Source organism: Lamprobacter modestohalophilus, assembly GCF_016583905.1.
Lineage (GTDB): Bacteria > Pseudomonadota > Gammaproteobacteria > Chromatiales > Chromatiaceae > Lamprobacter > Lamprobacter modestohalophilus.
In genome coordinates, this window is record NZ_NRRY01000024.1 from 1 (window position 1) to 57,671 (window position 57,671).

50 protein-coding genes and 1 pseudogene are annotated in these 57,671 nt (G+C 63.0%); 26 read left to right on the top strand and 25 right to left on the bottom strand.

The genetic code is table 11. The annotated features are described in order from the left end of the window. Positions 1-99, top strand: a pseudogene (locus CKO42_RS28555) (IS1 family transposase); the annotation flags it as partial. Between the two features lie 15 nt (positions 100-114). Here CKO42_RS28555 and CKO42_RS14445 read toward each other — a convergent pair. Continuing rightward, positions 115-825, bottom strand: coding sequence for a hypothetical protein (locus tag CKO42_RS14445; RefSeq protein ID WP_200245301.1), 711 nt, complete (start codon positions 823-825; stop codon positions 115-117). 510 nt (positions 826-1,335) lie between these two features. Between CKO42_RS14445 and CKO42_RS14450 the strand changes: the two genes are divergently transcribed. Further along, a complete protein-coding gene (locus CKO42_RS14450) occupies positions 1,336-2,121 on the top strand; it encodes a helix-turn-helix transcriptional regulator (RefSeq protein ID WP_200245303.1) in 786 nt (261 codons plus the stop codon). A gap of 151 nt (positions 2,122-2,272) precedes the next feature. After that, a complete protein-coding gene (locus CKO42_RS14455) occupies positions 2,273-2,599 on the top strand; it encodes a DUF3127 domain-containing protein (RefSeq protein ID WP_200245305.1) in 327 nt (108 codons plus the stop codon). Between the two features lie 131 nt (positions 2,600-2,730). Here the strand turns inward: CKO42_RS14455 and CKO42_RS14460 are convergent, their stop codons facing one another. After that, complete coding sequence (locus CKO42_RS14460; protein ID WP_200245307.1) at positions 2,731-3,198, bottom strand: hypothetical protein; 468 nt, start codon at positions 3,196-3,198, stop codon at positions 2,731-2,733. Positions 3,199-3,411: 213 nt separating this feature from the next. On the opposite strand from CKO42_RS14460, the gene CKO42_RS14465 reads away from it, so the two are divergent. From CKO42_RS14465 to CKO42_RS14485, 5 genes are all read left to right on the top strand, one after another. Next, positions 3,412-5,166, top strand: a complete 1,755-nt coding sequence (locus tag CKO42_RS14465) for an alpha-amylase family glycosyl hydrolase (protein ID WP_200245309.1) — start codon at positions 3,412-3,414, stop codon at positions 5,164-5,166. Positions 5,167-5,375: 209 nt separating this feature from the next. After that, a complete protein-coding gene (locus CKO42_RS14470) occupies positions 5,376-5,741 on the top strand; it encodes a response regulator (RefSeq protein WP_200245311.1) in 366 nt (121 codons plus the stop codon). Then, the gene (locus CKO42_RS14475) at positions 5,741-6,355 is read left to right on the top strand and encodes a hypothetical protein (protein WP_200245313.1); all 615 of its coding nucleotides are present in this window, start codon (positions 5,741-5,743) and stop codon (positions 6,353-6,355) included. Before CKO42_RS14470 ends, CKO42_RS14475 begins: the two co-directional genes overlap by 1 nt. Beyond that, positions 6,355-7,623: a sensor domain-containing diguanylate cyclase gene (locus tag CKO42_RS14480; protein ID WP_200245321.1), complete on the top strand. Its 1,269-nt coding sequence runs from the start codon at positions 6,355-6,357 to the stop codon at positions 7,621-7,623. The genes CKO42_RS14475 and CKO42_RS14480 overlap by 1 nt, the downstream gene beginning before the upstream one ends. Before the next feature lie 185 nt (positions 7,624-7,808). After that, positions 7,809-8,681 carry an alpha/beta hydrolase gene (locus CKO42_RS14485; RefSeq protein ID WP_200245324.1) on the top strand — a complete coding sequence of 291 codons (873 nt, stop codon included), beginning with the start codon at positions 7,809-7,811 and terminating at the stop codon, positions 8,679-8,681. Between the two features lie 197 nt (positions 8,682-8,878). On the opposite strand, the gene CKO42_RS14490 is transcribed toward CKO42_RS14485, so the two are convergent. Beyond that, positions 8,879-9,064 carry a CPXCG motif-containing cysteine-rich protein gene (locus tag CKO42_RS14490; protein ID WP_200245325.1) on the bottom strand — a complete coding sequence of 62 codons (186 nt, stop codon included), beginning with the start codon at positions 9,062-9,064 and terminating at the stop codon, positions 8,879-8,881. Between the two features lie 143 nt (positions 9,065-9,207). On the opposite strand from CKO42_RS14490, the gene CKO42_RS14495 reads away from it, so the two are divergent. Then, complete coding sequence (locus CKO42_RS14495; protein WP_200245326.1) at positions 9,208-10,020, top strand: HAD-IIB family hydrolase; 813 nt, start codon at positions 9,208-9,210, stop codon at positions 10,018-10,020. Positions 10,021-10,123: 103 nt separating this feature from the next. Further along, the gene (locus CKO42_RS14500; RefSeq protein ID WP_200245328.1) at positions 10,124-10,348 is read left to right on the top strand and encodes a hypothetical protein; all 225 of its coding nucleotides are present in this window, start codon (positions 10,124-10,126) and stop codon (positions 10,346-10,348) included. A 16-nt stretch (positions 10,349-10,364) separates the two neighbouring features. Here the strand turns inward: CKO42_RS14500 and galE are convergent, their stop codons facing one another. From galE to CKO42_RS14515, 3 genes are all read right to left on the bottom strand, one after another. Further along, positions 10,365-11,384, bottom strand: coding sequence for a UDP-glucose 4-epimerase GalE (gene galE, locus CKO42_RS14505; RefSeq protein WP_200245330.1), 1,020 nt, complete (start codon positions 11,382-11,384; stop codon positions 10,365-10,367). Between the two features lie 185 nt (positions 11,385-11,569). Beyond that, positions 11,570-12,022, bottom strand: a complete 453-nt coding sequence (locus CKO42_RS14510; RefSeq protein WP_200245331.1) for a hypothetical protein — start codon at positions 12,020-12,022, stop codon at positions 11,570-11,572. A 12-nt stretch (positions 12,023-12,034) separates the two neighbouring features. Then, positions 12,035-13,678 carry an RsmB/NOP family class I SAM-dependent RNA methyltransferase gene (locus tag CKO42_RS14515; RefSeq protein WP_242479400.1) on the bottom strand — a complete coding sequence of 548 codons (1,644 nt, stop codon included), beginning with the start codon at positions 13,676-13,678 and terminating at the stop codon, positions 12,035-12,037. A gap of 235 nt (positions 13,679-13,913) precedes the next feature. Here CKO42_RS14515 and argE point away from each other — a divergent pair, with 235 nt between their 5' ends. Further along, on the top strand, positions 13,914-15,143 hold the full coding sequence (argE, locus tag CKO42_RS14520; protein WP_200245332.1) for an acetylornithine deacetylase: 1,230 nt from the start codon (positions 13,914-13,916) through the stop codon (positions 15,141-15,143). Positions 15,144-15,229: 86 nt separating this feature from the next. Here the strand turns inward: argE and CKO42_RS14525 are convergent, their stop codons facing one another. After that, positions 15,230-15,457, bottom strand: coding sequence for a DUF2061 domain-containing protein (locus tag CKO42_RS14525; RefSeq protein ID WP_200245333.1), 228 nt, complete (start codon positions 15,455-15,457; stop codon positions 15,230-15,232). Positions 15,458-15,534: 77 nt separating this feature from the next. Here CKO42_RS14525 and CKO42_RS14530 point away from each other — a divergent pair, with 77 nt between their 5' ends. Together CKO42_RS14530 and CKO42_RS14535 are read left to right on the top strand one after the other, a co-directional pair. Further along, entirely contained in the window at positions 15,535-18,495 is a 2,961-nt protein-coding gene (locus CKO42_RS14530; protein WP_200245336.1) for a GNAT family N-acetyltransferase, read from the top strand. Positions 18,496-18,569: 74 nt separating this feature from the next. Further along, positions 18,570-19,760, top strand: coding sequence for a class I SAM-dependent rRNA methyltransferase (locus CKO42_RS14535; protein WP_200245339.1), 1,191 nt, complete (start codon positions 18,570-18,572; stop codon positions 19,758-19,760). 176 nt (positions 19,761-19,936) lie between these two features. Here CKO42_RS14535 and bchJ read toward each other — a convergent pair whose 3' ends face one another. The 13 genes from bchJ to bchF form a co-directional block, all read right to left on the bottom strand. Then, a complete protein-coding gene (gene bchJ / locus CKO42_RS14540) occupies positions 19,937-20,509 on the bottom strand; it encodes a bacteriochlorophyll 4-vinyl reductase (protein ID WP_338034922.1) in 573 nt (190 codons plus the stop codon). A 26-nt stretch (positions 20,510-20,535) separates the two neighbouring features. Beyond that, positions 20,536-21,903 (bottom strand): oxygen-independent coproporphyrinogen III oxidase, encoded by a 1,368-nt coding sequence (gene hemN, locus CKO42_RS14545; RefSeq protein ID WP_200245343.1) that lies wholly within the window; start codon positions 21,901-21,903, stop codon positions 20,536-20,538. A 179-nt stretch (positions 21,904-22,082) separates the two neighbouring features. Then, entirely contained in the window at positions 22,083-22,901 is an 819-nt protein-coding gene (gene puhE / locus CKO42_RS14550; RefSeq protein WP_200245344.1) for a putative photosynthetic complex assembly protein PuhE, read from the bottom strand. 7 nt (positions 22,902-22,908) lie between these two features. After that, the gene (gene puhC / locus CKO42_RS14555; RefSeq protein WP_200245346.1) at positions 22,909-23,418 is read right to left on the bottom strand and encodes a photosynthetic complex assembly protein PuhC; all 510 of its coding nucleotides are present in this window, start codon (positions 23,416-23,418) and stop codon (positions 22,909-22,911) included. 74 nt (positions 23,419-23,492) lie between these two features. Continuing rightward, positions 23,493-24,206 carry a photosynthetic complex putative assembly protein PuhB gene (puhB, locus tag CKO42_RS27970; protein WP_200245348.1) on the bottom strand — a complete coding sequence of 238 codons (714 nt, stop codon included), beginning with the start codon at positions 24,204-24,206 and terminating at the stop codon, positions 23,493-23,495. After that, positions 24,203-24,976, bottom strand: a complete 774-nt coding sequence (gene puhA, locus CKO42_RS14565; protein ID WP_200245350.1) for a photosynthetic reaction center subunit H — start codon at positions 24,974-24,976, stop codon at positions 24,203-24,205. The genes puhB and puhA overlap by 4 nt, the downstream gene beginning before the upstream one ends. A gap of 26 nt (positions 24,977-25,002) precedes the next feature. Then, complete coding sequence (locus CKO42_RS14570; protein ID WP_200245352.1) at positions 25,003-26,478, bottom strand: BCD family MFS transporter; 1,476 nt, start codon at positions 26,476-26,478, stop codon at positions 25,003-25,005. Positions 26,479-26,480: 2 nt separating this feature from the next. Further along, positions 26,481-27,191, bottom strand: a complete 711-nt coding sequence (bchM, locus tag CKO42_RS14575) for a magnesium protoporphyrin IX methyltransferase (RefSeq protein ID WP_200245354.1) — start codon at positions 27,189-27,191, stop codon at positions 26,481-26,483. A 22-nt stretch (positions 27,192-27,213) separates the two neighbouring features. Beyond that, positions 27,214-28,209 carry a ferredoxin:protochlorophyllide reductase (ATP-dependent) iron-sulfur ATP-binding protein gene (gene bchL, locus CKO42_RS14580; protein ID WP_200245356.1) on the bottom strand — a complete coding sequence of 332 codons (996 nt, stop codon included), beginning with the start codon at positions 28,207-28,209 and terminating at the stop codon, positions 27,214-27,216. Continuing rightward, positions 28,206-32,033, bottom strand: a complete 3,828-nt coding sequence (locus tag CKO42_RS14585) for a magnesium chelatase subunit H (protein ID WP_200245364.1) — start codon at positions 32,031-32,033, stop codon at positions 28,206-28,208. The genes bchL and CKO42_RS14585 overlap by 4 nt, the downstream gene beginning before the upstream one ends. Further along, on the bottom strand, positions 32,008-33,594 hold the full coding sequence (gene bchB / locus CKO42_RS14590; RefSeq protein ID WP_200245365.1) for a ferredoxin:protochlorophyllide reductase (ATP-dependent) subunit B: 1,587 nt from the start codon (positions 33,592-33,594) through the stop codon (positions 32,008-32,010). Before bchB ends, CKO42_RS14585 begins: the two co-directional genes overlap by 26 nt. A 22-nt stretch (positions 33,595-33,616) precedes the next feature. After that, positions 33,617-34,963: a ferredoxin:protochlorophyllide reductase (ATP-dependent) subunit N gene (locus CKO42_RS14595; protein ID WP_200245372.1), complete on the bottom strand. Its 1,347-nt coding sequence runs from the start codon at positions 34,961-34,963 to the stop codon at positions 33,617-33,619. Then, entirely contained in the window at positions 34,960-35,469 is a 510-nt protein-coding gene (bchF, locus tag CKO42_RS14600; RefSeq protein ID WP_338034923.1) for a 2-vinyl bacteriochlorophyllide hydratase, read from the bottom strand. The genes CKO42_RS14595 and bchF overlap by 4 nt, the downstream gene beginning before the upstream one ends. A 482-nt stretch (positions 35,470-35,951) precedes the next feature. On the opposite strand from bchF, the gene ppsR reads away from it, so the two are divergent. The 3 genes from ppsR (at position 35,952) to CKO42_RS14615 (ending at position 39,885) form a co-directional block, all read left to right on the top strand. Further along, on the top strand, positions 35,952-37,397 hold the full coding sequence (gene ppsR / locus CKO42_RS14605) for a transcriptional regulator PpsR (protein ID WP_200245382.1): 1,446 nt from the start codon (positions 35,952-35,954) through the stop codon (positions 37,395-37,397). A gap of 172 nt (positions 37,398-37,569) precedes the next feature. Beyond that, complete coding sequence (gene chlG / locus CKO42_RS14610) at positions 37,570-38,487, top strand: chlorophyll synthase ChlG (protein WP_200245384.1); 918 nt, start codon at positions 37,570-37,572, stop codon at positions 38,485-38,487. Positions 38,488-38,646: 159 nt separating this feature from the next. Further along, entirely contained in the window at positions 38,647-39,885 is a 1,239-nt protein-coding gene (locus tag CKO42_RS14615) for a geranylgeranyl diphosphate reductase (RefSeq protein ID WP_200245386.1), read from the top strand. Between the two features lie 135 nt (positions 39,886-40,020). Here CKO42_RS14615 and CKO42_RS14620 read toward each other — a convergent pair whose 3' ends face one another. The 3 genes from CKO42_RS14620 to CKO42_RS14630 form a co-directional block, all read right to left on the bottom strand. Beyond that, positions 40,021-40,533 carry a SixA phosphatase family protein gene (locus CKO42_RS14620; protein WP_200245393.1) on the bottom strand — a complete coding sequence of 171 codons (513 nt, stop codon included), beginning with the start codon at positions 40,531-40,533 and terminating at the stop codon, positions 40,021-40,023. Positions 40,534-40,727: 194 nt separating this feature from the next. Continuing rightward, positions 40,728-41,606: a fructosamine kinase family protein gene (locus tag CKO42_RS14625; protein ID WP_200245501.1), complete on the bottom strand. Its 879-nt coding sequence runs from the start codon at positions 41,604-41,606 to the stop codon at positions 40,728-40,730. A 26-nt stretch (positions 41,607-41,632) separates the two neighbouring features. Continuing rightward, positions 41,633-42,229 carry an HNH endonuclease gene (locus CKO42_RS14630; protein ID WP_200245395.1) on the bottom strand — a complete coding sequence of 199 codons (597 nt, stop codon included), beginning with the start codon at positions 42,227-42,229 and terminating at the stop codon, positions 41,633-41,635. Between the two features lie 177 nt (positions 42,230-42,406). Between CKO42_RS14630 and CKO42_RS14635 the strand changes: the two genes are divergently transcribed. Both CKO42_RS14635 and CKO42_RS14640 read left to right on the top strand, forming a co-directional pair. Further along, positions 42,407-44,773, top strand: coding sequence for a primosomal protein N' (locus CKO42_RS14635; protein WP_200245402.1), 2,367 nt, complete (start codon positions 42,407-42,409; stop codon positions 44,771-44,773). Between the two features lie 117 nt (positions 44,774-44,890). Then, positions 44,891-45,664 (top strand): lysophospholipid acyltransferase family protein, encoded by a 774-nt coding sequence (locus CKO42_RS14640; protein WP_200245404.1) that lies wholly within the window; start codon positions 44,891-44,893, stop codon positions 45,662-45,664. A gap of 119 nt (positions 45,665-45,783) precedes the next feature. Here the strand turns inward: CKO42_RS14640 and CKO42_RS14645 are convergent, their stop codons facing one another. After that, a complete protein-coding gene (locus CKO42_RS14645; protein WP_200245407.1) occupies positions 45,784-46,254 on the bottom strand; it encodes a YaiI/YqxD family protein in 471 nt (156 codons plus the stop codon). Positions 46,255-46,410: 156 nt separating this feature from the next. Here CKO42_RS14645 and CKO42_RS14650 point away from each other — a divergent pair, with 156 nt between their 5' ends. The 8 genes from CKO42_RS14650 to ubiB all read left to right on the top strand — a co-directional run bounded on the left by CKO42_RS14650 (position 46,411) and on the right by ubiB (position 57,076). Beyond that, positions 46,411-48,237 (top strand): DEAD/DEAH box helicase, encoded by a 1,827-nt coding sequence (locus tag CKO42_RS14650; RefSeq protein ID WP_200245415.1) that lies wholly within the window; start codon positions 46,411-46,413, stop codon positions 48,235-48,237. Positions 48,238-48,589: 352 nt separating this feature from the next. Next, positions 48,590-50,329, top strand: a complete 1,740-nt coding sequence (locus CKO42_RS14655) for a DEAD/DEAH box helicase (RefSeq protein WP_200245423.1) — start codon at positions 48,590-48,592, stop codon at positions 50,327-50,329. Between the two features lie 75 nt (positions 50,330-50,404). Beyond that, entirely contained in the window at positions 50,405-50,833 is a 429-nt protein-coding gene (gene arfB / locus CKO42_RS14660) for an alternative ribosome rescue aminoacyl-tRNA hydrolase ArfB (RefSeq protein ID WP_200245425.1), read from the top strand. A gap of 379 nt (positions 50,834-51,212) precedes the next feature. Then, a complete protein-coding gene (gene argS / locus CKO42_RS14665; RefSeq protein WP_200245432.1) occupies positions 51,213-53,030 on the top strand; it encodes an arginine--tRNA ligase in 1,818 nt (605 codons plus the stop codon). 53 nt (positions 53,031-53,083) lie between these two features. Beyond that, the gene (locus CKO42_RS14670) at positions 53,084-53,749 is read left to right on the top strand and encodes an SPOR domain-containing protein (RefSeq protein WP_200245434.1); all 666 of its coding nucleotides are present in this window, start codon (positions 53,084-53,086) and stop codon (positions 53,747-53,749) included. A 77-nt stretch (positions 53,750-53,826) separates the two neighbouring features. Next, on the top strand, positions 53,827-54,576 hold the full coding sequence (ubiE, locus tag CKO42_RS14675; protein ID WP_200245436.1) for a bifunctional demethylmenaquinone methyltransferase/2-methoxy-6-polyprenyl-1,4-benzoquinol methylase UbiE: 750 nt from the start codon (positions 53,827-53,829) through the stop codon (positions 54,574-54,576). Continuing rightward, positions 54,573-55,262 (top strand): ubiquinone biosynthesis accessory factor UbiJ, encoded by a 690-nt coding sequence (locus CKO42_RS14680; RefSeq protein WP_338034924.1) that lies wholly within the window; start codon positions 54,573-54,575, stop codon positions 55,260-55,262. The genes ubiE and CKO42_RS14680 overlap by 4 nt, the downstream gene beginning before the upstream one ends. A 143-nt stretch (positions 55,263-55,405) precedes the next feature. Then, complete coding sequence (ubiB, locus tag CKO42_RS14685; RefSeq protein ID WP_200245442.1) at positions 55,406-57,076, top strand: ubiquinone biosynthesis regulatory protein kinase UbiB; 1,671 nt, start codon at positions 55,406-55,408, stop codon at positions 57,074-57,076. A gap of 94 nt (positions 57,077-57,170) precedes the next feature. Here ubiB and CKO42_RS14690 read toward each other — a convergent pair whose 3' ends face one another. Beyond that, positions 57,171-57,530 (bottom strand): gamma-butyrobetaine hydroxylase family protein, encoded by a 360-nt coding sequence (locus CKO42_RS14690; protein ID WP_200245444.1) that lies wholly within the window; start codon positions 57,528-57,530, stop codon positions 57,171-57,173. Positions 57,531-57,671 lie beyond the last annotated feature (141 nt).

Sequence of the window (57,671 nt, forward strand, 5' to 3'; positions counted from 1 at the left end):
GCAAGAAAGACAATCTGTTTCTCTAAACTTGAAAAGATGCATGACATTGTCATCGGCCTATTCATCAATCGCTACGAGTTTGGGCTAATAATTCAGTAGGCAGCAGGTACATATCTATAACACTACCGGACCATTGAGATCAAAAAACTGCCAAGGGTATGTTGTGGTTTCGGCTATGTTAGATGACAGCTTGACTTCATGGTCATAAGTAGCGCCTTTTTCGCCTTGCTGACCTCCAAGAAAGATAGCCTCTTCCCCCGTCGCTTGATAGTCTGTGGTGGTACCGAGGGTACCGGTTATCACTGTCTCGAAGCGGAAGAGCGTACCGAGCGGATCCGTGGTCGAGACGCGATCGGTAAAGGAAATCTGGTTGGTAGCCGTCACCGATATTTCCGTCAGGTATTCGTCATCGCTGTTCACCAAATCTCGGTTATCGGCTTCCACTCTAAGGTTTGAGTAGGTTTTTATCTGCCCGCTGTTGTCGACATCAATCGTCCATTCCGCAACGACTTCATCTGCCCCGAGAACATCGTTTGGCTCTAATTTAGTTCTTTGTTGCAGAGCGCTGCTGGTCAGCTTGCTGATAGTCTTATCGATGGTGGGGTCTCTGTCGTCTGGGTAGGATGTGCAGGCACCAAATTCATCGAAGGATGTACATATCGGTATATATGAGTACGAACCCTCAAGAGTCTGTTGAACAGTGACGAGACTTGCCGCTGCCGGAAGAGCACCACACGCAAGCGTTACGACCGATAGCGCGGCGGCGACCTTTTCCAGCCGCATCCGATAGATGAATGTTCTGGCCAGCGTTTCTTTTTCGTTCATAGCTATTACCCTTCCAGGTTCGGTGAGTTTTGGGTACTAATCAAGTCAACGACGCAACGACGTCTGGCGAGTTGAACGAATTGTTTGTCTCGGGCTGCCTAGGAAGGGCAACCTCATCCGGGAGCGCCCCAGTTGGCGTCAATCAACCCCGCCCGCGCGGACGTAAGCTGACACAGACCGATGTCGACGGTTGCCAGTGCAAACCGCTTCGTGTAATAACTCATGATCAGATGTCTCCAAATGAGAGTTACGCGGGACACAAGCGGCCGTTTTCTGCATCAGGGCCTTGATCGCCCCCTGGTCTACCTGCTGGGCCAAGGCCAAGTGTGGCGAGGCAAAAGACTGATTTTATAAGAATAAATATGGATTTGTTGATCATATCGCTCGGTTTTTTAGACGCAGCGATAACAGGCCCTACACCACGCGGTAAATAAACCTTAGAGAAAGCGGACAGCTCATGCATTCCCGTAAACACACCAACGCCTCAGCTTGGCTCGAGAGGCACCAGCGATGAGTCGGCGCGCACAACCGCGATTACGCGAGGTGCGGCTTGCCTATCGCCTGCTGGGTGAATGTCTGGAACAAGGTAGCGACGCGAGCGCTTGGCGATCGCATCTGCTGGCCGGGGTACAGAACCTGACCGGCGCTCGGGTAGCGCTCTATCTGCATGTGGACGCGCCGCTGTGCGCTAAGGAACAGGTGACCGAGGCTGTCGCTTCAGGGTTCATGGATGCGCAGGAGCAGGCCTTGTGGGCGCACTATCAGGCAACCGAAGCGCACCGCGATGACCCGTTTCATCAGGCGTTTTACCGCCGCACGGATCGTCGACGGCTGCTGACTCGCAGTCTCTACGATGTGGTCGAGCGCCGGGAGTGGCAGCGCACGCGCCACTGCAATGAGTATGTGGCGGCTTGCGGACTTGCGGACCGCATCACATCGTCGCTCTTGCTGCCGAGCGTTGAACCACGCCAAGAACAAACGATTGTGCTGCACCGCGATGCCGCCGACGGACCCTTCTCCGCCTCCGCAACCCATCTCATGCGACTGCTCCACCATGAGCTAGGAGGACTGCTCGAGCGCAAGCTCGCGCTGCCTGGCAGCATCGAAGACAGCTCGGCCTTGCCACAGCGCCTGCGCGAAGTACTCAATGGGCTCCTCGCCGGAGAACCGGAAAAGCTCATCGCAGCTCGACTCGGGCTGAGCCCGCACACCGTCAACCGTCACGTGCAACGCATCTACAAGCACTATGGGGTCAGCGGTCGCTCAAGGCTGATCGCCCGCCTGCAGAGGCATTGAGCCAGATCGCATGCGCGCAATCAAAGGCACCGCGTGCCTGCAGGCCAAGGTCTCTGCTCACAGGACTCGGGAGCGCAATCCGCAGCAGCGCTGGTACCATGCCGTCCTCACCGATAACCACACCACCTAGGAGGCACTAGGCGAGATGGAAATGACAGGCAAGATTACGCAGGTACTGCCGGAGAAGAACGGCACCTCGGCTCGCGGCCCTTGGCGGAAGCAGGAGTATGTGATCGAGCTCCCGGGCGACTTTCCGAAACAGGTCTGCTTCATGGTCTGGGGCGACCGCATCGATCAGTACGGCATCCGCGAGGGCCAGGAGCTGACCGTCAGCTTCGACCTCGAAAGCCGCGAGTTCAACGGTCGCTGGTACACCGATGTGAAGGCCTGGCGCGTGGCCCCGTCCAGCAGCGGCGAGCCGGGCGGCGAGCCGTTCCGCGATGAGCCGCCGCCCTTCGATGAGGAGCCGCCGTTCTAAGGCTCGGGCAGCGTGGTTTCATCATCAGCGTTGTCTTGATCGTGCTTCTGCAAAACGATCGTCGCCGAGCCCCTGATAGCAGCGGTGACAGGAGCAAAAGCGAGGATCGCCAAGTCATCACAACCTCGCACTCAGGGCGTCGGCTGGACAATCCGCTGGGCGACCGAGGCCCCACGGTAGAAGGTCGTCGCAAACGTGCCAACCAGGCGGTTGGCATCGGCAACCCGCCATTTGATCGCACCGCGTCCGGCGCGATCGCCATTGCGCTCGAACACCCAGGCGATGATCTGACCCCGCTCGCGCACACCATCGACAACCTGCATCGTCGTCTGCTCCCGCACTCCAGGGCGGCCACCATTCACCGCCAGCGTGACACCTTCACCGTGCAGCCGCCCGTCCTGCTCGCGCAGACTGAGCCGGTAGTGGAATCTCCAGCTCTTGTAGGGCCCCCACTGGACCAGGTGATGCACATCCCAGTCGCCGTCTAGCGCAATGTTGGGGGTGGAATCGAAGCGACTCTGAACTACGGCGACCGACGCGAGCAGCAGCACCACGCCCGCCAGGGACAATAGGAAGGCACTCACCGGACGCATCTTCATCGCTAGCTCTCCAGACTTGGTGTCATCGGGCCGATGCGAATGCCTGTGCCGTCAGGCTGTGAGGTGATTTCTTGCATTCTGACCCTTAGGTTCTTTACCCTGCCAACTCATTCGCTGTTTCACGGCAGCATCCCAGCGTCGACGGTCGCGAGGTCGCAGACTCTGACGCGAAAGACAGGCCTCACAGCCGGCCGTCAACGATACGAGTGATCTATGTCTCAAGAACAGCCCATCCGTCAAACGCTGCCGACTGGGGTGATGCTCAATGCCTATCCAGACAGCATCGGCGGCAAACTTGCCGACATCGTCGCCGTACTCAAACGACCGGAGTTCAAAGACAGCTTCTCTTTGTTCTACATCCTGCCAACCTTCTTCAACAGCGACCTCGATCGCGGGTTCTCGATCATCGACTACGGCCTCAACGAGGAACTGGTTACCCCTGAGGATCTCGCAGAACTCAACGCGCTCAATATCCAGTTCAAGCTGGATCTGGTGCTGAATCATCTCTCAGTCCAGTCACATCAGTTTCAGGATCTGATCGAGCACGGCAACGACTCCCCGTACAAAGACTTCTTCGTCGACTGGAACGAATTCTGGCACGAGCACGGCACCGAGGGGCCGGATGGCACCATCATCCCGACCGAGGAGTACTTGCAGAAACTGTTCATGCGCAAGCCCGGGCTACCGATCCTCAAGGTGCGCTTCCCAGACGGCTCAGATCGCTTGTACTGGAACACGTTCTACCAGGATGTCAGCTACAAAGAACTCGAGCCCGAAGACCTCGCCGAGGTTGAGGGCATCTCCAAGGACGAGGCACCGGCGATCGCCTCGCTGGTCAACCAAGCCATCGCCGCGAAGACCGATCCGGCGGCGATCGACCTCGACGGCTATGCAGAGCACAAGGATGCGATCCTCGGCGTGATCGAGCGCAAGCGCCAGTATCTCGGGCAGATGGATCTCAACGCCCGCTCCGAGAAGGTCTGGAGCTTCTACGAAGAGACCTTGCGCCGCCTGCGTGACTATGGCGCCAAGATCATTCGCCTCGATGCCTTCGCCTACCTGCACAAGGTTCCCGGCGAGCCCAACTTCTTCAACCGCCCCGGCACCTGGGATTACCTCGAACGACTCAAGCGCATCGCCGAGGCCAACGATCTGATCGTCTTCCCCGAGATCCACGCTGAGTACGGTACCGGACTGCACGAGGAGGTCGCCAGCAAGGGCTTCCCGATCTATGACTTCTTCTTCCCCGGCCTGGTCATCGACGCGCTCGAGCGCGGCAGCAATCAGGCCCTGCTGCGCTGGATCGACGAGATCCGCAGCAAGGGTCTGCAGACCATCAACATGCTCGGCTGCCACGACGGCATCCCGCTGCTGGATCTGCGTGGCAAGGCCGAGGCCGGCAGTTTCCGTGAAGGTCTGCTCGACGAAGAGCAGATCGAGGCCACCATGGCCCGCGTCACCGAGCGCGGCGGACGAGTCAAGAACCTCTACGGCCCGGATGGCCGCAAGATCGCCTACTATCAGATCAACGCCACCTTCTTCAGCGCGCTTGGCGAGGACGAGCAGAAACTCCTGATGGCGCGCGCCATCCAGCTGTTCATGCCGGGCATTCCACAGGTCTGGTATCTGGATCTGTTCGCTGGCAAGAACGACTACGAAGCCGCCGATCGCGGCGGCGCTGCCGGCCACAAGGAGATCAATCGCACCAACCTCTCGCTCGAGGATGTCGAGGCTGGGCTCAAGCGCCTGGTCGTGCGCGACCAGCTCAAGCTGATTCAGCTGCGCAATACCTGCCCCGCCTTTCAGGGCCGCTTTGAGGTGCATCCGACCGACGAGCACCACCTGCGCATCAGTTGGCGCAATGGCGACAGCCTCGCAACCCTCGACGCCGACCTACGCAATAGCAGCTTCAGCATCAGTGCGAGCGACGGTACAGGCGAGGAGAAAAGGCTCTCTTACGATCGCTGAGGCATGCCGCCGACGTTGGCGGAGTGGCATTTCCAGACTCGCCCTAGCTGATTGGTGCGGGCAAAGCGGATTGACTTGACCGGCAGCATGCCAGCTCAGTCTGAGGAGGCGGCACGACTGATCGCTCTTGCTTTTGCTATTGCTATACTTCAATGCGCGGGCATTGAGTGCCAAACCCTAACCCTCGGGGCGTTGACCTAACGTTTGCTATGAAGATGCTGGTTGTCGATGATTCGCGCATGGCTCGGCGTATCCTCATTGGGATGCTGCCGGAGTCTCTCCGCAACAGCGCCGAGATCCACCAGGGCGTCAACGGCGAAGAGGCTGTCACGCTTTGGCGCGAGCAAAGTCCTGATCTGATCTTCCTCGATCTCACCATGCCCGTGATGGACGGATTTGATGCCCTGGTGGCGATTCGAGCGCAAGATCCCGACACGCCTATCCTGGTCGTCTCGGCGGATATCCAGGCTGGCGCCGTGGCCAAGGTCATGGCCAGCGGGGCCAACGGCTTTATCGACAAATCAAAGCTCACCGCTGAGCTGCATGACCACCTGAAACGCTTAGGGTTTCTCTGATGCAGCAGCTGAACGAGGATCAGATCGACTGCCTGAGCGAGCTCATCAACGTCGCCTATGGCAAGGCCACTGCTCGGGTTGCCGACATCATGGGCGCCTTCGCCACCATGCGCCCACCGCAGATCGCGGTTATCGACCGCGAGCGCTTCCGCGAGCTACTGCAGCAGGCCTGCGCATCCGCAACCAGCTGCTATCTGGCGCGACAGATCTTCATGGGCGATGTCAGTGGCGAGGTGGTCTTCCTCCTCGACGAGGCCTCAGCCACCAACATCACCGCCTATCTGCAGGCCCAGTTGGGCTCGGACGACAACGATGACGATGATGTGCTGCTTGAGCTGGGCAATATCGTCACGGCGGCAATGCTGAATGAGCTCTGCGCGCAGATGGAGGCCCGCGTCACGCTCGGCGAGCCCGAGCTGCATCGGCTCAGCGTCCTCCCAGAGAGCAGCCAGAGCGCCGCGCCCGCAGCCTTCGATCATGTGATCAAGGTCGAGACCGTGATCGAGTTCGCCGAGCAGCAAATCCACGGCCGCATCTTCATCTTGACCCACGGACAATGCTTCGAGTGGATTCGACGGACCCTCGATCGGATGCTCGACGACCTGCCGAGTTGATGACATCGCTCGCCGATCATCTGTCGACTGGGCTTGTGATCGTCGACCCTGAGCTGACCGTCCAGGCCTGGAATCGGTGGATGGCCGAGCATGCCAAGCTCGCGCCCGAGGAGGCGATTGGCCGCTCGCTAGAGTCACTGTTCCCAGACCTGCCGGCGGCAACCCTGCGACGGCGGGTCAAGGCAGCCCTGCAGCTGCGCTCGCCGTCTTATGTGCACCCGCGCCGCGGCTATCTGTTTCCGGTCCCACTCGACCGGGTCACGGAATCCAATTTCGTTTACATGCAGCAGCGTGTCCGTATCCTGCCCTATCAGGATGAGGCGTGCAGGGCGATCATTGTCGTTGATGACGTCACCGCAACGCGCGAGGCCGAGGCCCGCGCCGCCGCGGCGGCAAGGGCGTCAGAACGCTATCTAGAGCTGCTTGACAGCAACGTGATGACGCTGGCCGTCAATGCCAGCGATGGTCGCGTCATGCGCGCCAGCTCGGCGCTGCTCGAAAGCACCGGCTGGAGCGCCGCGGCCATCACTGGCCAATCGTTGCAAGCACTCGGTCTCGGGCTACTCGACGCGCTCACGGAGGCCGCCGACGGCACGCTCCCAGAACGGCCGCTGCGCCGGGCTAATGGAAAAGCACTATGGGTCCGCGTGCGCCAAGCCCGGGGGTTGATCGAGGATGAGGTTGGCGGCGAGCGCCATCTGGTGATCCAAGACATTAGCTTGCAGAAAAAGATCCAGACGCTGTCCGAGCGTGACACCCTGACTGGCGCTTACAATCGGATGAAGTTCGATCAGCTCCTCCAGACGGCCCTCTCCGCTCATGAGCGCTATGGCCAGTGCTTCTCCATCGCGCTCTGCGATATCGACCATTTCAAGCGCGTCAACGATGAGCATGGCCATCTCGCCGGTGACGCGGTGTTGAGGCAGTTCGCTGCGCTGCTGCAAGCGCAGACACGCGCCAGCGATGCGCTGGCGCGCTGGGGCGGCGAAGAGTTCGTCCTCTTACTCCCGATGACCAGTGTGCAAGCGGCAACAACGGCTGCTGAAAAGCTGCGACGAGCCATTGTTAACGATCACTGGCCAGTCATCGATCAGCTCAGTGCCAGCTTTGGCGTGGCTGCCCATACGCCGGGCGAGTCGGCCGATGCATTGCTGGACCGCGCCGATCACGCCCTCTACCAGGCCAAGGAGAGTGGACGCAATCGTGTCTGCACTGCTGAGGAACCTGATACCTGCCCCGATCGACCCCGAGATGGCGAGCACGACTGAGCAACCGCACAAGCCCACATCAGCACCAGCGCACCGAAAACGCCTTTGCTCGCGTTGCGGACCTTGCATCTCATCTCAACCTTCCTGAGCCTCACGGCCAGCATCGGCCCTTAGCCCGACTCATCGCACTCGGCGAGCGACGATCATCACTGCGCGTGCAAATAGGCCGCGGTTAGAGTGGGTCGATGATCAGCTCAATCATCACCACTACCCCGCTGGCGCTTCTCGCGTTTCTCGCGTTGCTCGTCATGAGCCTAATTCCGCTCGGCGTTCATCTCGGCTTTCGGGCACCGCGCGTACCCGCGATCGGCTCGCCGGCGGATCTCGGCCTCGCGTTCGATAGCGTTCGCTTCCCCACCCTGCGCGGCCGATTCCTCAGCGGATGGCTGCTGCCAGCAGCCGACGCCACGCGGACGGTCATCGTCCTCCATGGCTGGGGCAGCAATGCCGAGCAGATGTTGCCGCTCGCGCAGCCGTTGCATCAGGCAGGGCTCAATGTGTTGCTGTTCGATGCGCGCAATCATGGGGCTAGCGATGGCGACAGCTTCTCGTCACTGCCGCGCTTTGCCGAGGACCTGGGCGCGGCCATCAACTGGCTACAACGACAGCACCCGTCACGCTCAGCGTGGATCGCAGTGCTCGGGCATTCGGTCGGTGCCGGCGCGGCGCTGTTCGAGGCAACGCGAAACCCGCGCATCGCCGCAGTGATCAGCATCGGCGCCTTCGCCGATCCAGCCCAACTCACCGAGCGCTATCTGGCGCGGCTGCATCTGCCTAGTTTTATCGTGGAGCTGACCAAGCGCTATGTCGAATGGGTGATCGGCCATCGGTTCGCGACCATCGCCCCGGTCAACAGCATCCGCCGCGTTCCCTGCCCGGTGTTGCTGGTGCATGGCGATCAAGATCGAACCGTACCGATCGAGGACGCCAAACGCATCGCCGCGGCCGCTGATCCAACGCGGGTGAAACTGTTCGTGGTGGCTGGCGCTGGCCATGATTCGGTCGACAAGATCGAAGCCCATGGCGAACAGTTACTCGCGTTTCTAAGGTTGCCGTGACATCAGCGCTTCATCATCCGAGGTGGCGACACCCTGTGAACGTTACCGTAAAACAAGCATTTCTTCGTCTGGGGTAACGACGCCTTATGGACACTAGCACCCACGCTCGGCAATCAACAGCGTCACGAGCCAGGCCACTGCAGCCCTGAGCCGTATTGATGTCGACATCGATATTGGCTTCAGACATAGACGACTGATCAGTCATCGTCACGGCAGACATGCAACCGCGCCAGGTCACCCCAGGCGTCGATCTCGGCCTCGAACTCGATCGGCCGGCAACAGACCGGACAATCTTCGATATAGCGATGACTGGTCGAGCCATCGACCTCGGTGGCGATCGTTTCGCCGCAATACGGACATTGCACCTCAGTGCGTTCAAGCATCAACGGACCTCCAGGACGATGACAGGGTGACCCGGTCGTCCCTGCTGGACGAGCGCCCGCCATTTGACGGGCCTCGGTCGATCTGTCGAAATGGGCGAAGACAGCGCTGCGGCGCTCAACTGGACTGAAACGGAGACACCGCGATGCGAGTCCTTGCGACCGATCTTGACCGAACCCTACTCCCAAACGGCAGCTGGCCCGCTGATCCTAACGCGATCGAGCTGTTCAACGATCTGACCGAACGCCAAGGGATCTTTGTCGTCTATGTCACCGGCCGAAACCTGCGCCTCGCCGAGAATGCAATCCGCGAGTTCGGTATCCGTCATCCGAATGTGCTCATCGGTGACGTCGGTACCTCGATCCGCCGCTTCGAGGACGGTCAGTGGCAGATCGATCAGGCCTGGATCGAGCACGTCCAAACAGTCTGTCCACGCTGGGACGCCGCTGCCGTGCGCGAGGCCGTGGCCGACATCGACGGCATGCGCGAGCAGGAGGCCGAACATCTGAGCGCGTTCAAGCAAAGCTATTACGTCGATCACGCAAACCAGGATGCGGTGATGGCGCAGGTGATCGAGCGCACCCAGGACCGCTTCGATGAGGTCGCGATCTACAGCTTCGATTCACAAAGTGGCGATGGTCTCCTCGACTTTCTGCCGAAGGCAGCCACCAAACAGACTGCACTCGAGTTCCTCGCCGAGGAGCTAGGCGTACCCAAGCAGGATGTGGTGTTCTGCGGCGATAGCGGCAATGACATCTTTCCCCTCACCGCCGGCTTCTCGGGCGTGCTAGTGCGTAACGCCGATGAGCAGCTGGTTGAGAAGGTGCGCGAGGCCATGGCCGATAACCCAAGCCTGCGCGCCTATTTCGCGAAGGGCGGCTTCAAAGGGCTGAGCGGCTACTACACCAGCGGCGTGCTCGAAGGCGCGCATCACTACGGGATATTAGCGCAAGATTGAGATGCCAAAACATAAGGCGATTGCCGGAAAAGCGCTTACCGAATTGCGCAGGATTTTCGTTTGCCTAAGACAGTTTAACCCGGTTTAACCCGGAGGCCAGGCCATGACCGAGAACATGGAGAACTTGGTGCTCGAGCATCTACGAGGGATCCGCGGCACTCTGGCCGATCACGGCGAGCGGCTGGATCGAATCGATCTGCGACTCTCGACCATCGAGCAAACCCTGGGCGGTCTGTATGCCCTATCCGCCAGCGACCGCGACGCACTGACACACCTGACTCGGCGCGTCGAGCGCATCGAGCAACGCCTTAGCCTGAGCGACGCTTGAGCGGCAAGCCGCAAGGCTAGTCCGAGTCGGGATAACCATCTGGATTTTGGCGCTGCCAACGCCAGGCATCGTCGACCATCTGCTCAAGGCCGCGCTCGGCCTGCCAGCCGAGCATCGCACGGGCTTGGGCCGGATCAGCATAGCAGGCTGCGATGTCGCCGGGCCGCCGTCCGACGATCTGATAGGGCACCGGCCGGCCGCTTGCGGCCTCAAACGCGCGCACCATCTCGAGCACGCTGTAGCCCTGCCCGGTGCCGAGATTACAGGTCAGCAGCCCCGGTGCATCCCGCAAACGCTCCAGCGCCGCTAAATGACCGAGTGCCAGATCCACCACATGGATATAGTCGCGCACCCCGGTCCCGTCTGGGGTTGGATAGTCATCACCAAACACCTGCAGCGCCTCGCGCTTGCCGACCGCCACCTGGGCAACGAATGGCATCAGATTGTTCGGAATCCCATTCGGATCTTCACCGATGGTGCCACTCGCGTGCGCCCCGACTGGGTTGAAGTAGCGCAATAACGCAATGTCCCAACTCGGATCGGCGCGGTACAGATCGCGCAGGATCTCCTCGATAAAGAGCTTGGTCCGGCCATACGGGTTGGTTGCAGAGAGCGGGAAGTCCTCGCGGATCGGCACCGTTGCCGGGTCACCATAGACCGTCGCCGAGGAGCTGAACACTAGGCGCTTGACGCCAGCCTTGCGCATCGCACGGCACAGCGAGAAGGTACCGCCAAGGTTGTTGTCGTAGTATTCAAGCGGGATCTCACTGGATTCACCGACGGCCTTGAGGCCAGCAAAATGGATCACGGCATCAAACGCATGCGCTGAGAACAACGCCTCCAGTGCAGCCTCATCGCGCAGGTCAGCCTGCACGAAGTCGAGAGGCCGGCCGCTGATCGCGCGCACCCGCCGCAGCGACTCAGCCTTGCTGTTGCAGAGATTGTCGACCACGACCAGTTCGTGCCCAGCAGCCAGTAGCTCAACGCAGGTGTGACTGCCGATATAACCCGCCCCGCCGGTGACTAAGACCTTCATAGTAGCGCCTCCCGCTGCAATGCCGCCGATCGCTCGCCGACCAGTTTTGGATGGATGGATGGATGGATGGATGGATGGCTTGCCCGCAGTATATCGCCATGCACGCTGATTACCCGGCATCCGCGTTTGTTAACGCGCCAGGTTCTTGCGCGCTTTCATCTGTCGGTTACCGTAAAACGAACGCTTCATCGTCCGGGGTGGCGAGCCCCCTGCAACCGCAGCCGCGCCCTGAGCTGCCGCATCAGCTCCGCATCGATGACCTCCTCAGTCAGCACCAGGTGCGCATAACGCAGCCAGCCGACCCGAAAGTGCAGGATCAGCAAGCGCACTGAGATCAGCGTGCTCGGCAGCAGCACCGCATCCCGCTGGTGGCCATTCTGAAAGCGGAGCTGCCAACCTTGCTCGGACCAGGTCGCCTCCCGTAGCGACCAGGGTGCCAGCGCCAAGACCTGCGCCCAAAGCCCATAGCCAACGCTGAGCGCGACCAGCAGCATCAACAACACCCGCGGCCCCAGCTCGAGCGGGATCAGCAGCAGAATCCAGGCTGCAAGCAGATGCATCACCACCAGCAGCAATCCCAGCCAGATCGAGCGACGCGGCTGCAGCCGCAGTGGCGACCGACGCCGGTGGTCGCTCACGGATGCAACCCTCTAAGCCCCAGCGCTGCACCCGCTCCAGCGACTCGGAAACAGGCTCTCCAGATCGCCAGATCGATGCAGCACGGCAACCCCGAGCGTGAAGCCGCGATAACGCACCAAGACTTGGCCAGGGCGGCAGTCGCCAACCTGCCCAGGGCTTGGCTGCAACAGCTCGCGGCGCAGATAGCGATCGCGCTGCTCGGTGCTCAGTTCGAGCGTCTGACGACTCGCGGTTGCGCCGAGCAGCAGGGCGGCACCGGTGGTGAGCTTCGGCGGGCGGGTATTGGTTCGATAGGCAAACAGACCACTGCCCTGCAACGACGGCGCCGCTGGCGGCAGGTGATCCGCGGCCATCAAATGCAGCCCGCGGCGCGTCTGGCGATGAAAGCAGCGTCCGGCGAGAGCGGCTGTCGACAGTCCGTAATGCTCGCCGAGCACCTGCAGCCAGCCGTCATCCTCGGGCTCGAGCTGCAACCGGGCCGGATGGTGGGCATCCAAGCCTGGCGCCTGAGCGGCTTTCTGCAGGACCGCAACAAAGAAGCCCCCGGTATCGTTTGCGTGCGGCCAGACGCGCAGGCAGCGCGACAAGCTCGGATCAAGCTGGCGGCCTTGCCAATGCGTCACCCCAGCGCCAGCCGCCAAGCCCGGCAGCGCGCACGGCAGCAGCTCCAGGTTGCCGTTCTGCTCATCGAGGATCTCAGCCACGACCAGCTCATTCTCTTCTGGCGCAAAGGTACAGGTCGAATAGACGATGCGCCCACCGGGCCGGCAGATCTGCACCGCCTTGCGCAACAGCGCACGCTGGCGGCCTGCCATCCGCTGCGAGCGCTCGGGACCGATGCCAGCATGCGCGCGAACACGCTCGCCGCTACCCTGGCCGCTACCCTGGCTACTGCGCTGCAGCAAGCTCGGGTTGCGCCTGAGCGTGCCCTCGCTGGAGCAGGGCGCATCGACCAGGATGCGGTCGAAGGCACCGGCTCCCACTGGATAATTACCGCCATCGCAGCGCGTTGTGCTGCAGTTCAGCACCCCAAGCCGATCCAAGTTGCCTTGCAGCGCAGCAATGCGCTCGGCGGCGAAGTCGTTTGCAAGCAAGGTCCCGCGATTGCCGAGTGCGAACGCGAGCTGCGCGGTCTTGCCGCCGGGCGCCGCGCAAAGATCGAGCACGCGCTGACCAGGGCGAACATCGAGCAGCATGACCGGCAGCTGTGAAACGGCCTCCTGCGCATGCGCCAGGCCAGCGCAATACCACCAGCGCTGGCCGGCCTTAAAGCCTGGCGGCAGACGCAATGCGATCGGAAGGGCAGCGCCGCTAGCGCCGAACTCGGAGCCTTTCCCAACAGCCACAGGCGCATCGGAGCCGAAGGCAGACCCATCAGCCGTCAGACCAGCACCGGGCGCTGCGACGCGTGCCGCAATCGACGACCACCAAGGATTCAACCAAGGCACCGGCTCAGCACTCACGCCTTCCTCAGCGATCAGCGCGCGCAATTGCTGCCCTTCGATGCGCAGCGGGTGGGCCCAGATCCAGGTCGGCAGCGGCCGCATCAGCGTGCTGATGAAGGCGTCCCAACCCTCGACCTGCTGATCGAACAGGCAGCGGTAACGGCCGAGTGCAGCCTCGAGATCAGCGCTCGCAGTCGACGGGGAAATCATTCAGAGGGCCTCGAGGTTACCGTGGATCTCACGCGATTCATTCTCCAGGGTGGCGCCGCGCCATCAGCGTTAGAGAGTGGGTAGACAAGCGGTCAACTGCGCCGGCAGAACCGGCGGACAGCAGGTGCAAGCGAAATGTGCAGGCAGATCCAATCCCCGCTTGCAGCAATGGGCCTATCCGACCCATCTTAACGGCATCGGGATGGATCAACCATCCAGCCGCTCAGGAGCCCCTATGTCTCAGCGCTCATCCTCCGCAGCCCCGCCGCTCCGCCAGATGCTCGAGGGGCTGATCTCAGTACCCTCGGTCAGCAGCGTCAATCCGCACCTCGACCAGAGCAACCGGCCGGTGCTCGAGCTCCTGTCGACCTGGCTCGAAGACGCCGGCTTTCGGGTCGAGATCTTGCCGCTTCCCGGCCAGCCCGAGAAGGCGAATCTGATCGCCACCTTGGGCGGAGAGGGGCTGAGCGGCGCTGGTTTGGCTGACTCTGCGCAAGGCCACAAGCTGCTCAGCGGACTCGTGCTCTCCGGACATGCCGATACGGTGCCCTTCGATGCGCACCTGTGGCGCTACGATCCGCTCCGCCTCACCGAAGCCGACGGACGCTTGTACGGTATCGGCACCGCCGATATGAAATCCTTCCTCGGACTGGCGATCGAGGCCGCCCGCAGCTTCAGACCCGCTGATCTGAAACGGCCGCTGATCCTGCTGGCCACCGCCGATGAAGAGTCGGCGATGCACGGCGCACGCGCATTGGTCGAGTCGGGGCGCGCCCTTGGTCGTCACGCGGTGATCGGCGAGCCGACTGGACTGCGACCCGTGCGGGCGCACAAGGGGGTGATGGCCGAGGCCATTCGGCTCACCGGCCGCAGTGGTCACGCCAGCGATCCAAGCCTGGGCAACAACGCTCTAGAAGGTATGCACGAGGTCATGACCGCCCTCCTCGCCTGGCGTGATGCGCTGAAACAGACGCATCGCGACCCGGCCTTTGCGATCGACCATCCGACCATGAATGTCGGCCACATCCATGGCGGCGACAACTTCAATCGCATCTGCGGCCACTGCGAGTTGCACATCGATATCCGCCCACTGCCGCATCAGGACCCTGAGCAATTGCGCGCCGAACTCCGCGAACGCGTCGCGCCGATCGCCGAGCGGCGTGAGCTCGTGCTCGAGATCGCGCCGCTGTTTCCAAGCATCCCGCCGGCAGAGACTGCCGCCGGGGCCGCGATCGTACAGGCCGCCGAGGCGCTTACCGGCCATCGCGCGGAGAGCGTCAGCTTCGGCACCGAAGCGCCGTTCCTGAATGCGTTGGGGATGGAGACCATCGTCTTTGGTCCGGGCGATATCGAGCAGGCGCATCAGCCCAACGAGTATCTTGCGCTAGAGCGCATTCCGCCGATGCTCGGCTATCTGCGCCAACTGATTCAACGCTTCTGCGTCGACGACGGGGGCGCCCTGTGATGCCAGCTGGCCAACGTGCCGAGTGGGTGCCGAGTGGGTGCCGAGTGGATGCCGAGTGGGCGCTACCTGATGACGGACGCAAACCGTCACGCGGCACAAGGCGCAGCCGTGATGACCTCGGCAGACTGCGGCGATGTCTGTCGCCGCTGCCGAAACCGCGCCCAGATATGCTCGTGGATGGCGTAGCCGACCGTATTGACCAATGGCTCAATCAGGGCCACCGCGCCACCGACGACGATATCGCCAGTCAGGCTGTAGGCGACAGCAAAGGCGACACTAAAATGCATCACAGCGAAGGTCAGGGTCTTGATCATGGTGGAACCTCTTGCGTCTGCTGACTCGAGGCGCTAATGATAATCGCTCTCATAAAAATATCCAGACGATCATTCTGATGGCATCGATCGTCAGAGCCGATCATGGTGACTGGCCCCAACGCCAGCTGATCCTGCTCGATGGCGAGCGTGAGCGCGGCCTGCAAACCGCTGCTGAGCTCATCGCCAAGCGCCAGCCAGAGCGACTGGTCTGGGTCAGTAACGCACCCATGCCGGACAGGATTTCCGAAGTGTTCCCCGTTGGGGCCTCTCGGCCGGCATCCAGCTCAGCATCCAGCTCAGCATCCAGGCCGGCATCCAGGCCGGCATCCAGGCCAGTATCCAGATCCAGGCCAATATCCAAACCGCTGTCCCAGCCGTTCTCGCGCGCGAGCAAGAGCGCAACCCACAGCTTCATCGCCGCGGCCATCCCGCCCGCCAAGGTCCAGCGGCTGCTCGGTGGCGAGTGCGATCTGCTGGTGATGGACTTCTGGACGGGTCTCGATGCCGACGCCATCGGCGCAGCAGTCGGCAGCCTGCGCGGCGGCGGCCTGTTGCTGTTGTTGAGCCCCGAGCTCGCCGATTGGCCGAGCTGGGTAGACCCAGAGGCCGCCCGCATTGCGGTGCATCCCTTCTCCGCGGCCGAGGTCGGAACCCGCTTCATCGCACGTCTTGCCCGGCTGCTGCAGGCCTGTGCTGCGGTTGAGCGGCTCGAGGGACTCGATGGACTTGGGCCCGGAGGAGGTGCCGATGCCCGACAAGCGGAAGACAGGTTCAGGCTCCAACATCTGACAACCGATCAGCCGAGCGCGGCGCTCACGCCCGCCCCCTCAGCCACAAGGTCCGCCGCCGGTGGTGAGGGCGCGCATGACCCAGTGAGCAGGATGGAGCCATCAGGCCAATCCATAGGCCAATCTGCAGGCCAATCTGCAGGCCAATCTGCAGGCCAATCTGCAGGCAGATCTGCAGGCAGATCAGCAGGCAGATCAGAAAGCCGATTAGCAGGCCTATTTACCGACCGATCAGCAGGCCAGTCCAAGACTGCCACATCGGCGACCGGTCCATCTGCAGGGCGCCGGTCGGCAGAGGCGGAGGCGTTTGACGCCGACGAGCAAGCCGAGCAGGCACGCCTTACCAACGCGCAAGCCGAGCAGGCACGCCTTGCCCAGGATAGAGCTCGGCCGGCAACCGCCGATCAAGCTGAGGCGATTGCAGCCATCTGCACGCTGGCCGCAGGTCGCGCACGGCGACCGCTGGTGCTCACCGCCGACCGCGGCCGCGGTAAGTCGGCCGCGCTCGGGATCGCTGCCGGTCGCCTCATCGCGCAGCACCGCTTACAGATCATCGTCAGCGCCCCAAGGCGCAGCGCGGTCGACACCCTATTCGAGCATGCACATGCGGCGTTCAAGCAGACGAATACCACACAGGGCGTAGAATCGGCCGCGGAGTTGGAGCACTTACTCCGCTTTCAGGCGCCAGATACAGTGCTCGCGACCACCCCAACCGCTGATCTGCTGCTGATCGACGAGGCCGCCGGGATTCCAGCACCCTTGCTCGAACCACTGTTGATGCACTATCGGCGGATCTGCTTCGCGACCACGGTACACGGCTATGAGGGCAGCGGACGCGGCTTCGAGATCCGCTTTCGCGCCCTACTCGATCAGCGCACACCGGGCTGGCAGGCACTGCGACTGAGAACGCCGATCCGCTGGAGCCAAGGCGATTCCGTCGAACTGTTGATGAACCAGCTGTTACTGCTCGATGCCGAACCGGCATCGGATGCGCAGGTTGCCGACGCCGATCTCACGGCGGTGCAGTTCGTGCTGCACGACCGCGACGCCTTGGCCGCAAACGAGCCCCTGCTGCGACAGCTGTTTGGGCTTCTGCTGCTCGGTCACTATCAGACCCGACCAAACGACCTCCGCCACCTGCTCGATGGCCCGAATCTCTCGGTGGCAAGCCTGTGTGTCGACGGGCTGGTGCTGGCGACCGCGCTGATTGCTCGTGAAGGCTGGCTGGAGCCTGCACTCATCCAGCCGATCTTTGAGGGTCGCCGGCGACCACGCGGACACCTGCTGCCACAAACCCTGTCCGCTCATGCTGGGCTGCGCGAGGCGCCACGGCTGGGCCATGCGCGGATCGTGCGCATCGCCGTGCATCCTGCAGCGCGGCGGCGTGGACTCGGGCGGCGGCTGATCGAAGCCGTCGCCGCACGGGCGCGCCAGGATGGGCTCGACGTCTTCGGCGCAAGCTTCGGCGCCAGCACCGAGTTGCTGAGCTTCTGGCACCATTGTGGCCTCGCGCCGCTGCATCTCGGCACGCGCCACAACGCCGCGAGCGGCGCGCGGGCGGTGGTGGTGCTGAAGCCGCTCAGCCCCGCTGGGGCCGGCTTGATCGAGCACGCGCGTCAGCGCCTCGACCGGGATCTACCGATCCTGCTCACCGGCCCGCTCCAAGACGCCGAGCCGGCACTGATCGCGGCGCTGATCCAGGAAGCGGCTTGCCGGCCTCAGCGCATCGATCCGGCTCAGGAGATCACCCCTCGTCAGGCCGCCAATCCCGCCCGGGAGGTCAGCCCCTGTCAAAATATCGATCCCGATCAGGAGATCGACGCTCGTCAGGACATCGATCACGATCGGGAGATCGACGCTCGGCAGATCACCAATCACGATCGGGAGATCGACCCAGAGGATTGGCAGCAGATCGACGCCTTCGCTGACGCGCACCGCGGCGTCGAGGCGGCATTGCCGGCGCTCGCGCGACTGGTTCGCGCGCATCTCGCCGTCGCACCTAATGCGCATAGTGAGGCCAACGTCGATCAGGCGTCACCACCGCCGACGATGAAGCACTTGGAACCGGGTCAACTCTCGACATCACAGCGCGATCTGCTCATCCTCAGCATCCTGCAACGCCGTAGTCCGCAGACCATCATCGCTACCCTTGGACTCAGCGGGCGCGCTGAATGGCTCCTGCTGTTGCGTGAGGCGATCGCTGCGCTGCGCTCACTGACGCTCACTCGGTCGCGAAAGAGGGTAATGTAGCGCTCCAGCATGGCCGCACCGTCAGCAGACATCATTGCGTCGCGCCAGAAGCCCCTTATTCGGAGATGAAGCCCATGACCCCCGCCACGCTGCAGTTGAAAAAAGACCAGGAACGACGCATCCTGGCCGGACATGATTGGGTCTATAGCAACGAGATCGATACCGGTCAGACCCCGCTGAAGCCGCTCGAGCCAGGCCAGCCGGTCGAGGTGCTCTCCAAGCGCGGTCGCTGGCTTGGCTATGGCTACGCAAATCCGCGTTCACTGATCGCCGTGCGCATCACCAGCCGCCACCGGGAACATCCCTTGACCGCCTCGCTGTTCGTCACGCGCATCCAGCATGCGCTGGCGCTGCGAGAGCGGCTTTATCCAACCCCGTTCTACCGACTGATCCATAGCGAGGGTGACGCCCTGCCTGGCCTGATCGTCGACCGCTACGGCGACCTCCTTGTCGTGCAGATCACTACGGCGGGCATGGAGCGCGAGCGCGGCAACCTGCTCGCAGCGCTTGAGCAGGTGGTGCGCCCAGCGCGCATTCTGTTGCGTAATGACACGGCGGTGCGTGAGCAAGAAGGGTTGGAGCAGGGGACCGAGTGGGTACTTGGCGAGGATCAGGGCGACATCGAGCTCAGCGAGGACGGCTTGCGCTTTCAGGTCTCGCCCGCCCAGGGTCAGAAGACCGGCTGGTTCTTCGATCAGGCCGATAACCGTCGCCTGCTGCATCGGCTTGCCCCGCACGGCTCGGTGCTCGACTGCTGCTGTTATCTCGGCGCCTGGGGCTTACAGGCTGTCGCCACCGGCGCCAGATCGGTGACCTGTATCGATAGCGCTGCGAGTGCGCTCGCGGCGGTGCAGAGCAATGCGGCGCTCAACGGCCTGCAGGGGCGCATCAGCACCCTCCAAGGCGATGCCTTTGATGCACTGCGGTCGCTACGCGACGACCAGACCCGATTCGCGATGGTGATCCTAGACCCACCGGCCTTCATCAAGCGCCGCCGAGACGAAGCGGAGGGACAGCGCGCCTATCAGCGGCTGAATCGACTCGGCCTCGAGGTGCTCGAGCCTGGCGGGCTCTTACTGACCTCGTCCTGCTCCTTCCACATGGGCCGCGAGGCCTTCGTGCAGACTGTCCAACAGGCAGCGCGTCGGTCAGGACGTCGGCTGCAGCTGCTGTTCTCGGGCAGCCAGGGTCCGGATCATCCGATCCATCCAGCGATTCCAGAGACCGCGTACCTGAAGACGCTGGTGTTGCGGGCATTGGACTAAGGCGATTTCTGTCAAAGGCATGGCGCCGCGCCAGCCTGGCAGATGCATCGAGCGGGATTCACATTAAGAACCGCCCATCAAGGCTGGCCGATTTGATGCCACTAGCACTGGGTTCTCGGGCAGCTGAGACCGGGCAGCTTACGCTTGCGAGCAGTCAGTGGGATGAACCGAGCGCGCTAGGACCAACGCATCTCGAAGATGCAGGCGTCGGCGCCCATGGCCTGGCATTGGGTCTCTGTGACCTGGGTACGCCGGTTCACCAGGGTGGTGAACAGGCGCTCAAAGGCACCACGATAGAAATCGCAGATCGGAACATCGGCCTGGCTACCGCGACACAGCGGACAGTCTTCGATGCGGACCCGCACCGGCCGACCGATGGTGTAACTGAAATGCCCACTGCCGGAGAAGGTCCAGGCGTGTTTGCCGACCGCCTTCAGCAACATGCCGCTGGCTGGCCCCGACGGCAACAGCTTGAGGATGCGCTGAGCCGGCTTTGGAATACGATGTGCAAGCAGGTAGTCGCCAGTGCGCAGGCCGGCGTCATGGGCGATAGCGGCGGCGGTTTCAGCCTCCAGCTCGGCCCGCAGCGCTTGTTGCAGCGCGGTGACGTCGCGCTCGTCAACCATCGTCTCCGGCGGGTCGGCAAGATGATGCGTCAGGCCGGCTGCGGCGAAGACCGCATCCGCTGAGCCACGCACCGCGATCAGCGCCTCGGCGACGCGGGTAATGGCGTTGGGTCCGATCCTCACGATCGTCCCGCTATCGTTGAGAGAGCTCATAGGCTGCGCGAAAAGTGCCAGCGCGAACGATCCCACTCGAAATAGGCACCGTGCTCGCTGCAGAGCGTCCGTAAGAAGTAACGCCCCGAGGAGGTAATGCGCAATCGGTCAGGCTCAACCTGAACTAGACCGTCCGAAGCATAACTCGCGAGCCGCGCGTATTCGTCGTCAAGACACCCTGCCGCGATCTCCGCCGGCAGCTCGAGATTACAGATCATATGCTCGATCGCGTCACGGCGCCGCCGGTCGCGGTCGCCGACGCGATGTCCGCGCGCAACCGGCAACTCGCCACCTCGTACACGCGCCTCCCAGGTGTTGATATCGACCTCGTTTTGCACGCAGAATCCACCGACATCGCCAATCGCGGCGCTGCCAAAGCCCAGCATATGGTCGGTCTCAATACCGGTGTAGCCGATGCAGTTGCGCCTTAGACGACCTTCCTCCTGTGCAATTGCCAACTCATCAGTATCCAGCGCAAAGGCATCAAGACCAATCCAGGCGTAGCCGGCACCGGTAAGTGTATTCACGGCCCGGTGGAAGAGTCCCTGACGCTCACTCGCCGAGGGCAAACGATGCGCATCAATCGCATATTGGTGGGTACCACTGGCGGTGGTGCGAGCATAGCCAAAGCAGGAGATGCGGTCGGGGGCGAGATCGACGATCGCATCTAAGGTGTCCTGGAAGCTGGCCTCGGTCTGCTCAGGCAGACCGTAGATCAGATCAAAGCCAATCGCATCAAACCCGGTCTCGCGCGCCATCGCATAGACATCGCGGATGAGATCGATCGATTGCAGACGCCCAATGGCGCGCTGAACCTGTGGGTTTAGATCCTGGACGCCGAGGGTGATACGCCGATAGCCCAAGGCATGCAGCAGATCAAGCTGACCTGCCGACGCACGGCGCGGATCGCACTCGATGGAGAGATCGGTATCGGGAATCACACGAAAACGACGCTCGATGATCTCGGTCAACCGCGTCAATTGGGCATCGTTGAGGTAATTGGGTGTTCCGCCAGCAAGATGGAGCTGCAGCACGTCATGCTGACCCTGGAGGTGCTCGGCAACCAAGGCCATCTCTTGATCCATCGCCTCGAGATAGCGATCGATCCAAGCCGTATCATGGGTCACCGTCGTGTTGCAGGCGCAATAGAGGCAGCGTCCGGGACAGAACGGAATATGGATATAGAGCGAAAGGGTCTCGTCTGGATGCTGGGCGATGCTCCTGAGTGCGCCCTCGTATTCCATGCTATCGAGGTTTTCTTGCCAGGACGCAGGCGCGCTCGAAGACTGGGCGTACAGTGGTCCCAGCTCAGCGATTCGGGCCAGCTGTTGCGGTGACACCTCCGTTGGGGCGAAGTTGGACATGAGAGAACCTCAATGATGCGGGGGCGAAGGGAATCAAAGCCACACAGCTCCTTAGATCCGCATGCTTGTTATCGATCCGGACCTGACCTCTGCGGACGCGGTGACACCGGCTGCGTCTCCGTGCCGACAAACTTAGTGAACCCGACCTCTGTGGGCGTTGACGCATATCAACGCACCGGCTAATCCACCGTTTCCTGATCAACCGCCTCCAGCACGATGGGGGTAGAAATGCTAGCGCGATCGCCAGAGGTGGTCACCCAGCGCCAGAGGGCCGCATCGGCCAAGGGTAGCACCAAAAACCAATGCTCAAGAATCGCCAGTGCCAACAGGGTTGCCGCCAGGATCAACGACACACCAGCAAAGCTTGTCGGCGGCAGTTCCAGCGCCGCTTCGACCAGCAATGACATCACCACTGTTGCGACGCTGACCGAGACCGGAAACAGCAGATTCATCGGCCGCTTACGAAGATAACTGGTGATGAAGCGAACATGCTCCGGAAGCCAATCTTCGTTCAGATTCGGGACACCCAGGAACAGATTCAACTTCGCACTCCAGCGCATCAGCCAAAGGATCACGAAGGTCCAGGTCCCGAGCTGATTAGCCGCATCCCAGGTCACAGCGATCAACAACGCAGCGATCAACAGGAGCAAGAGCTCATGGTAGATACTGGTCCCGAGCGCCAAGCGAAACCGTTGCCAACCGGCACAGTTCGGAGGACAGGCCTGCTTGTGCGGTCCGGTTACCAGGCCCATGAAATAGACCATCTCGAGCCAGCCCCAAACGAGAACGCCAGCCGTGAAGCCGAGATAGGCACCCCAGAGGTTATCCTGATCGCGCACCAAAGCCATGACCCCGACTAGCACGAGCATCAACACTGTCGCTGCCATCAAACTGAAACGATAAGTGCGCTGCGGTAGCCCATTCAGATAGAGGATGACACCGGTGCTGAACCACCAAAGGAATAACGCATAGCCGATCGCCAGGGTGTAGGTCGACATTCGGACCCTAGTCTTCAGTCGCGGGGGTCAGTGCAACCACATCGGCAAGCGGCTTGGGCTCGACGCGCAGAAGGGGAGTGAACGAGGCCATGTTGGTCGGGCCGAAGGCGCGAAGATCAATCTCGGTACCCACACTCGGATCACGAAAGACTAGCCGACGGTCCTCGAGCAGTGCGAGCTGGTAAGGCGCATCGAGCGGCAGATCACGGGCCTTGCGATCCCGCACCATACCGCGCATGACCCCCATCGCAAAACCATCAGCCCCAGACTCCAACAGACCGAGCACGGCTTCACGATCGGCACCACTTGGACCCGGCAAGGCCACCATCGTCACCCCACCGCCAAGCTCTTCGAACACCAGTTCCCGGGCCTCGATCACCGGTGCAAACGGCATCTCGACCCCGCCCACCCCCGTCAGGCGGACCATAGCGGCCGCCGCGATAACAAAGGTGATTAGCAGCGCAGCGCCGATCAACACGCCGCGCGGAAAGGGGCGGCCCTCAAATGGGTCGCTCATCGCTGTAATCCTCGCCGCAAGATTGAAGTAAAAACGTCATCGCACTCAAGGCGAGACGAGGCGTAGCAGACTGATCATTGACCACCCGCCTTCGCAGCAGAGGGCTCCAGCGAGGACTCACTCGCAGGCGCGCTGTGCTCTCGGTCTGTGTCCAGGGTCTGCTCGGTCACGGTCTGCTCGGTCACGGCCTTAGCCTCGGCTGCCATCTCGGCAGTGGCCGAGCGCAACGCTTCAGCCAAGATATCGGCCACCTTCGCCGCTTCGGGGATACTCCGCAACATCGGCTGTGCGTTCGAGAACTGCCATGGACGCACATTCGGCCACATGATCAAGTAGCTGACATTCTGACCTTTACTAAGCACCAGCGGAATGTCCCCGGAGCCATCCGGATAGGTTCGTAGACCAGCACTTTCGACGATCTTAAACGGAATATTGACCGCCATCGGCAGGGCAACGCCAAACCGGATGACCACTCGGTAGTCGGTAATGCTATAAACCGTTGACCGGCTATAGAGCATGGCCAGCAGAGTCAGGATACCGGTTGCCAAGAGGCCCAAGGTGGCTAGCCAAAGCGCCGATAAGATCACCGTCGGGGCCGGGGCACCGCCCACTAGCAGAAACACGACCCGCAGCACGATCAGTACGCCAAAGTAAAACGCAACTGATCGCACATAGAAAGCGCGCCTGGCCAAGACGCGCCAATGTGGCGCGCCCTGCCAGCGGAGCGCCTCCCCCGGGGGGAGGTTCTCCGGCAAGCCGTGAATCGGCTCGAAGGCAAACTCACTCACAGAAACGGCTCCGCGCGCTCTGGGGTGGCATACAGGGTTCCAGCACCATAGTAAGCGGTGACCATATCCTCTTCACGCATCGTGATTTGGTCATAGCTCTTCAGGGTCGGCACGCCAGCGAACTGAGCGCCCGTGAGGCTGTTAACGTCAACATAGCCCTTCTTGCCTTTGACCACACACATGGTGATCGGTAGCAGCACCCGCTTGCCGCCCGCCGCCTCGAGCTCGAGGTAACGGATCTGAGGCTCGGACTGATCGACCCAGAGCTCCTTAACGGTGCCGCCTTGCGCACCATCACAACCAAGCACCGGCATGCCGCGCGGATCAGGATCTTTGTCGACGACCGTGAAGTGCTTGGCAACACGCATCGGCACGATCCTTGCTCGACCATCCTCGGTCAGGTCTGGCTCATCGAGTCGCATCGCATAGGAGCCAGGTCCTACATTGGCCTTCATGGGATCGCCAACTGGCGCTAGTGGAGCGCCCGGGAAAGGAGCGATCGGCGCGGCATTGACCTTGTATTGCGCCTGTTCAGGACCCGGCTTCACGACCTCAAGACCCGTGTGCGGCATCAGGAAGGTTTTAGGCTTCGGCATTGGCGGGAAGCCTTCCATCATCTTCACGCCGCGCAGGCGCTGGGACTCGACCGGGTAGCCTTCACGTTTGTCTTCGCGACGAATCCAGAAGATGAGCGCGAAGAAGAAGAACCAGAACGCATAAAGCGTGAGCTGAGCAACATCGATGTAGTTGGTAATCGCACCAGTAGGCATCGGATAACCTCCGTTGGCAAGGTGACTTAAGGAAGCTCGGTCAATCCGAACTTCGAGGAAGACCGCGCAGCGTGACCGCCCTTCAGGGCAAGCGGTCCGATTGCGATCAGGGTTGCGAAGAGCAGCAAGATCTCCAGGTTATAAACAAAGGCATAGCCGACGGCTTGATTTTGAATCAAACCTTCGCCGAAGGCTCCCGAAGAGGTGATCGTTGTCACGAGATCGCGGAGCGTACCGCCGAGGAACATCGCGAGACCATAAGCGGTGGCTTGGACCGCGCCCCAAGCCCCTAGTGCTAGGCCGCTTCCTTCGACATCAGCCAGGTTCATTGCAGCACTCAGGGTGCCGACCGCGAACAGCCCGCCGCCAAATCCGATCAGCAGCGCCCCAAAGCGAAACAGCAACGGCGAGCCGAGCGGATCAGCGGCAATCACAGCGATAAAGGCAAGGATGCCGATCAGCGCTCCGGCCACTGAGATGCGGTAATAGTCTACGCGGCGTCCGAGCAGGTAAGCCGCTAGCCCAAACGCCGCCAGCGTACCTAAGGCCCAGACTGCGGTCAGACGCGTGGTCTGCGAAACGGTCAGGCCAAGCACCTGCCCACCGTAGGGCTCGAGCAGGATATCCTGCATCTGAAAGCCCGCGGTGCCGAGGCCAAGTGCAACCAGCAAGCGGGTTGCGCTGCCAGCCTGAATGAAGTGGGCCCAGGTCTCAGCGAAGCGCGGCGGCTCCTTATGCGCTTGACGGTCGGCCTTGATCTGCTCGACGCGGTCGCGATTGATCGATTCCTGTTTCCACAGCGCGACCATGTTAAAGACCACGGCCACCAGCGCCGCACCCTGCAGCACACCGATCAAGCGCTGGTTCGACTGGCTGACGCTCATCTCGTCAAAACCACTCAGCAAGGCGCCAAAGACCAACGAAGCGACCAGCATGCTCAGATTGAGCACGACGAACAGCAAGGCGATCACGCGCGGACGCGTCTCCTCGTTGGCTAGGTCAGTGGCCAGTGCCAGACCCGCGGTCTGTGTCGTGTGCAGCCCGGCACCGGCAACCAGGAATGCAAACCCGGCCGCCAGCCAGGTGACAAAGGTCGGCACACTGCCGCCTTCGGCCATGAGCAACAACGCAAAGGGCATGATCGCCAGTCCACCGAATTGCATCAGGGTGCCGAACCAGATGTAAGGCACCCGGCGCCAGCCAAAGGCGGACTTGTGATGATCGGATTTAAAGCCAATCAGGGCACGGAATGGGGCTACTAGCACCGGCAATGCGACCATCAGCCCGATCAACCAAGGCGGAACGCCCTTCTCAACCACCATGACACGATTCAAGGTGCCATAGAGCAACACCATCATCATGCCGACCGAAGCCTGAAACAGCGCCAGCCGGAGCAATCGTGCGAGCGGCAACTCCCTCGTCGCCACATCCGAAAACGGCAGAAGCTTCGGCAGAACCTCTTGGTAAAAGAGGCGCTTGAGCTCTTCCGTCGAAGACGACATCGCTAATTGGTCTCCGTGCAGCGGCGCAGCTCGAGCGCCTGCGAGGTGTAGAAACCTTTCGCGACCCGCTGGCTGCGACCAATCTCCCAACCATCAAACCAAGCCGACGCTCGGATACGAGCTTGCATCATCGACTCAGGGATCGGAATGATCGCCGGCGAGCGGTCGCTACGGGGAAAGAACTGACCGACGGCGTGCATCAAGGCGAGTGCTGGCGTGCGCGGCGCATAGGTGAATAGCACCGAGGTACGCGCGCGCTCGACGAAGCCAGCGATCACGTCGAGGGCGTCTTCAAGCTCGTAGTGGATAATGCTATCCATCGCCACGATGTGATCGAAATCACCCTGTTCCGGCGCCAGCATGTCGCCGACCGCGAAGTCGATCTGCCCCGGCAGATCGCTCGGCAGGCGTTCACGCGCATGCTCGATCAGCGTCGGCGACAGATCCACCGCGTAGACCTCCGCACCGCGCCGTGCCGCCTCAACCGACAACAGCCCAGTGCCACAGCCGGCATCGAGCAGGCGCTTGCCACTGAGATCCGTCGGCAGCCAGCTGAGCAGGGTCGCGCGCATCCGATCGCGACCGGCACGCACGGTGGCTCGGATGCCGCTCACCGGGGCATCCGAGGTCAGTCGCTTCCAGGCGTCAACCGCGGTGCGGTCGAAATAGGACTCGACCTGGTTACGGCGTTCTTGATACGAAGGGTTGGGCATCGTGGTTACTCGGTCGCGGCGCTCAATCGAAGCCCAGGAAGTCAAACAGATCGCGATCACGCATCGGGGTCACCTCGAGCGGCGCGGGCCCAGCCAACAGCGTCTCGGCCAGCTGCAGGTACTGCTGCTGGGCGTGCGCCACGTCCGGATCATCGGCGTCCATCTCGAACAGGGTCGCCTTGCGCAGCCGCGAGCGGCGGATCACATCCAGCGCCGGCAGATGCGCCATGGTCTTGAGGCCAGTGGCGGCATTGAAGCGATCGATCTGATCGGTCTCATCGCTGCGGTTAGCGATGACGCCGCCGATGCGCACCTTGTAGTTCTTGGCCTTGGCCAGGATCGCAGTTGAGATGCGATTCATCGCGAAGATCGAATCGAAGTCGTTGGCGGTGACGATCAGCGCGCGGTCGGCATGCTGCAGCGGCGCGGCGAAACCGCCGCAGACGACATCGCCGAGCACATCGAAGACGACGATATCGGTGTCGTCGAGGATGTGATGTTGCTTCAGCAGCTTCACGGTCTGACCGACGACATAGCCGCCGCAGCCGGTGCCGGCCGGTGGTCCACCCGCCTCGACGCACATCACGCCGTTGTAGCCGTCGTAGACGAAGTCTTCGAGCCGCAGCTCCTCGGCATGAAAGTTGACCGACTCGAGCACATCGATGACGGTCGGCACCAGGCACTTGGTCAGGGTGAAGGTGCTGTCGTGCTTCGGATCACAGCCGATCTGCACCACCCGTTTGCCGAGCTTGGAGAAGGCGACCGAGAGGTTGGAGCTGGTCGTGCTCTTGCCGATGCCACCCTTGCCGTAGACCGCAAAGACCAGCGCCTTGTCGATGCGCTCACTGGGATCGAGCTGCACCTGAACGCTGCCTTCGCCATCGAGCCTGGGGTCGGCGCTCCTCGGCGCGCCGCGCTGCGCATCACCGCAGTCGGGCGCATCACAATAGCCCTGAGCAGGCGTTGCCGCCGGCTTGCCGCCACCGTAGATCGTGGTTGGCAGGTCGTCGAGGGTCATGCCGCGACTCCTTCGGTGATGCCTTCGAGGCGGTCTTCGAGCTCTTCGCCAGCCTGACGCAGGGCTTCCAGGGTCTCGGCGTCCGGCGCCCAGTAATTGCGCTCATGGGCCTCGATCAGGCGCTGCGCGACCTTGGCCGAAGCGGTTGGATTGAGCGCGGCGAGGCGCTCACGCATCTCCTCATCGAGCACGAAGGTCTCGGTCATGCGCTGGTAGACCCAGGGCGCGACCTGGCCGGTGGTCGCGGACCAGCCCATGGTGTTCGTGACATGGACCTCGATCTGGCGCACGCCCTCGTAGCCGTGCTCGAGCATGCCCTCGTACCACTTTGGATTCAGCATCCGAGTGCGGGTCTCGAGCGAGACCTGCTCGGCAAGCGTCCGCACCTTGCCATCGCCGCGCGTCTGATCACCGATGTAGACCGGCACATCGCCGCCCTTGGAGCGACTCACCGCGCGGCTGATACCACCGAGGGTGTCGAAATAATGGTCGACCGAGGTTACACCCAATTCAACCGAATCCAGGTTCTGATAGGCCAGCTGCACATCGCCGAGCACACTGTTGAGCAGCTCAGCCTGGCGCACCGGCGCACCGGCACGGCCATAGGCAAAGCACTTGCGGCGGGTGTAGGTCTCGGCCAGCTCGTCCTCCTCATCCCAACCGCTGTTGTCGATCAGATGATTGACGTTGGAGCCGTAGGCGCCATCGGCGTTACTGAATACGCGCAGTGCGGCGGTCTCGAGATCGCAGTCATGGGTCTGCTGGTAGGCCAGCGCGTGCTTGCGCACGAAGTTCTGCTCGAGCGGCTCGTCGGCCTCTGCAGCCAAATAGGCAGCCTCTGCCAAGAGTTTAGTCTGTAACGGCAAAAGGTCACGGAAGATGCCCGAGAGGGTCATGACGACATCGATTCGTGGACGCCCAAGCGTCTCCAGCGGCATCAGCTCGGAGCCACAGACCCGCCCGTAGCTATCCAGCCGCGGTTTCGCGCCCATCAGCCAAAGTGCCTGCGCGATCGGCCCACCCTCGGTCTTCAGGTTATCGGTACCCCAGAGCACCAACGCAATCGACTCAGGAAGCGCGTTGTTGTCCTGAGTATGGCGGTCAAGCAGCTGCTGCGCATGGCGCGCCCCTTCGCGCACCGCGAACGGGCTCGGGATGCGGAATGGATCAAAGCCGTGCAAATTGCGGCCAGTCGGCAGGATCTCTGGCGTGCGCAGCAGATCACCACCAGGCGCTGGCCGGACAAAACGCCCTTCAAGCGCGCGCATGATCGCCGGCAGTTCATGATCTTCGTTGAGCAGCTTGTCGTAGCTCGCCAGATCTTCCATCAGCTTCAGGCTGGCTTCGGTGACCTCCATGCCGCCCTTCTGCAGCGCCAAGGCTGGCGCACCGCCGTTGACCAGCGCCTCGACTGCGCCGCGCTTGAGATCAAACGGATGCTCAGGATCGATGCGCGACTCGGCCACTGCCATCAACATATCCAGCCGCTCAGTCGGATTCGGCGGCTGACCAACCACATGCAGACCATGCGGGATCAGCGTGTATTCGAGTTCGAGTAGCTCATCAGTGAGGCGCTGGATGCGCTCGCCGGCGCTGGCATCCCACTCTGGCTCGTCATCCGTGGCCATCGTCGCCAAGTCCAGTTCGGCCGCTTGCGCCTGGATCAGCGAGGCGAGCTCATTGCGCTCCTCGTCTGACGCATCCGGGGCCAGTGTCCGCCAGCGCTCGATCGAGCCCTTGAGGTCGACCAGCCCACGATAGAGCCCGGCATTGGCGATCGGCGGCGTCAGATAGCTGATCAGGGTCGCGGCCGCGCGGCGTTTGGCAATGGTGCCCTCGGAAGGGTTGTTCGAGGCGTAGAGATAGAGGTTCGGCAGATCGCCGATCAGCCGATCCGGCCAGCAGGCGCCGGACATCCCCGCCTGCTTACCGGGCATGAACTCGAGTGCGCCATGGGTGCCGAAGTGCAGCACCGCGTTGGCGGCAAAGTCCTCGCGCAGGAAGCGGCAGAAGGCACTGAAGGCATGGGTCGGCGTGAAGCCCTTGTCGAACAGCAGGCGCATCGGGTCGCCTTCGTAGCCAAAGCTCGGCTGGACGCCAACGAAGACATTCCCGAACTGCTCGCCGAGCACGAAGATCGAGGCGCCATCGCTCTGCTGTTTGCCCGGGGCCGGTCCCCACTGCGCCTCGATCTCGGCCAGATAGGGCTCACGACGGACATGGTCGTCCGCCGGGATGCGGGTAAACACGTTGGCATGCGCGCCATATTGGCTCGCATTGCCATTGATGATGCGCTCGCGCAGCAGATCGACGTTCTCCGGAACCTCGACCTGGTAGCCCTCGTCCTTCAGCCCTTGCAGGGTGCGATAGAGCGAGGCGAACACCGACAGATAGGCTGCCGTACCGGTATTGCCGGCATTAGGCGGGAAGTTGAACAGCACGATCGCGATCTTGCGGTCCTTGGTCGGTGTCTGCCGCAGCTTGATCAGGCGCGCCACGCGGGCGGCCAAGGTGTTGGCACGCTCGGGATGCGGCTGCATGTCGCGGGTGCGGTCGGTGCCGGCCGCGGCCGAGCGACCACCGAAGACGATCGGACCAGTGGAGCCGTCGAGTTCGGGAATCGCGACCATCATGGTCGCCTCGACCGGCATCAGCCCGCGCTCCGAGGCCTGCCACTGCTCTAGGGTCTGGAACTCGACCGGATGCGCGGCGATATAGGGCACATCGAGCCGAGCCAGCACCTCTTGCGCCGCTGCCGCGTCGTTGTAGGCCGGCCCACCAACCAGCGAGAAGCCGGTCAACGAGACCACCGCGTCGACCACGCACTTGCCATTGCGGAAGAAGAATTGATCGACGGCCGGCCGGGCGTCGAGGCCACTGGCAAAGGCCGGGATCACCCGTAGGCCCTTGGCCTCGAGCGCCTTGATCACGCCATCGTAGTGACCGGTATTGCCGGCCAACACATAGGAGCGCATCACAAGCAGCCCAACGGTGCCGGTAGCCTGCTTGCTCGCGGGCAGCTTACTGACCTGATCGGTGATCCGCCCGCGCATGCGCGGATGAAAGACACCCACCTCGGGATACTCGGCCGGTGGTGCGGCCTTGAGCTTGCCGCGAAACACCTCGCGTGGACCGCTGGCATAGCGATCGAGCAGCAGCCGGACCATGTTGGCGACGTTCTCGTCCGAGCCCGCCAGCCAATACTGCAGCATCAAAAAGTAGGCGCGGACATCTTGAGCGGTGCCCGGGATGAAACGCAGGATCTTCGGGATGCGGCGCAGCATCGCCATCTGGCGCGCGCCATCGCTGCCGCTTTTGCCGTCTTTGCTCTCCGCCGAGCGATTACCGCGCAGCTTCTTCAGGATCGCCATCGGCCCGCTCTGCGAGCCGTCCATGGTGAACTTGCCGAGCCGGGTCAGGCGCATGATCTCGCCAGCGGACATGCAGCCGACCATCGCATCGCAGTGATCACGCCGTGCCTGCAGCGCCGGCAACACCGCCTTGATGTGATCTTCCATGAACAACATGGTGGTGACGACGATGTCGGCCTTGGAGATGTCAGCGCGACAGCGTTGCAGCTTGCACTCGCCATTCGCCGAACAACGGCCGCAGAGATCCGCTTCGCGCGCGACGCCGCCGCAACGCTCTAGGCCGTCTTTGTTGTCATCCCATTCAGCGGCGGCGTGCAGGGTCAGATTGAGCCCCGGCAACTGCTGTTTCAGGGCCGGACGCGCGCGCTCGACCGCACTCGCCAAATGGCTGTCCAGGGTCACAATGACAACGTTGACAGGGGTCGTATCAACGACCGAAGTAGGCTTTGGCATCGTAAAGTGTCTCAACCGTTATTCTGGCGACACCGCGCTCGGCGGCGAAGCGTTCTGTGTTTCGGCGGGCCTTCCCACGCACGAAGAAGGGGATCTTCTTCAGCTCCAGCTCAGCCTCGGGCTCCCAGACGGGCGCGACATCAGCCCCAATGCTGTCCGCGCTCGCGGTTGGCTCAGCCGCCGCAGGCTTAGGTGAGGGTTCCGCGCTCGCCGCGGACAGCTTGCCAGACCCGAGGTGGGAGGCAACCGCCTCGTCATGAAACTCCTCGTCTTCACGGAACATCGTGATTAGATGCTCTTCCAGGCCCATCATCAATGGATGGACCCAGGTATCGAAGATGACATTGGCGCCCTCGAAGCCCATCTGCGGGGCATAGCGCGCCGGAAAATCTTGTACATGCACCGGTGACGAGATCACCGCGCAGGGGATGCCGGCGCGCTTGGCGATGTGGCGCTCCATCTGTGTGCCTAGCACCAGCTCGGGGGCCAGATCCAGCACCGCCGACTCGACCTCGAGATAATCATCGCTGATCAGCGCCTCGACGCCGTAGCGCTCAGCGGCTGCCCGCAGCTCACGCCCGAATTCGCGACTGTAGCTGCCAAGGCCAACGACCTCAAAACCCAGCTCTTCGGTCGCGATGCGCGCGGCGGCGATCACATGGCTGGCATCACCGAAGATGAACACGCGCTTGCCGGTTAGATAGGTCGAATCGACCGAGCGCGAGAACCAGGGCAGACGGGTGCGGCCCGCCGCAATCGCGGCGCTGGTATCGATCCCGGCGACCTCGCCGACCTCGATCAGGAAGTCGCGGGTCGCGCCAACACCGATCGGCACCGTCTTCACCCAGGGTTGCTTGAACATCCGCTCGAGCCAGACACAGGTGCTTTGCGCGATCTCGGGATAGAGGCAGACATTGAAGTCGGCCTCCGGGATGCGCAGCAAGTCCTCCGGCGAGGCACCGGCCGGAGCGCTTAAATTGACGTCCACACCAGCACTGTCGAGCAGTTTCGTCACCTCAGCAATGTCATCGCGGCAGCGGAAGCCAAGTGCCGTGGCGCCCAGCAGGTTGGCTCTTGGGCGGCGACCTTCAGCGACCGGGTCCAGCCTGCGCGGCTGCTGGCCGCGCAGCAGCGTTCGAACCAGCTGATGGAAGGTCTCGCTCGCGCCCCAATGTTCCTTGCGGGTAAACGCGGGCAGCTCCAGCGGCACCACGGGACAGTCGAAACCCATCCCCTGCGCCAACGCGGCCGGCTGATCCTGCAACAGCTCGCCGGTACAGGCCTCGCCGACCAACAGCGCGCGCGGCTGAAACCGCTCGACCGTCTCGCGCAGCGTCTTGCGCACCAGCTCGGCCGTATCCGCACCCATATCGCGCGCTTGGAAGCTAGTGTAGGTGACCGGCGGGCGCTTGGCGCTGCGCGCGATCATGGTAAACAGCAGGTCGGCGTAGCTATCGCCCTGGGGCGCATGCAGCACGCAGTGCACGCCCTGCATCGAGGCGGCGATGCGGATAGCGCCCATGTGCGGCGGGCCTTCGTATGTCCAAACAGTCAGTTGCATGCTAGTGAGTGGACCCGGCGGATCAGAACGCGAGTCGGTCGCGACGGTTGAGTGGACGCACGAACAGTTCAGCCAGATCCGCGGCCTGATCGAAGCCGTGCACCGGCGAGAACACCAGCTCGATCGACCACTTGGTGGTCAGTCCCTCGGCTTCGAGCGGATTGGCCAGACCAAGCCCACAGACGGTCAGGTCTGGGCGATCCACGCGTAAACGATCAAGCTGGCGCTCCAGATCCTGCCCCTCGGTCAGCCGCAGATCCGAGGGCAGCCAGTTAAGCTCCGCCCCCATCATGCGCCGATCGAGATAGGGCACACCGACCTCGACCAGCTCCATCCCGCACTCGCGCTGCAGGAAGCGTGCGAGCGGGATCTCGAGCTGTGAGTCGGGCATGAAACTGATGCGTTTGCCAGCGAGCTGGGCGCGATAGCGCTCAAGGCCGACCGCAGCGCGCTTGGCCGCTGGCGCGGTGACCGCTTCAACCCGCGCGGCACTGATCCCGAAGGCCTCGGCGGCGGCAGCAATCCAAGCGCGCGTGCCCTCGATCCCAAACGGATAAGGTGCCTCGATCAGGGTCGCGCCGCGATCGATCAGCGCGGCGGCGGTGCCACCAACGAAGGGCTGCGCGGCCAGCAGGCGCGTCCCCGGACCCACCGGCGGCAACTCGCTCCCGCGTCGCGGCGGCAGGAAATGCAGTGAAGGGATGCCGAGTGCCTCGAACAAGCGACGGAACTGATCCTCGACCACATCGGGCAAGGTCCCGAGCACTAGGAGTGCATCGGTGCCGGCAGCGGCCTCGGGCAGCACCGGAACCAGCGCGCTCAGGCAGGTATCCTCACCCTGCGTGAAGGTAGTATCCAAACCGCTTCCGCTGTAGGCCAGGACCCGCACCCGCCCCTGCTGCTCGCGCGACAGGCGCTCGGCGGCATTGTCGAGGTCGAGCTTGATCACCTCCGATGGGCAGGAGGCGACCAGGAACAGGGTGCCGATGTCGGGACGCCGTGCGAGCAGCTCGGTCACGACTCGATCCAGCTCTTCGTTACAATCTGCCAGACCCGCGAGATCGCGATCACCGAGCACGGCAGTGGCAAAGCGCGGCTCGGCGAAGATCATCACACCCGCGGCCGATTGCAGCAGGTGGGCACAGGTGCGCGAGCCGACCACTAAGAAAAAGGCGTCTTGGATCTTGCGATGCAGCCAGACGATGCCGGCCAGACCGCAGAAGACTTGGCGCTGGCCCTGCTCGTGCTGGACCTGAAGATTGCCCGAACGAAGGTTACCCGCACTCGGGTCGCTCGAACTGGTGCCGAGGCCACTCGCAAGACAAGCCTGCGACGCCGCCGCATCCGACGTGCTGCTCGTGCCCGTCATTCAGCAACCCCCGTTGCAGCGGCCTGCTCGGCATCAAGCCGTTGCGCCGATAGACGCGCGGCGCGCAGCTTGAGGATAAATTGGGTCGCATTGATCACATAGGCGGCATAGGCCGCTAGGGCGAGCAACAGTTGCCCACGCACTTCCATGAAGCCACCGAATACCGCCACCAGATAGGCCGTATGCAACGCCAGCACGAGCATGCTAAAAACGTCTTCCCAGAAGAACGCACGGGCAAATAGGTATTTACCGAAGACGACCTTCTCCCAGATCGACCCCGTGATCATGATCAAGTAAAGGATCAAAGTTTTGATCACGACCGAGACGGTTGCGGCCATCTCACCCGCGCCCGTCGTCAGATAACGGATCACCAACACCAAGCTGACCAAGAACACCAAGAACTGCAAGGGCGCCAAGATGCCTTGAACCAGGGTCCAGGGGGTCTCGTCGCGCCGTTTACGCTCTTCTGGCGTATACAGCAGTTGATGCTGGTCATGCCTTTTCACGGGCTGACGCATTAGCCTCCTCGAACAGTGTTTGGGAATTGCCGCCGTATAAGGAATCTAGTCTGCATCCCCAAACATGTCAACTCAGCTTAACGTAAAGAATACTTGACAGATCGACGCCTCACGACTACCTAATAAGGGGTCAACGGCGTGCGCGCTGTGCTGCATGAGTGTTCGATCAATCCTGCCCTAGTCAAACACGAGGTAGGCGACACACCGCAAGGCACGCCACGTCGAACGTTGCCCGCAGTGCCGCGCAAGTCGCGGATCATTTCCCACAAAAAACAATGGGTTTTGATCATCGCCCTTCGGGCTCGGCGGGTGCAAACCGCCCCGCTGCGGTATTGGGGGAGCCGAGGTGATGACGTGAAGCGAGTTGGCGCAGGCGCTATCGCTAGAGTTCGTTGCGAAAAGAACACTGAACAGGCTCTGGACTGGTCGAAGCCCGGGGGGCTGCAGGTGGCGGCTTGGAGCGGGCTATTGTGAAGCCTTTTGACGCACCGCAAGCCGCGCTCGGAAAAGTCGACACCGACCGTGTCGCAAACCTCATCGCCGCGGTCTCAGATATCGCCCTGATCCTCGACCAACAAGGGATGATCCGCGACGTCGCCCTCGGCAACGACGAGCTCAGCGCACAGGTCTCCGACGACTGGGTCGGCCGCTCTTGGAGCGACACGGTCACTGCGGAAAGCCGCGGTCGGGTCGAGAACTTGATCACCGATGCCTTAAAGGACACTGGCGCACCGATCTGGCAGCAGATCGCCCATATCTCGCGCAGCGGCGGCGAGGTTCCCGTGCGCTATTGTGCGACCCGCCTCGGCAGTCACAATCACCTGATTGCGGTCGGTCGCGACCTCCAGGGCTTTGCCGCGCTGCAACAGCGCCTTGTCGATGCTCAACAATCGCTGGAGCGCGACTATTGGCGGCTGCGCCAGCTGGAGACCCGCTATCGGCTCCTGTTCCGGTCGTCATCGGACGCGATTCTCGTGATGGACCCAACCACCGGCAAGGTGGTGGAGGCCAACCCGGCCGCGAGCCAGTTGCTTGCGGCCGAGCCGAAGCGCCTGGTTGGGCGCCATTTTCCGGAGGGCTTCGACGAGGCCGGCACGCGCGCAGTCGAGTCGTTGATTGCGGGCGTGCGCGCCGCCGGCCGCGCCAGCGATATCAGCGCGCGTCTGCGCAATGGTATCGAGGTCAGCGTCTCCGCCGCGCTGATTCGCCAGGAGAACACCGCGTTAGTGCTGCTGCGGCTCGCGCAGACCGCAGGCGGCTCCTCGGAAGACACAATTGAGGCATCCGAGCCTCGATCGCGGCTTGCCAAGATCATGGAACGGGCACCCGATGGCATCGTGGTGACCGCACAGGACGGCCGCATCCTGAACGCGAATACGGCCTTTCTCGATCTCACTCAGGTCAACAGCGAAGATCAGGTTCGGGGCGAATCGCTCGACCGCTGGCTCGGTCGCCCTGGCGTCGACCTCAATGTATTGCTCGCCAACCTGCGCCAGCATGGCGCGGTTCGGCTGTTTGCAACCACGATCCGCAGCGACTTCGGCGCCAGTAGCGAGGTTGAGATATCAGCGGTCGCCATCCAGAACGGCGATCAACCGAGCTTCGGTTTCATCATCCGTAACGTCGACCGCCGCGTCTCGGCAGCGACCGGTAACGAACAAGCCCTACCGCGCTCAGTCGAGCATCTGACGGAGCTAGTTGGACGGGTCCCTTTAAAAGAGGTCGTGCGCGAATCCTCCGATATGATCGAGCGCCTCTGCATCGAAGCCGCGCTTGAGCTCACCGGTGACAACCGTGCCTCCGCAGCCGAGCTGCTCGGCCTGAGCCGTCAGAGTCTCTATGTCAAGTTGAGGCGCTTTGGCCTGAGCGACGCGGTCGGCGATAGCAGCGGCGATCAACCACCTCGAGACCCTTAAGGCGTCACGCCCCGGTGCCTTCCCGCTCGCGTCGACACAAGCGCGGACGCAAGACGCGGCTTGACCCTGATCAGCGTTCCTGTGCAGCACAGCGCCCGCGCCCTGGGCTTCGGGCTAAACTTGCGCGATTTCCGTCCAAACCCAACCGACCCAGACACGACCCTCTGAACCTATGATAGAGCCGGCTACCCCCGCTGCCACGGCGAACCGCCCCGAGCCCTCGGCCATCCTCGAGGTCCTACATCCCATTACCTGGTTCCCGCCGATGTGGGCCTTCGCCTGCGGCGTGGTGTCTTCCGGCACCTCGATCGTCGAGAATTGGCTGCTGCTGCTCGCTGGCGTCATTCTGGCGGGTCCACTCCTGTGTGCAACCAGTCAGGTCGTCAACGATTGGTACGACCGCGATGTCGACGCCATCAACGAGCCGAACCGTCCGATCCCATCCGGCCGCATCCCCGGTAACTGGGGCTTCAAGCTGTCGATCATCTGGACCCTGATGTCGCTGTTGCTGGCACTCGTGCTCGGCCCCTGGGTATTCGGCGCCACGGTCGTCGGCTTAGCGCTGGCCTGGGCCTATAGCGCGCCACCGCTGCGACTGAAACAGAACGGCTGGTTCGGTAACGCCGCGGTCGGTTTCTCTTATGAAAGTCTGGCTTGGATTACCGGCGCCGCGGTGATGATTGGTGGCGCAATGCCGGATTGGCGCATCCTCGCGCTGGCGTTCCTTTATGGATTAGGCGCACACGGCATCATGACCCTGAACGACTTCAAGGCGATTGAAGGCGATCAGCAGATGGGCGTGCGCACACTCCCGGTGCAACTGGGCGTGCGCGGTGCAGCGTGGGCTGCCTGCATCGTCATGATCGTGCCGCAGTTGGTCGTCGTCGGTCTGCTCTTCTCTTGGATGCAGCCGGTGCACGCCGCCGCCGTGGCCGCCCTGGTGATGGTCCAGATCACGTTGATGTTTCGCTTCTTGGAAGACCCCATCGCTCGCGCGACCTGGCTCAGCGCGCTTGGCGTCACCGTCTATGTCAGCGGCATGATGGTGAGCGCATTTGCAGCGCGTGCCGTGATCGCTGCGGTCTCCTAGGCGAGAATACAGACCTCGCGCACCCGCGGGCACGCTTGGCAATGCCACGGTTAACGTGAATCTCACGCGGTTCATTTTTCGGGGTGGCGCCGCGCCATGAGCGTTAGGCGGATGGCGGCCATTGCCCTTAACAACAGATAACTCCCAAAGGTGAGACTGATGGCAAATTCCGAGACCTATGACGTCGTCGTCGTCGGCGGTGGCCCAGCCGGGGCAACGGCCGCCACCGATCTGGCCAAACGCAACCGCAAGGTGCTGTTGCTCGATCGACCCGGTCGCATCAAGCCCTGCGGCGGGGCGATCCCGCCGAAGGCGATCGAAGAGTTCGAGATCCCGGACGAGCAACTGGTTGCCAAGATTGGCTCAGCCCGCATGGTGGCGCCGAGCGACCGCCATGTCGATATGCCGATCAATGGCGGCTATGTCGGTATGGTCGATCGCGAGCCCTTCGATGAATGGCTGCGAGAGCGCGCTGCCAGCGCCGGCGCTGAGCGCCGCAACGGTACCTTCACCCGGGTACTGCGCGACACTGACGGCACTGCGCTGGTCGAATTCCGTCCGGCCGAGGCCGGCGATCGAAGTGTCACCGAGACGGTGCGCGCACGGGCAGTGATCGGCGCCGACGGAGCCATGTCATCGGTCGCCAAGCAGTGCGTACCCGGCGCCAAAGAGCTTCCGCATGTGGCCGCCTACCATGAGATCGTCCGCTCGCCCGCGCCGACCTCGGGTAAAGGCCTTCACGACTTCGACCCCACCCGTTGCGACGTCTACTACCAGGGCAAGCTCTCACCCGACTTCTACGCCTGGATCTTTCCCCACGGCGACACCACCAGCATTGGTGTCGGCACCGAGCTGAAGGGCTTCTCGTTACACGACGCAGTCGACCAATTGCGCAAGGAGACCGGGCTCGACCAGTGCGAGACCCTGCGCCGCGAGGGCGCGCCGATCCCGCTGCACCCGCTGAAGAAATGGGACAACGACCGCGATCTGGTCTTGGCCGGCGATGCCGCTGGGGTTGTTGCCCCGGCCTCTGGCGAAGGCATCTACTACGCCTTGGTCGGTGGCCGCCTCGCCGGCGATGCGGTCGAGGAACTCCTGGCCACCGGCAATACCAAGGCGCTCGCGAACGCCCGCAAGCGATTCATGAAGGCCCATGGCCGCGTGTTCTGGATACTCGGGATCATGCAGCGCTTCTGGTACAAGAGCGACAAGCGCCGCGAGCGTTTCGTCAGCCTCTGTGATGACCCTGACATCCAGCATCTGACCTGGGAGGCTTACATGCACAAGCGCTTAGTGCGCGCAAAGCCAGCCGCCCATCTCAGAATCTTTCTGAAAGACATGGCTCATCTGCTAGGGATCGTCTCGCCTTGGCAGAAGGCCGAGCGCCGTGTCGACTGAAACCCGAACGGCCCCGGCTCCGCGGCTCATTCCAGATGCCTCACAGAGGCAGAGGATAAGATTCGGGAGCCAGCGCCAGCCGTTTTGGGGGTGCAAAAAGGCGCCTGGCGGGTGCCAAGGCAGCGCAGACACTCGCTATTTAAGCGACTTGGGTCGAACAATCCTTGAAATCAGGGCCGATCCGGCTTCAAGCGAGGACCAGTCGTCAGGCATTTCTAATCGCGCCAAGGCAGCTGTCGGCAGCAGCTTCTCATCCTTGATCTCATCCAGATCATCGTCGGCCAGATACCGCAGCAAGTCCTCAAGCCCGGGGTTGTGACCAACCATGAGCAAGATGCTTGGGGCCTGACCATAATCTCCAAGAACGCGCAGCAGAGTTTCGAGATCAGCCTCATAGATGGCCGGCTCCCATTTGATGTCGCGTTTCTTGTAGTCGAGCCCCTTGCAGACGCGCAATGTCGTCTCGCGAGCGCGCTCTGCTGGCGAGCTTAGGATCAGAGACGGCACTAAGCCTTCCCGGTAAAGCCATTCGCCAATTCGGGGCGCATCACGCTTGCCACGTTTCGCGAGCGGGCGCTCAATGTCAGACGCCGCATCGCTGTCCCAATCGGACTTGGCGTGTCGCAGCAATAGCAGCTCACGGGCCATTGAAGAAGATCGTTATCGGAGCGCGGGTTGGGCGAGACAGGGGGGATTCATCGGCAAGCCGAGAGCGCTCACCAAACCGTACTTTTAACATAACGGTAACGAAGACGAAACCCGCACCGCTAGGAAACGGCTCAGACGCCTTAGGCCTGGGCCGCAATCGCTCCTTCTTCCCGGCTGGCGGCGCGCGATGAACCTTAGCCGAGCTCGGCCAAGAGTCGGTCGATCATGCGCTCGGCTTGGCTGAGGTAGCCTCCGCCAAAGAGATTCAGATGGTTGAGGATGTGGTAGAGATTGTAGAGCTGCTTGCGGACCGCAAAGCCGGGGCTTAGCGGCCAGGCCTCCTCGTAAGCTGCACGAAACGCGCCACCGAAGCCACCAAAGAGCTCGGTCATCGCCAGATCCGCCTCGCGATCTCCATAATAGCAAGCCGGATCAAAGATCACCGGCTCTCCGTCGGCTGCGTAGCCGATGTTCCCGCCCCATAAATCCCCGTGCAGAAGCGAAGCGGGGGGCGCGTGGTCGAGCAACGCCGCAAGACCTTGGCACAAACGTTCACCGCGCTGTTGCAACCGACCGCAGTAGCCGTTTTGTGCCGCAAGCTGCAATTGGAACCCGAGCCGTTGCTCGGACCAGAACGCGACCCAATCGTCGCGCTCTGCGTTGTGCTGCGGTGTCGAGCCGATGGTGTTGTCGCGATCCCAGCCGAATCGCTGCCGCGTTGTGCGATGCATCTCGGCGAGTTGCCGACCGGCAGCAATCGCATCGCCGCGCCCACCGCCGAGCTTGATGTACTCCAGCGCGAGAAACGCCTGGTCGCGATCGACTCCGGCACAGAGTGGCTCAGGCACCCTAATGCTCTTGGTGGCGGCCATCTCAGCCAGGCCTGCCGCCTCCGCCTCGAACATTGCGAGCCTATCGGCCCGATTGAGTTTGACAAAGACACGCTGCGCGCCTTCACCAAGAACCACGGCCTGATTGATGCAACCACCGCCGATGGCTTGAGGCTTGCCTGGCTGGAACCGGCGTCCGGAAACGGCACTGATCTGATCGACGATAGCCTGCCAATCCGTCATAACGATGCTACTCAAGCACGGCCAGATCAGGCATCGGCCAACCGACGCAGCAAGGGGCTACTGCGAGGGAAGTGAGCCCGTAGGAACGCCATTTGATCGGTCAGCACGTTTCGGCCCATCAGATAGATGTACTCGACATGCGTCGGCGCGAAAGGCACCGCCAACAGCTGCATCTGCGCATCTTCGGGCGTGCGGCCGGCCTTGTAGTTATTACACCGCACACAGGCCGTGACGACGTTGTTCCAGTCATCCTGACCACCTTTGCTAACGGGGCGCACATGGTCGCGTGACAGATAACGCGGGGAGAACCGGCCGCCACAATACATGCAGAGGTGGTCATCACGCTGAAACAGCGTTCGGTTGGACAGCGGCGGGACGTAGTCGTCGGCAAACTTGGTCGGGCCGTGATGCGCACCCTGGGTCGCGATGATCGAGTGGATCTGCAGCTCGCTCTGGGTGCGAGTGCGCGCGTTGATGCCGCCACGGAGCAAGATCATCGGGTTGCCACAGGAATAAGCAACCTGCCCGAGAAAATAGAGTCGAGCGGCGGCCTTATAGTCGATCCACTCCAGCGGCATGCCGGCTAGATCAGTGCGCAGGATCTGTTGGCTCAGTAACAACATAGCTCGGAACCCGGCTCAGGAGCGAAAGGATTCGACAGCGACCAGAGCGTCGCGGCAATAATACACGGATGCCGATATCGGGCAAGCCGCAGACGCACCCGAGGATCGGCGCTGGAATCCTGATTGCAGGCCTCAGCGCAACCAGCAAGCCGCCGCCACGTCTTAAAGGAGCCTGCCTTGGCGATCGTTCAAGTTGCCGTTGCCGCACCACTTCCCGAGGTCTTCGACTACCTCCCCCCGCCTCCGGACACGGCCTACGACATCGGCCAGCGTGTGCTCGTTCCCTTTGGCCGCGGTCAGCGAATGGGGATCATCGTCGGCTGCCGTCGAGAGTCAGCGATTGCACCGGACCGACTCAAGCCGATAGCACGCTGTCTCGACCAGGAGCCTTTGCTGTCAGCCAAGGATCTCGAGCTGATTCGCTGGGCCGCTGACTACTACCGCTGCCCGCCTGGGGAGGCCATCTTCAGCGCCCTACCCACCCGCCTGCGCCGACCCGTACCGAGCAGCCAGGCGCAGCCCAAGGGCTGGCGTCTCACCGCAGCAGGCGACGCCTGCCCGCTAGCGCAGCTAGCACGTGCGCCTCGTCAAGCCGCGACGCTGACAGCCCTAAAGGCGCAGCCTGCGGGTATCGATGACACATCGCTGCGCGATCAGCTCGGCGACTGCAGCGCCGCGCTCAAAGCGCTCGCGACGAAAGGGCTCATCGAGCGCTGCCAGGTTTCGGCGCCGCTCGATCGCATAGGTGCGCAGAATCTGGGTATCCCGCCTATCGGATCACCAGCTACATCGCCAAAAGCATGGCCAGACATATCGCCAGAAGCAGTGCCTACAACATCGCCAGACGCATCGCCAGACGGTCTAGCAACCAGCTCACTCGCAACGAATGCATGCGCTGCCTCGCCAGACTCGCCAACAGCCGGTGAGCCTATGCTCGGCCCAGCGCTCAACAGCGAGCAGCAGGTCGCCGTCGAGGCCGTCAGTGAAGCCAGCGGATTCAACTGTTTCCTGCTCGACGGGGTCACCGGCAGCGGCAAGACCGAGGTCTATATCCGGCTCATCCAACGTGCCCTGGAGCGAGGCCAACAAGTCCTCGTCCTGGTTCCCGAGATCGGCCTGACGCCGCAGCTTGCCGAACGTTTTGCGCAGCGTATTCGCGCTGAGCGGGTGGTGCTCCACTCCGGCCTCGGCGAGCGCGAGCGTGAAACGGCTTGGCGACGCGCCGCTCACGGCCAAGCGCGGCTGGTGCTTGGAACCCGCTCTGCCATCTTCACCCCGCTACCGGATCTCGGACTGCTGATCGTTGATGAAGAGCATGACGTCTCGCTCAAGCAGCAGGACGGCTTTCGTTACTCGGCCCGCGACCTCGCCGTGCGTCGCGCCCAGATCAGCCAGTGCCCGATCCTGCTCGGCTCGGCCACCCCCTCGCTGGAGACCCTGCGCAACGCCGAGCGTGGGCGTTATCAGCATCTGCGCTTGCGCCACCGTGCCGGCGGCGCCCAGGCACCGCGCTTCTTGCTCGCCGATGTTCGCTCACAGCCGCTGGTCACCGGTCTCTCGCACGCACTGTTGACGCGTATGACAGAGGTCATCGAGGCCGGCAATCAGGTGCTGCTGTTTCTCAATCGGCGCGGCTTCTCGCCGGTGCTGACCTGTCACGATTGCGGCTGGATCAGCGTCTGCCAGCATTGCGATGCGCGCATGACACTGCACCGCGGCCATAGCCAGCTGGTTTGCCACCATTGCGGCGATCAGCGCCCGCTGCCGGTGCAATGTCCCTACTGCGAATCGCCAGACCTCCGCCCACTCGGGCAAGGGACCGAGCGCGTCGAGGACAGCCTTCGGCAACGCTTCCCCGGCATCCCCTTGGCCAGGATCGATCGCGACAATACGCGCCGCAAAGGCGAGCTGGAGCGGCTGCTAACCGCTGCGCGCGATGGCGCCTATCCGATCCTGCTCGGCACTCAGATGTTGGCCAAGGGCCATCACCTGCCCGGCGTGACCCTGGTCGGTATTCTGGACCTGGACCACGGACTGTATGGCAGTGACTTTCGCGCCACCGAGCGCATGGCGCAGCTCTTGATCCAGGTTGCCGGGCGCGCCGGGCGTGCTGAGCGGCCGGGCACTGTGCTGGTGCAGACACGACATCCCGATCATCCCCTGCTGATCCGGCTGCTTCGACAAGGCTATGCGGCCTTCGCTGCCGCGGCGCTCAGCGAGCGTGCTGAGGCAGGGCTACCTCCGTTCAGCTTTCAGGCCTTGCTCCGCGCCGACAGCCGCACCGAGCAGCTCGCGCTCGACTTTCTGCGCGGCGCGCGGACGCTAGCCCTAGCGCTCGAGCCCGGACCGGTCGAGATCTGGGGGCCGGCACCGGCGAGCATGGAGCGCCGAGCCGGACGCTTCCGTGCCCAGCTGCTGTTGCAGTGCAGCCAGCGCGGGCCACTGCATGCACTGATCGATCGTTTGCTTCCAGCCCTGCGCGCCCAAGCGAGCAACCGCAAGCTGCGCTGGAGCATCGACATCGACCCGCAAGAGAGCCTGTAACCCTCCCGACGCAATCGGTTCAGCGACCGGGTGGCTGAGTTCAGAGCGCATCGTCCTTTAAGCGGACGAGATGCCAGGGGATAATCGAGCATCCGCCACCGATCTCAGTTGGACCAGATGCCCACCGCCTCACCCTCCCATACCTCACTCACGACCAACATCAAGACCCGGCTCCTGAGCCTGTTGTTCTTCGGCCTTTACAACCTCATCGGCATCGTCCATAGCCTGCTCTCGCTCAGCGTGGCCCCTTTTCAAACTTTTGAGCAGCGCTACTGGTTCGTCAACCTCTGGTCAAGGGCCACCATGTGGCTCTTGCAGCGGCTTAACGGTGTCAACATCGAGGTCGACGGGCTGGAGAATATCCCCAAGGGGAAGCCTGTCGTGGTGATGTGTAACCACCAGAGCCAGTGGGAGACCTTTTATCTCCAGATCCTCGTCTCGCCACAGGCCACCATCCTCAAGCGCGAGCTCCTTTGGGTGCCATTCTTCGGCTGGGCGCTCATCCTGTTGCGACCGATCGCAATCGATCGTTCAAAAGGCTCGCAGGCGCTCAAAACGCTGTTGCGCGCGGGGCAAGAACGGCTGCAAGAGGGGATCAGCGTGGTCATCTATCCGGAGGGAACCCGTCAATCGCCCGGCACCATCGGCCGATTCAACCTCGGCGGTGCGATGCTCGCGGCGCGCGCAGGAGTCGAGGTATTACCGATGTGCCACAACAGCGGCGACTGCTGGCCCAGCCGCTCATTGCTGCGCCTGCCTGGGACCATCCGACTGCGCATCGGCCAGCCAATCGCGACCGAGGGCAAGTCGCCGAAGCAGATCTCGGCTGAGGTCGAGGCCTGGATTCGCCAGCATTATCCGGGCGAGCTGCGCTCCGTTGCCACGGGTTGAGATCCGCGCACGATGGTCAGCATGGCGCCGCTGAACGCGATAGGCGATAGGCGATAGGCGATAGGCGATAGGCGATAGCCTGAATAAGCCACAGGCTGAAGTCCACGGCCTAAACAGCCTCATCGCGAGGCATCAGGCTCATCCCGCTTCGCCCGCGCTAGAATTCGATCGAGGGCGTTGGCGAAGGCTTGACGGTCTGCCTGGTTATAGGCCGGCGGCCCGCCGGTGTCTAGACCGCTGGCGCGCATGGTGTCGAGAAAGTCGCGCATATTCAGGCGCTGGCGAACCGTTTCCGTCGTAAACAGCTCGCCGCGCGGGCTCAGGACCTGACAGCCGTTCGCGACAAGCTCAGCCGCCAGCGGAATGTCCGCGGTGATGACCAGATCGCCGGCACCGGCATGCTGAACGATATAGTCATCGGCCACATCAAAGCCGGCACCAACGCGCACCGCCTTGATCCGCGCCAGCGATGGCACCTGCAGCGGTTGGTTAGCGACCAGCGTCAACGGCAGATCCACGCGCTCGGCAGCCCGATAGAGGATGGCCTTGACCGGATTTGGCGTGGCATCGGCATCAACCCAAATCTGCATACGCTCTCCCCGCCGGGGCAACCCCCTGACGATTGTTACAAGCTCGGCAGCAAAGCTGCGCTACACTGTTGGGCTGATTCGACCTGCAGGCCCCACGCGTCGCGCCGAGTAAGCCCGTCGACCTGCCTTCCTCTTCCCGCCCTTAGGCCCCGCCCCATGTCAGACGCTTCATCCACTCCGAGCTTCGCTGAGCTCGGGCTGCCACCAGCCCTATTGACCGCGCTCGACAGCGTTGGCTACGAGACGCCCTCGCCGATCCAAGCCGCGACCATCCCGCACCTGCTCGCCGGCAGTGACCTGCTTGGCCACGCGCCAACCGGCACTGGCAAGACCGCGGCCTTCGCGCTGCCGCTACTCGCGCGCATCGATCTCGCCCAGCGCACGCCCCAGGTGCTGGTGCTGACCCCCACCCGCGAGCTGGCTTTGCAGGTCGCCGAGGCCTGTCAGCGCTATGCCAGCGCGCTCGGCGGCTTCAATGTGCTACCGATCTATGGCGGCTCTGATTATGGCGGACAGATCCGCCAGCTCAAACGCGGTGTGCATCTGGTGGTCGGAACGCCGGGGCGCATCATGGACCACATGCGCAAGGGTACCTTGCGGCTGGACGCCCTGCAGGCGTTGGTGCTCGACGAGGCCGACGAGATGCTGCGCATGGGCTTCATCGACGACGTCGAGTGGATTCTGGAGCAGACGCCGCCACAACGCCAGATCGCGCTGTTCTCAGCGACGCTGCCAAGCGCGATCCAGCGCATCGCCCAGCGCCATCTGAATGATCCGCAGTCGATCAGTATCAAGGCCGCCACCGCCACCGCCGAGACCATCCGCCAGCGCTATTGGCTGGTCAGCGGCATGCATAAGCTCGATGCCCTGACCCGCATCCTGGAGGTGGAGCCGTTCGAAGGGCTGCTGCTGTTCGTGCGCACCAAGACCGCCACCACCGAGCTGGCCGCCCGCCTCAGCGCCCGCGGCTGGGCCGCCTCCGCGCTCAATGGCGATATGCCGCAGCAACAGCGCGAGCAGATGGTGGATCAGCTGCGCAGCGGCGCACTCGATATCCTGGTCGCTACTGACGTCGCCGCGCGCGGGCTCGACGTCGAGCGCATCAGCCATGTCGTCAACTACGACATCCCCTACGACACCGAGGCCTACATCCACCGCATCGGCCGCACCGGCCGCGCCGGCCGTGCTGGCGAGGCGATCCTCTTCGTCGCCCCGCGCGAGCGGCGCATGCTCGCCGCCATCGAGCGCGCGACGCGCCAGCGCATCGAGCCGCTGACCCTGCCCTCGACCGAGACCGTCAACAACAAACGCATCGCCGACTTCAAGCAGCGCATCACCGATACCCTGGCGGCCGGCGAGCTCAGCTTCATGCAGGGGCTGATCGAGCAGTATCAGGAAGAACACGACATCCCCGCCGTCGAGATCGCCGCCGCCCTGGCCAAGCTCTCGATCGGCGATCAGCCGCTACTGCTGACCGCCCCGAAGCGCCCTGAGCGCTCCGAGGAGCGTCCCGAGCGCGGTCGTGGTCCGCGCCGCGATGACGCTGATCGGTACCAGCCACGCCAACAACGCCGACCGCCATCGCAGCCGGATCAGGGTATGGAGCGTTTCCGCATCGCTGTTGGTCATCGGAACGGGGTCAAGCCCGGCAACATCGTCGGCGCCATCGCCAACGAGGCTGGCCTGGATGCGCAGCATATCGGCCGCATCGACATCCATGACGAGTTCAGCCTGGTCGACCTGCCCACCGGCATGCCGCGCGAGCTGCTGCAAGACCTGCGCAGGGTCCGCGTCTGCGGCCGGCCGCTGGCGATCGCGCGGCTTGACCCCAACGCCCCGGCTGAGGCTAACGGCCCGGCTGATGATGACGCCGAGGCTGGCCGCGGCCCGGGTGGCCCACAGCGACCAAAGACCAGTCGATCAGGCCCGCCCGGAGCCGATCGTGACCGCCCTTCAAAGCGGCCTGGAAAGAAAAACAGATAATCAGACTCGGTTTTGGGTTAAACTTGCCCGCTTCGGGTGCCTGGACCGGTCGGCACCGCTCGCAACCAGCTGTTCCATGACAGCCGCGGTTGCCGAACACTCGCTTGGGCCGTTCGCTGCTTTCCCTGCTCATCTCGAGACGACCGCCCCACGATCACCCTGGGGCCATCGTCCGAAGGCCGTTGCTCTCGAGGGCATCACGCTAGTCAACTGGCGTCATGCCATCGACCACCGCCCTGAGCAGGGCGACTCGCTGACCCGCAAGCATCGCCACACTGGCACCCCACAATCCAGCCCGGACCGGCTCCCGCCTCACTGAGGACGGGAGGGCCCATCTGGAGTTCAAACCCCAATGTCTTTTGACACCCTTGGCCTATCGGCCGAGCTTCTGCGCGCGGTTCGCGAGCAGGGCTACACCCAACCTACCCCGATTCAAACCAAGGCCATCCCGACCATCCTCAGCGGTGGCGATGTGATGGCTGCGGCGCAAACCGGCACCGGCAAGACCGCCGGCTTCACCCTGCCGCTGCTGCAACGCCTGAGCACTCAGACCTCGCGCCGCAGTGCCGAGCAATCCAGCGTCCAAACTGGTAACCAGGCAGGCGGCCAGGCCGACAGGCAGACAGGCGGACATTCCAGCGCACAGACCAGCGGACAATCGGCTAGACAGCCCAACGGCCGCGCTTCCGCCAGCGGACGCCGCCCGATTCGCGCCCTGGTGCTGACCCCGACCCGCGAGCTTGCAGCCCAGGTCCAAGAAAGCATCCAGACCTACGGTCAGTATCTACCACTGCGCTCGGCGGTGATCTTCGGCGGGGTCAAGATCAACCCGCAGATCGACCAGCTGCGCCGCGGCGTCGACATCCTCGTCGCCACTCCTGGCCGGCTGCTCGACCATGCTGGCCAGGGCACGGTCGATCTCTCCCAGGTCGAGACCCTGATCCTGGACGAAGCCGACCGCATGCTCGACATGGGCTTCATCAACGATATCAAGAAGGTGCTGGCACTGCTGCCGCCGAACCACGCACGGCAGAACCTGCTGTTCTCGGCCACCTTCTCCGATGACATCAAGCGCCTCGCCGAACGGCTGCTGAACAACCCCGAGTTGATCGAGGCCGCGCCGCGCAACACCACCGCCGAGCGTATCAACCAGGTCGTCTATCCGGTCGATCGGCATCGCAAACGCGAGCTGCTGAGTCACATGATCGGTGCCAACGACTGGCGCCAGGTGCTGGTCTTCACCCGCACCAAGCATGGTGCCAACCGGCTCGCCGAACAGCTCGAGACCGACGGCCTCAGCGCCGCCGCGATCCATGGCAACAAGAGTCAGGGTGCGCGCACTCGCGCACTCGCCGGCTTCAAGAGCGGCGATGTGCGTGTGCTAGTTGCCACCGACATCGCCGCGCGCGGACTCGATATCGACCAGCTGCCGCACGTGGTCAACTACGAGCTACCGAATGTGCCTGAGGACTATGTGCATCGGATCGGCCGCACCGGTCGTGCCGGGCGCGAGGGTCAGGCCGTCTCGCTGGTCTGTGTCGACGAGCACCGGCTGCTGCGCGACATCGAGCGCCTGCTCAAGCGTGAGGTGCCGAAGGTGATCCAGCCCGGCTATGATCCTGACCCGAGCATCCCGGCCGAGCCGATCAAGAATGGTCGCAGCGGGCCGCGTCAAGCACGCGCCGGCGGTCGCAACGGCGAGGGTCGCAGCGCCGCCGCTCCGGGACAACGACCGCGCCGCGCGGGTGCCGGTGGCGGCAGCGGCAGAGCCGACGAGCAGCGCGGTTCGGGCGGTCGCAGCTCAGGTGGTCGCTACGCAGTCAGCGACGGCGGTCGCAACGCGGCCAGCGACAACGGCAATAGAGCCGATGGCCAAGCTGGACGTCGCTCAGCCGGCAGTCAGACTGCGCAGCGAGCGGCGAACGGAACCGCGCCGAGAGACGGAGCCGCACCCCGGCCCGGCTCCGCGACCGCCAAACGCGGCCACGGACGCCGCCAAGGGGCTGACACCAGCCGCCCGAGCACCCACCGTCATCCGCGACGGGGCCGCTCACAGGAGACGCCCGCCCTGCTCGGTGGGCGCGACGACTAGACTCGACTAGCGCACGTAAACCCGCAGCAGCCGTGCGGGCGACGACGCCTGCTGATCAGTTCGAGGGCTAGCCTCATGCTCAAGATCACCGCGACCATTCAGATCCCAGAGCAGGAGCTGAGCGAGCGCTTCGTGCGCTCGCCAGGACCGGGTGGACAGAACGTCAACAAGCTCGCAACCGCGGTGCAGCTCAGCCTTGATCTCAGAGGCTCGCCATCGCTACCCGAGGCGATTCGCGAGCGCTTGCTGAACAGCGGCGATCGGCGCATCGATCGCGATGGGGTGCTGACCATTCACGCCCATCGCTTCCGCACCCGCGAGCGCAACCGCGACGATGCCCGCGCCAGGCTCGCCGCCCTGATCGCGCGCGCCAGCATCGTGCAAAAGCCGCGCACCCCCACCAAGCCGACCCGCGCCGCGAAGCGCCGCCGCCTGGATGAGAAGGTTCGGCGTGGACGGACTAAATCGATGCGCAGGCCGGTCTCAGACGCCGATCGATCCTGAACCTACTCGCCGCCGTCACAAGCATCTAGCGAGCCAACCGTCGTTTCCGTATCCTTGTGGCATTCAGTTGTTACCCGCGCAGGCGCGTGCCCAGCTCACCGACGACAGAACCCGATTGCCGGCCTTGATGACACCGCAGATTGCCGGTCGAAGATCCCGGCCGCCTAGGGCTTACCGATAAACACGCACTGCATCGCCCGAGGTGGCGACGCGCGATACACGTTATTAAGCGAGGCTGACCGAGGGCTCGGATAACCAGCTCTTTCAGGGTCGACCTTCAGACCCCGAGGGGTGATCTGCTAGAGTGCCAGCGAGCCCGTCTGAGCTGTTTGACCGCAGCGGCAACACCTATAAACCCCTTTGCGCAAGACAAGATTCCATGAAGCAACAGATCCAAGGGTTGGTGCGCGCTGCACTCGAGCAGCTCGTCGCCCAAGCCGTGCTCGACCCCGCCGCCTTTGGCGAAGGCCTGCCAGAGCCGCAGATCGAGCGCACCCGTGATGACAGCCACGGTGACTTCGCCACCAATGCCGCCATGGTGCTGGCCAAGCGCGCACATAGCAAGCCGCGCGAGCTGGCCGAGCGCATCGTCGCCGCGCTGCCGGCATCGGCGTTTATCGACCGCATCGAGATCGCTGGCCCCGGCTTCATCAATTTCTATCTGGCCGCCGACGCCTTCCACGCCCAGGTCGCCGAGATCATCGCTGAAGGCCCCGCCTTCGGCCGCTCGCAGATCGGCGCCGGCAAGCGCGTGCAGATCGAGTTCGTCTCCGCCAACCCGACCGGACCACTGCACGTCGGTCACGGCCGTGGCGCGGCCTATGGCGCGGTCGTTGCCGATCTGCTGGCTGCAGTCGGTTACGACGTGCACCGGGAATACTATGTCAACGATGCCGGCCGCCAGATGGACATCCTCTGCACCTCGGTCTGGCTCCGCTACCTGGAACTCTGTGGTGAGAGCCTGCGCTTCCCCGCCAACGGCTATCGCGGCGATTACGTCTGGGATATTGCGGCCTCGCTGCATCGCGAGCACGGTGACGACTATCGGATCTCGGTCGACCAAGTCTTCGCCGCCATCCCGGAAGACGCCGCGGCCGCCGACGAGTTGGACGCCGAGGGCCAGCCGCTGCCCGATGCCCCCCTCGGCAATAAAGAGGATCACATCGACGCGCTGATTGCGAACAGCAAGCGTCTGCTCGGCGACAATCGTTACCGCTTCATGTTCGAGCTGGGGCTGAACAGCATCCTCGACGATATCCGCCAAGATCTCGCCGAGTTCGGCGCCCATTATCAGGAGTGGTACTCGGAACGCACATTGACCGAAAGCGGCGCCGTCAATCGCGCGCTCGAACGCCTGCGCGAGGCCGGCCATGTCTTCGAGCAGGCCGGCGCCCTCTGGTTCCGCTCCAGCGCCTTCGGCGACGAGAAGGACCGCGTGCTGGTGCGCGAGAATGGGCAGACCACCTATTTCGCCTCCGATATCGCCTATCACATGGACAAGCTCGAGCGCGGATTCGAGCGCGTCATCGATGTCTGGGGCGCCGATCATCATGGCTATGTGCCGCGCGTGAAGGCCGCGCTAACCGCACTCGGCGACGATGCCGACCGGCTCGATGTGCTTCTAGTGCAGTTCGCGGTGCTCTACCGCGGCGGTCACAAGGTGCAAATGTCGACCCGCTCGGGCGAGTTCGTCACCCTACGTCAGCTGCGCAAAGAGGTCGGCCGCGATGCCGCCCGGTTCTTCTATGTGATGCGCCGCTGTGAGCAGCACATGGACTTCGACCTCGACTTAGCCAAGAGCCAGTCCGCTGACAATCCGGTCTACTACTGCCAATATGCACACGCACGCATCCAGAGCGTGCTGCGTCAGGCCGCCGACCGGGGCATCCTGGTCGAGCCCAGCAGCGGTATCAACAACCTCAATCAGCTCAGTGAGCCGCATGAACTCGCGCTGATGAAGACGCTGTCGCGTTACCCAGAGGTGCTCGAGTCCGCAGCCCTTGGCCACGAGCCCCATCTGCTCACGACCTATCTGCGCGAATTGGCCAACGACTTACATACGTACTACAACGCCCATCCGTTCTTGGTCGATCATGACGCGCTCCGAGACGCGCGCATCAAGCTCATCCTGGCCACCCGCCAGGTGTTGAAAAACGGCTTAGCGCTCATCGGTGTTTCAGCGCCAGATCAGATGTGATTGAACAGTTGTGATTGAACAGATGTGACCGAACAGAGGCAAGCGGGATCAAGATGACCAAAGACTATCGCCGTCCAGCCCCAGCGCCGCGCCGCCGCGGCACCCGCCGTGGCACCTGTGCCTTCTGGTTTTTGCTCGGCGGCGTGCTCGGCGCCTTCGGCGTCGGCTACGCCTGGATGATCCATGAACCGACTGCATCCGGCGCCATCAACGAAGAGGCGACCACGCGCCCACCCACAACCCCGCCGCAAGAGCGCCAATTCGACTTCTTCAGCATGCTGCCGGCCGAGGAGGTGGTGGTGCCGGCCGACGAGGCCGCCGAGCCGATTGCGTTGCCACCGCCCAAGGTCGAAGAGCCGACTGCCAAGCCGACCATTAAGCCGACTCCACAGCCAGCCAAGACCGCTGCGGCAACACCAGCGCCCAGCCCCGCTGCGCCCAGCCCTGCGCCCAATGCGACGGCCAGCGCTGCTCCGAGCGGCGGCAGTGGTGACTACCTGCTACAGCTGGCCTCATTCCGCAGCACCGCCGATGCAGAGCGGCTCAAGGCGCAGATGGCCCTGAAGGGGATTCAGACCAGTATCCAAACCGTGACCATCGACAACGGCCAGACCTATCACCGGGTCCGCACCGCCGCCTACGACAAATCCGCCGCCCAGGCGATGCGCACCAAGCTGCAGAACGAAGGTCAAGAGAGCATCATGATTCGCACGCGTTGACAGCTCGCAGCCCTTGCCTGAGCCGCAAGGTGTAAACTCGACGCATACCGATAGCCGTCTCAGTCCCCCAAGTCTCGATGTCTGACGATAAGACCACCCATTTCGGCTACCAAAAGGTGCCGGAGAAAGAAAAAGCCGATCGCGTGCGCGCCGTGTTTGACTCGGTTGCCTCGCGTTACGACCTGATGAACGACCTCATGTCGATGGGCATCCATCGGCTCTGGAAACGGCGCGCGATTGAGCTCGCCGGGGTTCGCCGAGGTCAGCGTGTACTCGACCTCGCAGCCGGAACCGGCGATCTCGCTGAGCAGTTCTCCCGCATTGTGGGTGATTCGGGCGCCGTGATCATGTCCGATATCAACCAGGCGATGCTCGCGCAAGGTCGAACCCGGCTGGTCGATGCTGGCATCGTCGGCAACCTCGACTATGTACTCATCAACGCGGAAAAGATCCCCTTCGCCGACGACAGCTTCGACTGCGTCACCATCGGCTTCGGCCTGCGCAACGTCACCCACAAACAGTTCGCGCTCGACGAGATGTTCCGCGTGCTGCGGCCCGGCGGGCGGGCACTGGTGCTCGAATTCTCGCATCCGACCGTCAAGCCCCTGGCGAAGGCCTACGATGTCTACTCGTTCTCGGTGCTCCCAACCCTAGGTCGTTTCGTCGCCGGCGATGCCGACAGCTATCGCTACCTGGCCGAGTCGATCCGCATGCACCCGGACCAAGAGACGCTGCGCTCGATGATGGAGCAGGCGGGGCTGGAGCGTTGCGAGTACTTCAACCTGACCGGCGGCATCGTCGCCATCCATCGCGGTTACAAGCTGTGAGTACCGACTGGCAGCCCCCTGGCGAGCATCGCCAGACGAGCGACCCTGGCCTGACGCCACCGTCAGCCCTCCTCGCTGCCGCGGAAACGGTGATCAACCGGGTTCTCGCGCTCGATCCAGAAGGTGCCTCACGGCTCGTGAGCATCCAGGGGCAGGTGCTTCGGGTCGAGTTGCTTGGGCTCGGCATGCATCTATGCGTGGTTCCGGAAGCCGCCGCGCTGCGCCTGTTCGGCGACTACGCCGCCGAGCCCGACTGCATCCTGCGCGCTACGCCGGCAGCACTCTTGGGGATGGCCTTAGCCCAACACCGCGAAGACGAGGTCTTCAGCGGCGCGGTTCAGATCGACGGCGACAATGGTCTTGCGCAGGCGATCGGCGAAGTCTTCAAGGGACTGGATATCGATTGGGAAGAACAGCTTGCCGCCCTCGTTGGCGACAACATCGCGCATCAGCTCGGCAACCAGGCGCGCGCCGGGAGCCGCTGGGCCGAGCGCAGCGGTCACACCCTGCAGACCGACGTGCGCGAGTATCTGATCGAGGAAGGCCGTTTCCTACCAAGCGAGACCGAGATGCGAGGCTTCCTGGACGGGGTCGACCGATTGCGTGACGACGTCGAGCGCCTCGAAGCCCGCGTTGAGCGGCTCGCCCGCCAACCTAGCCAGGGTACAGGGACCGATCCCACCTAGTAGCCGTCCATGTCTCCTTCCCGACGATCAGCCGATAGGGATCAGCCAATAGGGCTCATCAAGTCGGGAAGCAGTTGATGGAGACGGCTTGAATCGCGCAGCCGCAGAAACGCCCAGGACCGCCCGGAGCCACTGAACCGCTCATGTTTCGTCTCTCGCAGTCGCTGCGACTCCTCCACATCAATCTCGTGTTGCTCAAGCATGGCCTCGACGAGGTGATCGTCGCGACCAAGCTGTTTCGGCCGCTGCGCTTCTTCCTCTATCTGGCGCCTTGGCACTGGTATCGGCGTGACCTGCCGGCCTACCCGGTGCGCGTGCGCCTCGCGCTCGAAGAGCTGGGGCCGATCTTCATCAAGTTCGGTCAGCTGCTCTCGACCCGCGTCGATCTGCTGCCAGAGGATCTGGCGGTCGAGCTGGCGCTGCTGCAAGACCGCGTCCCGCCCTTCCCCGGTCCTGAGGCGCGGCGGCTGATCGAGAAGGCCTGGGCCGTGCCGATCGAGACCGTGCTCGATGAGTTCCAGGAGCAGCCCCTCGCCAGCGCATCCATTGCACAGGTCCACACCGGGCGCCTGAAGAACGGCCAAGCGGTGATCGTCAAGGTGCTAAGGCCAGATATCGCGCAAATCATCCGGCGCGACGTCGACCTGATGCTCACCTTCGCCCAGCTCGCGCAGCGCTACTGGCCCGATGGCCGGCGACTGCGGCCGGTCGAGGTGGTGCGCGAGTACGAGAAGACCATCTTCGACGAGCTCAACCTACAGCGTGAGGCCGCCAACGCCTCGCAGCTAAGGCGCAACTTCAAGCACAGTCAGATGCTCTACATCCCCGAGGTGTTCTGGGACTGGACGCGGCCGACGGTGATGGTGATGGAGCGCATCTACGGCACCCCGGTGTCGCACGTCGAGCAGCTCAAGGAGCAAGGCATCAGCATGCGTCTGCTCGGCACCCGCGGGGTTGAGATCTTCTTCACCCAGGTCTTCCGCGACAACTTCTTCCACGCCGACATGCACCCGGGGAATATCTTCGTCGAACCTTCCGGGCGCTATATCTCGGTCGATTTCGGCATCGTCGGCAGCCTCACCAAGGAAGACCAGCGCTACCTCGCCGAGAACCTGCTCGCCTTCTTCCGCCGTGATTATCGGCGCGTGGCTGAGCTGCATGTCGAATCGGGCTGGGTGCCGCGCGGCACCCGCGTTGAGGAATTCGAGTCCGCGATCCGCACCGTCTGCGAACCGATCTTCGAGAAGCCGCTGTCGGAGATCTCGTTCGGCGGCTTCCTAGTCAATCTCTTCCAGACCGCGCGACGCTTCGATATGGAGATCCAGCCACAGCTGGTGCTGCTCGAGAAGACCCTGCTCAACATCGAGGGCCTCGGCCGCCAGCTCTACCCGCAGCTCGACCTCTGGACCACCGCCAAGCCCTTCATGGAGCGCTGGATGCGCGAGCAGATCGGCCCGCGCATGCTGGCCCAGCGCCTGTGGCACAACTGGCCAGCGTTGGCTGAGCGCCTGCCCGATCTGCCGGTCGCCGTGACCCGCATCATCGACCAGCTCGAGCACCAGGCGGCACTCTATCCGGCTGGCGGCAGTCAAGGTCTGACCAGACTCACGACGCAGATCAAGACCAATCATGGCCGCACCACAGCAACGCTGTCAGCGATCGCATTAGCCGGGCTGGCCACCGCACTGATCCTGATACCGCCTGCGGCTACGGCCACCATGCCGTTGCTCGCCCCGATCGCTGCATCCCTGCTCCTGCTGACCAGCCTGATCATTCTCTGGCGCAACCTGATCGCACCGCCCAAGGCCGAGTAAGCAACTCTCCATCAACGACTTCGCGATTTGAGCACCACTTTAGGGCGATTATCGGCCTGAGAGCGAATGGTCGAAAACCGACTGTCGCAGGACGTCAGGACGGCCGCTTTCGCTTTTGGCCGGCCTTCTCCAACTCGTCGAGGTAGGTCTGCCAAAGCTCTGGTTGGTTCTCGCCGAGCTTGTACAGGTACTCCCAGGAGTAGATCCCGGTGTTGTGCTCGTCATCGAAGAACAGGCACACCGCATAGTTGCCGACCGGCTCGATCCGATCGATGTTGACCTCTTCCTTGCCGATCTGGAGCACACGCTGGCCGGGACCGTGCCCCTGGACCTCAGCCGAGGGTGAGTAGACGCGCAAGAACTCCACCGGCATGGTGAAGTGCTTGCCATCATCAAAGCTGATCTCGAGCACACGCGAGCTGCGGTGCAGATTGAATTCGGTTGGGGTTGGCATGAAAACTCCTTGCAGTGAACCATCGCCGCGAACGGCAGCTTGCGTCCAAATGTGGGGCTTCACACCCCAATATCGAAGACGCACCGGAATTTGGTGCTCAACTTGGTCCTGGCCGGCATCTGTCCGCCCGGCGCTAAACGC

Excerpts from the sequence above, each read along its gene's own strand:
- CKO42_RS14515 (WP_242479400.1), bottom strand. The coding sequence starts at position 13,678 with ATGATTTCCCCGTCGACTGCGAGCGCTGATCTCGAGGCTGCACTCGGC.
- puhA (WP_200245350.1), bottom strand. The coding sequence starts at position 24,976 with ATGCCTACTGGTGCGATTACCAACTACATCGATGTTGCTCAGCTCACG.
- CKO42_RS14535 (WP_200245339.1), top strand. The coding sequence starts at position 18,570 with ATGACCCCCGCCACGCTGCAGTTGAAAAAAGACCAGGAACGACGCATC.
- CKO42_RS14595 (WP_200245372.1), bottom strand. The coding sequence starts at position 34,963 with ATGACGGGCACGAGCAGCACGTCGGATGCGGCGGCGTCGCAGGCTTGT.
- ubiE (WP_200245436.1), top strand. The coding sequence starts at position 53,827 with ATGTCTGACGATAAGACCACCCATTTCGGCTACCAAAAGGTGCCGGAG.
- bchL (WP_200245356.1), bottom strand. The coding sequence starts at position 28,209 with ATGACCCTCGACGACCTGCCAACCACGATCTACGGTGGCGGCAAGCCG.
- CKO42_RS14620 (WP_200245393.1), bottom strand. The coding sequence starts at position 40,533 with ATGGCCCGTGAGCTGCTATTGCTGCGACACGCCAAGTCCGATTGGGAC.
- CKO42_RS14500 (WP_200245328.1), top strand. The coding sequence starts at position 10,124 with ATGACCGAGAACATGGAGAACTTGGTGCTCGAGCATCTACGAGGGATC.
- CKO42_RS14640 (WP_200245404.1), top strand. The coding sequence starts at position 44,891 with ATGCCCACCGCCTCACCCTCCCATACCTCACTCACGACCAACATCAAG.
- galE (WP_200245330.1), bottom strand. The coding sequence starts at position 11,384 with ATGAAGGTCTTAGTCACCGGCGGGGCGGGTTATATCGGCAGTCACACC.
- CKO42_RS14495 (WP_200245326.1), top strand. The coding sequence starts at position 9,208 with ATGCGAGTCCTTGCGACCGATCTTGACCGAACCCTACTCCCAAACGGC.
- CKO42_RS14615 (WP_200245386.1), top strand. The coding sequence starts at position 38,647 with ATGGCAAATTCCGAGACCTATGACGTCGTCGTCGTCGGCGGTGGCCCA.
- CKO42_RS14465 (WP_200245309.1), top strand. The coding sequence starts at position 3,412 with ATGTCTCAAGAACAGCCCATCCGTCAAACGCTGCCGACTGGGGTGATG.
- CKO42_RS14625 (WP_200245501.1), bottom strand. The coding sequence starts at position 41,606 with ATGACGGATTGGCAGGCTATCGTCGATCAGATCAGTGCCGTTTCCGGA.
- CKO42_RS14630 (WP_200245395.1), bottom strand. The coding sequence starts at position 42,229 with ATGTTGTTACTGAGCCAACAGATCCTGCGCACTGATCTAGCCGGCATG.
- CKO42_RS14570 (WP_200245352.1), bottom strand. The coding sequence starts at position 26,478 with ATGTCGTCTTCGACGGAAGAGCTCAAGCGCCTCTTTTACCAAGAGGTT.
- argE (WP_200245332.1), top strand. The coding sequence starts at position 13,914 with ATGTCTCAGCGCTCATCCTCCGCAGCCCCGCCGCTCCGCCAGATGCTC.
- CKO42_RS14530 (WP_200245336.1), top strand. The coding sequence starts at position 15,535 with ATGGCATCGATCGTCAGAGCCGATCATGGTGACTGGCCCCAACGCCAG.
- CKO42_RS14445 (WP_200245301.1), bottom strand. The coding sequence starts at position 825 with ATGAACGAAAAAGAAACGCTGGCCAGAACATTCATCTATCGGATGCGG.
- CKO42_RS14485 (WP_200245324.1), top strand. The coding sequence starts at position 7,809 with ATGATCAGCTCAATCATCACCACTACCCCGCTGGCGCTTCTCGCGTTT.
- CKO42_RS14650 (WP_200245415.1), top strand. The coding sequence starts at position 46,411 with ATGTCAGACGCTTCATCCACTCCGAGCTTCGCTGAGCTCGGGCTGCCA.
- hemN (WP_200245343.1), bottom strand. The coding sequence starts at position 21,903 with ATGTCCAACTTCGCCCCAACGGAGGTGTCACCGCAACAGCTGGCCCGA.
- CKO42_RS14655 (WP_200245423.1), top strand. The coding sequence starts at position 48,590 with ATGTCTTTTGACACCCTTGGCCTATCGGCCGAGCTTCTGCGCGCGGTT.
- CKO42_RS14645 (WP_200245407.1), bottom strand. The coding sequence starts at position 46,254 with ATGCAGATTTGGGTTGATGCCGATGCCACGCCAAATCCGGTCAAGGCC.
- bchB (WP_200245365.1), bottom strand. The coding sequence starts at position 33,594 with ATGCAACTGACTGTTTGGACATACGAAGGCCCGCCGCACATGGGCGCT.
- argS (WP_200245432.1), top strand. The coding sequence starts at position 51,213 with ATGAAGCAACAGATCCAAGGGTTGGTGCGCGCTGCACTCGAGCAGCTC.
- CKO42_RS14460 (WP_200245307.1), bottom strand. The coding sequence starts at position 3,198 with ATGAAGATGCGTCCGGTGAGTGCCTTCCTATTGTCCCTGGCGGGCGTG.
- CKO42_RS14450 (WP_200245303.1), top strand. The coding sequence starts at position 1,336 with ATGAGTCGGCGCGCACAACCGCGATTACGCGAGGTGCGGCTTGCCTAT.
- CKO42_RS14525 (WP_200245333.1), bottom strand. The coding sequence starts at position 15,457 with ATGATCAAGACCCTGACCTTCGCTGTGATGCATTTTAGTGTCGCCTTT.
- CKO42_RS14470 (WP_200245311.1), top strand. The coding sequence starts at position 5,376 with ATGAAGATGCTGGTTGTCGATGATTCGCGCATGGCTCGGCGTATCCTC.
- puhE (WP_200245344.1), bottom strand. The coding sequence starts at position 22,901 with ATGTCGACCTACACCCTGGCGATCGGCTATGCGTTATTCCTTTGGTGG.
- CKO42_RS14585 (WP_200245364.1), bottom strand. The coding sequence starts at position 32,033 with ATGCCAAAGCCTACTTCGGTCGTTGATACGACCCCTGTCAACGTTGTC.
- puhC (WP_200245346.1), bottom strand. The coding sequence starts at position 23,418 with ATGAGCGACCCATTTGAGGGCCGCCCCTTTCCGCGCGGCGTGTTGATC.
- ubiB (WP_200245442.1), top strand. The coding sequence starts at position 55,406 with ATGTTTCGTCTCTCGCAGTCGCTGCGACTCCTCCACATCAATCTCGTG.
- CKO42_RS14480 (WP_200245321.1), top strand. The coding sequence starts at position 6,355 with ATGACATCGCTCGCCGATCATCTGTCGACTGGGCTTGTGATCGTCGAC.
- bchM (WP_200245354.1), bottom strand. The coding sequence starts at position 27,191 with ATGCCCAACCCTTCGTATCAAGAACGCCGTAACCAGGTCGAGTCCTAT.
- CKO42_RS14475 (WP_200245313.1), top strand. The coding sequence starts at position 5,741 with ATGCAGCAGCTGAACGAGGATCAGATCGACTGCCTGAGCGAGCTCATC.
- chlG (WP_200245384.1), top strand. The coding sequence starts at position 37,570 with ATGATAGAGCCGGCTACCCCCGCTGCCACGGCGAACCGCCCCGAGCCC.
- CKO42_RS14670 (WP_200245434.1), top strand. The coding sequence starts at position 53,084 with ATGACCAAAGACTATCGCCGTCCAGCCCCAGCGCCGCGCCGCCGCGGC.
- CKO42_RS14690 (WP_200245444.1), bottom strand. The coding sequence starts at position 57,530 with ATGCCAACCCCAACCGAATTCAATCTGCACCGCAGCTCGCGTGTGCTC.
- arfB (WP_200245425.1), top strand. The coding sequence starts at position 50,405 with ATGCTCAAGATCACCGCGACCATTCAGATCCCAGAGCAGGAGCTGAGC.
- CKO42_RS14455 (WP_200245305.1), top strand. The coding sequence starts at position 2,273 with ATGACAGGCAAGATTACGCAGGTACTGCCGGAGAAGAACGGCACCTCG.
- CKO42_RS14490 (WP_200245325.1), bottom strand. The coding sequence starts at position 9,064 with ATGCTTGAACGCACTGAGGTGCAATGTCCGTATTGCGGCGAAACGATC.